Annotated in this window: 53 protein-coding genes, 2 tRNA genes and 1 riboswitch (2 of these 56 running past the window's edge); of the genes, 23 read left to right on the top strand and 32 right to left on the bottom strand. The window is 61.2% G+C overall.

What is annotated here, in order from left to right; genetic code table 11:
* The 3 genes in view from ATC04_RS00550 to ATC04_RS00555 are tightly spaced (at most 9 nt apart) and all read right to left on the bottom strand, a layout consistent with a single transcriptional unit that may run on beyond the window.
* Positions 1-459: the 5' portion of an aminodeoxychorismate/anthranilate synthase component II gene (locus tag ATC04_RS00550; protein WP_047120585.1), read on the bottom strand. Its footprint begins 186 nt before the window's first position; the window shows 459 of its 645 coding nt (coding positions 1-459); the start codon lies at positions 457-459; its stop codon lies off the left edge, out of view.
* On the bottom strand, positions 456-626 hold the full coding sequence (locus tag ATC04_RS19680) for a hypothetical protein (protein ID WP_047120584.1): 171 nt from the start codon (positions 624-626) through the stop codon (positions 456-458). The genes ATC04_RS00550 and ATC04_RS19680 overlap by 4 nt, the downstream gene beginning before the upstream one ends.
* 9 nt (positions 627-635) lie before the next feature.
* The gene (locus ATC04_RS00555; protein ID WP_052772602.1) at positions 636-1,403 is read right to left on the bottom strand and encodes a class E sortase; all 768 of its coding nucleotides are present in this window, start codon (positions 1,401-1,403) and stop codon (positions 636-638) included.
* 221 nt (positions 1,404-1,624) lie between these two features.
* On the opposite strand from ATC04_RS00555, the gene ATC04_RS00560 reads away from it, so the two are divergent.
* Complete coding sequence (locus tag ATC04_RS00560; RefSeq protein WP_047120583.1) at positions 1,625-1,879, top strand: cell division protein CrgA; 255 nt, start codon at positions 1,625-1,627, stop codon at positions 1,877-1,879.
* Positions 1,880-1,886: 7 nt separating this feature from the next.
* On the opposite strand, the gene ATC04_RS00565 is transcribed toward ATC04_RS00560, so the two are convergent.
* Both ATC04_RS00565 and ATC04_RS00570 read right to left on the bottom strand, forming a co-directional pair.
* Positions 1,887-2,204 carry a multidrug efflux SMR transporter gene (locus ATC04_RS00565; RefSeq protein ID WP_047120582.1) on the bottom strand — a complete coding sequence of 106 codons (318 nt, stop codon included), beginning with the start codon at positions 2,202-2,204 and terminating at the stop codon, positions 1,887-1,889.
* Between the two features lie 14 nt (positions 2,205-2,218).
* A riboswitch (guanidine-III (ykkC-III) riboswitch) is annotated at positions 2,219-2,287 on the bottom strand.
* A gap of 2 nt (positions 2,288-2,289) precedes the next feature.
* Positions 2,290-3,174 carry an ArgP/LysG family DNA-binding transcriptional regulator gene (locus tag ATC04_RS00570; RefSeq protein WP_047120581.1) on the bottom strand — a complete coding sequence of 295 codons (885 nt, stop codon included), beginning with the start codon at positions 3,172-3,174 and terminating at the stop codon, positions 2,290-2,292.
* 71 nt (positions 3,175-3,245) lie between these two features.
* Here ATC04_RS00570 and ATC04_RS00575 point away from each other — a divergent pair, with 71 nt between their 5' ends.
* Complete coding sequence (locus tag ATC04_RS00575) at positions 3,246-3,863, top strand: LysE/ArgO family amino acid transporter (RefSeq protein WP_047120580.1); 618 nt, start codon at positions 3,246-3,248, stop codon at positions 3,861-3,863.
* 481 nt (positions 3,864-4,344) lie between these two features.
* Here the strand turns inward: ATC04_RS00575 and ATC04_RS00580 are convergent, their stop codons facing one another.
* Together ATC04_RS00580 and ATC04_RS00585 are read right to left on the bottom strand one after the other, a co-directional pair.
* A complete protein-coding gene (locus tag ATC04_RS00580; protein WP_052772560.1) occupies positions 4,345-5,046 on the bottom strand; it encodes a rhomboid family intramembrane serine protease in 702 nt (233 codons plus the stop codon).
* A 263-nt stretch (positions 5,047-5,309) separates the two neighbouring features.
* Positions 5,310-5,855: a peptidylprolyl isomerase gene (locus ATC04_RS00585; RefSeq protein ID WP_047120578.1), complete on the bottom strand. Its 546-nt coding sequence runs from the start codon at positions 5,853-5,855 to the stop codon at positions 5,310-5,312.
* A gap of 170 nt (positions 5,856-6,025) precedes the next feature.
* On the opposite strand from ATC04_RS00585, the gene ATC04_RS00590 reads away from it, so the two are divergent.
* On the top strand, positions 6,026-6,232 hold the full coding sequence (locus ATC04_RS00590) for a hypothetical protein (protein ID WP_047120577.1): 207 nt from the start codon (positions 6,026-6,028) through the stop codon (positions 6,230-6,232).
* Between the two features lie 5 nt (positions 6,233-6,237).
* On the opposite strand, the gene ATC04_RS00595 is transcribed toward ATC04_RS00590, so the two are convergent.
* The gene (locus ATC04_RS00595; protein WP_047120576.1) at positions 6,238-7,107 is read right to left on the bottom strand and encodes a DMT family transporter; all 870 of its coding nucleotides are present in this window, start codon (positions 7,105-7,107) and stop codon (positions 6,238-6,240) included.
* Between the two features lie 117 nt (positions 7,108-7,224).
* Positions 7,225-8,193 carry a bile acid:sodium symporter family protein gene (locus tag ATC04_RS00600; RefSeq protein WP_047121025.1) on the bottom strand — a complete coding sequence of 323 codons (969 nt, stop codon included), beginning with the start codon at positions 8,191-8,193 and terminating at the stop codon, positions 7,225-7,227.
* 143 nt (positions 8,194-8,336) lie between these two features.
* On the opposite strand from ATC04_RS00600, the gene ATC04_RS00605 reads away from it, so the two are divergent.
* On the top strand, positions 8,337-9,527 hold the full coding sequence (locus ATC04_RS00605) for a glycosyltransferase family 1 protein (protein ID WP_047121024.1): 1,191 nt from the start codon (positions 8,337-8,339) through the stop codon (positions 9,525-9,527).
* 44 nt (positions 9,528-9,571) lie between these two features.
* On the opposite strand, the gene ATC04_RS00610 is transcribed toward ATC04_RS00605, so the two are convergent.
* From ATC04_RS00610 to dnaA, 10 genes are all read right to left on the bottom strand, one after another.
* Positions 9,572-9,644, bottom strand: a tRNA-Ala gene (locus tag ATC04_RS00610).
* Between the two features lie 7 nt (positions 9,645-9,651).
* A complete protein-coding gene (locus tag ATC04_RS19800; protein ID WP_209550362.1) occupies positions 9,652-9,771 on the bottom strand; it encodes a DLW-39 family protein in 120 nt (39 codons plus the stop codon).
* 31 nt (positions 9,772-9,802) lie between these two features.
* A tRNA-Ile gene (locus tag ATC04_RS00615) sits at positions 9,803-9,876 on the bottom strand.
* Positions 9,877-9,996: 120 nt separating this feature from the next.
* Positions 9,997-10,593 carry a DUF3566 domain-containing protein gene (locus ATC04_RS00620; RefSeq protein ID WP_047120575.1) on the bottom strand — a complete coding sequence of 199 codons (597 nt, stop codon included), beginning with the start codon at positions 10,591-10,593 and terminating at the stop codon, positions 9,997-9,999.
* A complete protein-coding gene (gyrA, locus tag ATC04_RS00625; protein ID WP_047120574.1) occupies positions 10,590-13,211 on the bottom strand; it encodes a DNA gyrase subunit A in 2,622 nt (873 codons plus the stop codon). The genes ATC04_RS00620 and gyrA overlap by 4 nt, the downstream gene beginning before the upstream one ends.
* Positions 13,212-13,260: 49 nt before the next feature.
* The gene (gene gyrB / locus ATC04_RS00630; protein WP_200899427.1) at positions 13,261-15,264 is read right to left on the bottom strand and encodes a DNA topoisomerase (ATP-hydrolyzing) subunit B; all 2,004 of its coding nucleotides are present in this window, start codon (positions 15,262-15,264) and stop codon (positions 13,261-13,263) included.
* A gap of 344 nt (positions 15,265-15,608) precedes the next feature.
* On the bottom strand, positions 15,609-16,166 hold the full coding sequence (locus ATC04_RS00635; RefSeq protein WP_082124088.1) for a DciA family protein: 558 nt from the start codon (positions 16,164-16,166) through the stop codon (positions 15,609-15,611).
* Positions 16,159-17,322 (bottom strand): DNA replication/repair protein RecF, encoded by a 1,164-nt coding sequence (gene recF, locus ATC04_RS00640; RefSeq protein ID WP_047120572.1) that lies wholly within the window; start codon positions 17,320-17,322, stop codon positions 16,159-16,161. The genes ATC04_RS00635 and recF overlap by 8 nt, the downstream gene beginning before the upstream one ends.
* A 55-nt stretch (positions 17,323-17,377) precedes the next feature.
* Positions 17,378-18,505, bottom strand: coding sequence for a DNA polymerase III subunit beta (gene dnaN / locus ATC04_RS00645; RefSeq protein ID WP_047120571.1), 1,128 nt, complete (start codon positions 18,503-18,505; stop codon positions 17,378-17,380).
* 466 nt (positions 18,506-18,971) lie between these two features.
* Positions 18,972-20,408, bottom strand: coding sequence for a chromosomal replication initiator protein DnaA (dnaA, locus tag ATC04_RS00650; protein ID WP_047120570.1), 1,437 nt, complete (start codon positions 20,406-20,408; stop codon positions 18,972-18,974).
* A 518-nt stretch (positions 20,409-20,926) separates the two neighbouring features.
* Between dnaA and rpmH the strand changes: the two genes are divergently transcribed.
* From rpmH to ATC04_RS19130, 9 genes are all read left to right on the top strand, one after another.
* Positions 20,927-21,064, top strand: a complete 138-nt coding sequence (gene rpmH, locus ATC04_RS18610; protein WP_082124037.1) for a 50S ribosomal protein L34 — start codon at positions 20,927-20,929, stop codon at positions 21,062-21,064.
* A 65-nt stretch (positions 21,065-21,129) separates the two neighbouring features.
* Positions 21,130-21,480, top strand: coding sequence for a ribonuclease P protein component (rnpA, locus tag ATC04_RS18615; RefSeq protein ID WP_082124036.1), 351 nt, complete (start codon positions 21,130-21,132; stop codon positions 21,478-21,480).
* Positions 21,480-21,857: a membrane protein insertion efficiency factor YidD gene (gene yidD / locus ATC04_RS00660; RefSeq protein ID WP_047120568.1), complete on the top strand. Its 378-nt coding sequence runs from the start codon at positions 21,480-21,482 to the stop codon at positions 21,855-21,857. Before rnpA ends, yidD begins: the two co-directional genes overlap by 1 nt.
* The gene (gene yidC, locus ATC04_RS00665; protein WP_047120567.1) at positions 21,857-22,822 is read left to right on the top strand and encodes a membrane protein insertase YidC; all 966 of its coding nucleotides are present in this window, start codon (positions 21,857-21,859) and stop codon (positions 22,820-22,822) included. Before yidD ends, yidC begins: the two co-directional genes overlap by 1 nt.
* Positions 22,823-22,824: 2 nt before the next feature.
* A complete protein-coding gene (locus ATC04_RS00670; RefSeq protein ID WP_047120566.1) occupies positions 22,825-23,352 on the top strand; it encodes a R3H domain-containing nucleic acid-binding protein in 528 nt (175 codons plus the stop codon).
* 45 nt (positions 23,353-23,397) lie between these two features.
* Positions 23,398-24,039, top strand: coding sequence for a 16S rRNA (guanine(527)-N(7))-methyltransferase RsmG (gene rsmG, locus ATC04_RS00675; RefSeq protein ID WP_047120565.1), 642 nt, complete (start codon positions 23,398-23,400; stop codon positions 24,037-24,039).
* Between the two features lie 175 nt (positions 24,040-24,214).
* Positions 24,215-25,144, top strand: coding sequence for a ParA family protein (locus tag ATC04_RS00680; protein WP_082124035.1), 930 nt, complete (start codon positions 24,215-24,217; stop codon positions 25,142-25,144).
* Between the two features lie 187 nt (positions 25,145-25,331).
* Complete coding sequence (locus ATC04_RS00685) at positions 25,332-26,480, top strand: ParB/RepB/Spo0J family partition protein (protein WP_047120564.1); 1,149 nt, start codon at positions 25,332-25,334, stop codon at positions 26,478-26,480.
* 5,741 nt (positions 26,481-32,221) lie between these two features.
* Complete coding sequence (locus ATC04_RS19130) at positions 32,222-32,635, top strand: hypothetical protein (RefSeq protein ID WP_152666921.1); 414 nt, start codon at positions 32,222-32,224, stop codon at positions 32,633-32,635.
* Positions 32,636-32,768: 133 nt separating this feature from the next.
* Here the strand turns inward: ATC04_RS19130 and trxA are convergent, their stop codons facing one another.
* The 5 genes from trxA to ATC04_RS00710 all read right to left on the bottom strand — a co-directional run bounded on the left by trxA (position 32,769) and on the right by ATC04_RS00710 (position 38,260).
* Positions 32,769-33,092 carry a thioredoxin gene (gene trxA / locus ATC04_RS00690; protein ID WP_047120561.1) on the bottom strand — a complete coding sequence of 108 codons (324 nt, stop codon included), beginning with the start codon at positions 33,090-33,092 and terminating at the stop codon, positions 32,769-32,771.
* A gap of 24 nt (positions 33,093-33,116) precedes the next feature.
* Positions 33,117-34,085: a thioredoxin-disulfide reductase gene (trxB, locus tag ATC04_RS00695; protein WP_047120560.1), complete on the bottom strand. Its 969-nt coding sequence runs from the start codon at positions 34,083-34,085 to the stop codon at positions 33,117-33,119.
* A gap of 100 nt (positions 34,086-34,185) precedes the next feature.
* Positions 34,186-35,850 (bottom strand): hypothetical protein, encoded by a 1,665-nt coding sequence (locus ATC04_RS00700; protein ID WP_146956006.1) that lies wholly within the window; start codon positions 35,848-35,850, stop codon positions 34,186-34,188.
* 129 nt (positions 35,851-35,979) lie between these two features.
* Positions 35,980-37,737, bottom strand: a complete 1,758-nt coding sequence (locus ATC04_RS00705; RefSeq protein WP_231735866.1) for a lipid II flippase MurJ — start codon at positions 37,735-37,737, stop codon at positions 35,980-35,982.
* On the bottom strand, positions 37,721-38,260 hold the full coding sequence (locus tag ATC04_RS00710; protein ID WP_047120557.1) for an NUDIX hydrolase: 540 nt from the start codon (positions 38,258-38,260) through the stop codon (positions 37,721-37,723). The genes ATC04_RS00705 and ATC04_RS00710 overlap by 17 nt, the downstream gene beginning before the upstream one ends.
* Positions 38,261-38,384: 124 nt before the next feature.
* On the opposite strand from ATC04_RS00710, the gene ATC04_RS00715 reads away from it, so the two are divergent.
* The 3 genes from ATC04_RS00715 to ATC04_RS19805 all read left to right on the top strand — a co-directional run bounded on the left by ATC04_RS00715 (position 38,385) and on the right by ATC04_RS19805 (position 40,779).
* Positions 38,385-39,833 (top strand): CCA tRNA nucleotidyltransferase, encoded by a 1,449-nt coding sequence (locus ATC04_RS00715; RefSeq protein ID WP_047120556.1) that lies wholly within the window; start codon positions 38,385-38,387, stop codon positions 39,831-39,833.
* A gap of 585 nt (positions 39,834-40,418) precedes the next feature.
* Complete coding sequence (locus ATC04_RS19995) at positions 40,419-40,541, top strand: hypothetical protein (protein WP_286158839.1); 123 nt, start codon at positions 40,419-40,421, stop codon at positions 40,539-40,541.
* 52 nt (positions 40,542-40,593) lie between these two features.
* Positions 40,594-40,779: a hypothetical protein gene (locus ATC04_RS19805; RefSeq protein ID WP_152666920.1), complete on the top strand. Its 186-nt coding sequence runs from the start codon at positions 40,594-40,596 to the stop codon at positions 40,777-40,779.
* Positions 40,780-40,790: 11 nt separating this feature from the next.
* Here the strand turns inward: ATC04_RS19805 and ATC04_RS00720 are convergent, their stop codons facing one another.
* The 7 genes from ATC04_RS00720 to ATC04_RS00750 form a co-directional block, all read right to left on the bottom strand.
* Entirely contained in the window at positions 40,791-41,876 is a 1,086-nt protein-coding gene (locus ATC04_RS00720; protein WP_047120555.1) for an inositol-3-phosphate synthase, read from the bottom strand.
* A gap of 295 nt (positions 41,877-42,171) precedes the next feature.
* A complete protein-coding gene (locus tag ATC04_RS00725) occupies positions 42,172-43,410 on the bottom strand; it encodes a DUF6716 putative glycosyltransferase (RefSeq protein ID WP_047120554.1) in 1,239 nt (412 codons plus the stop codon).
* A 1-nt stretch (position 43,411) separates the two neighbouring features.
* Complete coding sequence (locus ATC04_RS00730; RefSeq protein ID WP_047121021.1) at positions 43,412-44,428, bottom strand: hypothetical protein; 1,017 nt, start codon at positions 44,426-44,428, stop codon at positions 43,412-43,414.
* A gap of 35 nt (positions 44,429-44,463) precedes the next feature.
* On the bottom strand, positions 44,464-45,816 hold the full coding sequence (locus tag ATC04_RS00735; protein ID WP_047120553.1) for a polysialyltransferase family glycosyltransferase: 1,353 nt from the start codon (positions 45,814-45,816) through the stop codon (positions 44,464-44,466).
* Entirely contained in the window at positions 45,813-46,811 is a 999-nt protein-coding gene (locus ATC04_RS00740) for a glycosyltransferase family 2 protein (RefSeq protein WP_047120552.1), read from the bottom strand. Before ATC04_RS00740 ends, ATC04_RS00735 begins: the two co-directional genes overlap by 4 nt.
* 102 nt (positions 46,812-46,913) lie before the next feature.
* Entirely contained in the window at positions 46,914-47,807 is an 894-nt protein-coding gene (locus ATC04_RS00745; RefSeq protein WP_047120551.1) for an N-acetylneuraminate synthase family protein, read from the bottom strand.
* Between the two features lie 11 nt (positions 47,808-47,818).
* Complete coding sequence (locus ATC04_RS00750; RefSeq protein WP_047120550.1) at positions 47,819-49,015, bottom strand: acylneuraminate cytidylyltransferase; 1,197 nt, start codon at positions 49,013-49,015, stop codon at positions 47,819-47,821.
* A gap of 286 nt (positions 49,016-49,301) precedes the next feature.
* Between ATC04_RS00750 and ATC04_RS00755 the strand changes: the two genes are divergently transcribed.
* The 7 genes from ATC04_RS00755 to ATC04_RS00785 all read left to right on the top strand — a co-directional run bounded on the left by ATC04_RS00755 (position 49,302) and on the right by ATC04_RS00785 (position 57,207).
* The gene (locus ATC04_RS00755; protein WP_047120549.1) at positions 49,302-50,783 is read left to right on the top strand and encodes a glycosyltransferase 87 family protein; all 1,482 of its coding nucleotides are present in this window, start codon (positions 49,302-49,304) and stop codon (positions 50,781-50,783) included.
* The gene (locus ATC04_RS00760) at positions 50,780-52,207 is read left to right on the top strand and encodes an NAD(P)/FAD-dependent oxidoreductase (protein ID WP_047120548.1); all 1,428 of its coding nucleotides are present in this window, start codon (positions 50,780-50,782) and stop codon (positions 52,205-52,207) included. The genes ATC04_RS00755 and ATC04_RS00760 overlap by 4 nt, the downstream gene beginning before the upstream one ends.
* An 11-nt stretch (positions 52,208-52,218) precedes the next feature.
* Positions 52,219-53,244: a YdcF family protein gene (locus ATC04_RS00765; RefSeq protein WP_152666919.1), complete on the top strand. Its 1,026-nt coding sequence runs from the start codon at positions 52,219-52,221 to the stop codon at positions 53,242-53,244.
* A 155-nt stretch (positions 53,245-53,399) separates the two neighbouring features.
* Positions 53,400-54,326 carry an ATP-binding cassette domain-containing protein gene (locus tag ATC04_RS00770; RefSeq protein ID WP_047120547.1) on the top strand — a complete coding sequence of 309 codons (927 nt, stop codon included), beginning with the start codon at positions 53,400-53,402 and terminating at the stop codon, positions 54,324-54,326.
* A gap of 6 nt (positions 54,327-54,332) precedes the next feature.
* A complete protein-coding gene (locus ATC04_RS00775; protein ID WP_047120546.1) occupies positions 54,333-55,187 on the top strand; it encodes an ABC transporter permease in 855 nt (284 codons plus the stop codon).
* 25 nt (positions 55,188-55,212) lie between these two features.
* Complete coding sequence (locus ATC04_RS00780) at positions 55,213-56,508, top strand: sensor histidine kinase (RefSeq protein WP_047120545.1); 1,296 nt, start codon at positions 55,213-55,215, stop codon at positions 56,506-56,508.
* 3 nt (positions 56,509-56,511) lie between these two features.
* On the top strand, positions 56,512-57,207 hold the full coding sequence (locus ATC04_RS00785) for a response regulator transcription factor (protein ID WP_047120544.1): 696 nt from the start codon (positions 56,512-56,514) through the stop codon (positions 57,205-57,207).
* On the opposite strand, the gene ATC04_RS00790 is transcribed toward ATC04_RS00785, so the two are convergent.
* Positions 57,208-57,413 carry the 3' end of a lipopolysaccharide assembly protein LapA domain-containing protein gene (locus ATC04_RS00790; protein ID WP_052772557.1) on the bottom strand. It continues 280 nt past the right edge of the window, so only the last 206 of its 486 coding nucleotides appear in the window; its start codon lies beyond the right edge, outside the window; its stop codon occupies positions 57,208-57,210.

Here is a 57,413-nt window from a genome sequence, read left to right on the forward strand (position 1 = left end):
CTGGGCAATGATTTCAAGTTCGTCGGGGATGCTCTCGCGCACTGCAGCCAGCGAGTGGTAGCGGGTGGCGGTGAACGGATTCGCCACCTTGGCAAACACCGGATGCTCGTCGTGGGAGACCAGCGAGGTCTTGCCATGCATTAGTTCCTCGGCGTGGGTCACGACCCCGCCATAGGCCTCGGCTAGCGCCTGGTGGCCCAGGCAGACCCCGAGCATCGGCTTGGACTGCTCGCCGCACCACTTGATCAGCTCGATGCTCACGCCGGCGCCTGCCGGGTCGCCCGGGCCGGGGGAAACCAGCACCCCGTCATGCTGGGCGGCCAATTCGGCCGCCTGTGCGAAGGAGAGGTCGTCGTTGCGGTAGACGGTTGTCTGCGCGCCCAGCTCCTGCAAGTACCCCACCAAGGTGTAGACGAAACTGTCATAATTGTCGATCACGAGGATCTTGATGCTGCTCACTGGGTGCTTTGGCCAATCGTCGAGTCGGTGAACGGGCTGATGTACTCATTCAGCCACGGGAAGACATACATCATCAGTAATAGCACGACGGCGGCAATGAGGATCAATGATTCGATAATACGAAGCCACATAGGACCGGGCAGGTTGCGGAAAATCCAGGCGTACATTGTTCTCCCCTAGCTGGTTGCCTTGGCAACAAGATCGCGAATTGCCAATGGCGGCCCGGCATCAAGCGGCCGCCAATCGGTCAGCTCCGAGTATGCGATCATGCGCTGGCGCGTCGTGTACTTCGGGTGGCAGGTGGTCATGGTGAGAATGGAGTCCGTTGGTTCGGCACCCCACTCGTGCGGCACGGGAAGCAGGACCTCCCCATCGGAGGGATTCACGATCTCCGTCTTGGACCAAGTGTAGGTGTAATAGCCGTCCTTGGTCTGGAGGTAGATCTTGTCGCCCTCGTGGAGCTTGTCGATGTCCCAGAACACCTGGCCATGCGTCTGGCGGTGCGCCGCCACCGCGAAGTTTCCCTTTTCTCCGGGCTGCTGGGTGTTCGGGTAGTGCCCGATGCCCAGGTTGTTGATGACGTCGTCCCCCACCCCGTTGGTGACCGGATGGTAGGTTCCGTTCGATCCCCACGTCGGGAAATACATGATGCCGAAGGTCTCCCCCGACCCGAATTCGGACACCGGCGCCGGGCCGTAGTCCTTGCCGTCGTCCTTGACCTCCGGAATGACCACTTCGCCGAGGTTTTGAACCAGATTGTTCGTGACTTCCTGCTGGGCCTGGGCCGAATCGATGTTTGTCCACCACAGTTCCCACGCCACGTAGAGCATGAGCACGATGCCGAGGGTAATCAGCAGCTCACCGAAGAACCCGGCGATCCGGCTACCCACTGACTGCCGAGGGCGGGTCGCTCGGCGGCCTGTCGCGGTTGCGGCACGGTTCACGTCGATCATGCTCCTTGTTTAAGGGCGGGCATCGGTAAAGGCGCAAGCTCCTTGGCGAGGAGTCGTTCCGACTCTCTGGGCAGGACGCATTACCGTTAGTATGGAAGCTACGCAGGAAAACTGGAACGATGCGAACGTTCTCCTGCACCTAGCGTACCGGGAGGATCCAATCGTCTCCCACATGTACTACATTATGCGGAAGAAGCTAAGGGAGCATTCGAGTGCCGGAGTCAAAGCCACGACGCAAGAACAAGCCACAGTCCCAGGAGAACCAGGGATCCCATGCCGTGGATAAGCCGATGCCCGCTTGGTACAAGCCGGTGATGTTCGGCCTGATGCTTCTGGGCCTGGTGTGGATCATGGTCTACTACATTTCCCAGACCCTGTTCCCGATCCCGAACATCGGCGGCTGGAACATCGTCATCGGCTTCGGCATTGCCATGGTTGGATTCTTCATGACCACAGGCTGGAAATAGACCCACATTAGTGGCTGACGGCTTTCAGGCCGATCACGCATCCAACCAGGCCGAGAATGAAAACCATCTTCAAAATGGTCACCGGCTCCTGCCCCGTGGCCATCGAGTAGATGACGGTCAGCGATGCACCGATCCCCACCCAGACCGCGTAGGCGGTTCCGGTGGGGATTTCTTTCATTGCGTAGGCTAGTCCGCCCATGGAAAGCAGCAGTGCCACGAAGAATACGACGGTGGGGACCAGCCGCGACAATCCGTCGCTGAGCCCCAGCGCAGTCGCCCAGACGGCTTCAAAAATCCCGGAAACAATCAAGACAAGCCAGTACATCGCCAGATTCCTTCTCTGGCCGTCTTGTCGTGATCCCGGGTACGGCTCCATCGTCCGGATGCGGACCGAAGTGCCCGCTTGGCATTCAGGTTAGCAAATCCAGGCCGCTCTCGCTGGCCACCTGAAGCAGTGTGGATTCCAAGCGTCCGAGAATCTCCGAATCCACGGACCAGCGCTGAAAATACAACGGGACGTCGATGAACCACCGATCATCGAGCTCTTCGAGCCCGTGAACTTGAGCGAGTTGTTGTTCGGGGACCATCCCCCATCCCATGCCCGCCTGGATCGCGCGCAAGAACTGCCATGAATCCGGAACCATGTGCACTGCCCCGTGCCGCTGGCCCGGATCCAGCCCCAGCTGCTCCAGCAAATGGTGCTGCAACCGATCTTCGCGGTCGAAAATCATCATGGGGGCGGTTAGGAATCCATCGGAGGATCCACGGGCGAAGTGCTCCCGGGCCATCCCGGGGGTGCACGCTGCTCGATAGCGCAACGCGCCGAGCTTGCGGACAGTGCATCCTTGGGCGGCAACCGAGCTATTGGTGACCACCGCGCTGACCCGCCCGCTGCGCAAGGTGTCGAGGGATCGACTCTCATCCATGCGCAGGATCTCGACCGAAACATCGGTCCAGCGGGCCAGCTCGTCGAAAACCGGCGTAAACCAGGTCGATAGCGAGTCGGCATTCACTCCCACGGCGATCTGCTGGTGGCCTGTCAGGGAGATCTCGTAGGAGAATTCTGCGCTCAACGCCGCAATTTGCCGCGCATACCGCAACACCTTGATTCCCTGCTCCGTCGGAACCACAGGACGGCTGCGCACGACCAGCACGGCCCCCAGCCTGTTCTCCAGTGCCTTAATCCGCTGACTCACGGCAGAGGCAGTAATCCCCAGATCAATGGATGCATCATCGAAGCTTCCAGCATCCACGACGGCCAACAGCGTCTGCAGGTGTTCCACATCGAATTTCACATTAGATACCCTAATGCAGAATCAGAAACTTAAGTTCGACATCATCTTGTTGATTTTCGTAATGTCATTCCATGATCAACGCTTCCCTCCTTCTCGGACTCTCGACGGGACTATCGCTCATTGTTGCCATCGGAGCGCAGAACGCGTTTGTCCTGCGACAGGGAATTCGCCGCGAACACATCCTGCTGACGGTGGTGCTTTGCGCACTGTCCGACGTAGTACTCATTTTCGCGGGCATAACCGGCGTGGGCATGGTTGTGGAGCGAGCTCCATGGATCCTGACGATTGCCCGCATCGGCGGAGCAATCTTCCTGATTTGCTATGCTTTTTTTGCACTGCGACGCGCCATCGCTCCATCGGGCATGGATTCGTCGAGCACCTCAGCACCAACCACTGCATGGTCGGTTGCCGCGACGGCGCTGATGCTGACATGGCTCAACCCCCATGTCTACATCGACACGGTGCTTCTGCTCGGCTCCATCGGCGCATCCCAGGGCCAAGCGTCTGGCGCCTTCGCGGTGGGAGCGATGCTGGCAAGCGTGCTTTGGTTTACCGCGCTGGGGTATGCAGCGCGCTTCCTGTCCAGATTCTTCGCCAAGCCCACCGCCTGGCGGGTTCTGGATGGCCTCATCTGCATCTTCATGTCGTCATTCGCCATCATGCTCTTGGCACCACTTTTCACCAGTTAACCAACAACTATCCACACCTATCCACAGGCGTTGTGGATAGCCCGTAGTCACAACTTGTTCACAACGTTATCCACAGATGGGGACAACATGGGCATTTGTGTTTAATTTAGAGCAAAGCTCCATGTCAGAGGGTTTTTATGCAACAAATTAGTTGTGTACAAAAGTTATTAACACTGTGGATCCCTCTTGTGGAAATACCCATTTTACCGAACAAGCGGTAGCACTCACCTGTTTCGTTTAAAGATTCGAACCGCAGGTTATTAACAGGTTTCCCGTTCGTAGACGCGATATCTACAGCCGTGTTTAAAAGTTATCCACAGCTGGGGAGAAAGGTGTGAGTATCTACGATTCGGGAGGCTTATTCCCTGGGATTGCAGTCAATCCGGGCTGTTAATAACTTCGCCGACGCGGAGTTACACGGGTGTAAGTTATTAACAGTGTGGATAAGCGGTGTGGATATCTTTGCTGGCGTGTTTTCGAATCAGGCCAGAGGCCACTTAGCCGATTCGACGGCGAGATAGGTTGAAACAATCATGACCACGCTCAATGCACCCAAGAGCGAAAGCTGAATCTTCGAACGCTGTGGATTACTCCTAGGAATCAACATGATGCAAGAAGCGGCGACAATGCCGGCCACCGCGCCGCCGAGGTGGGCCTGCCATGAGATTCCCGAAACAACGAAGCCGAGGACGACGTTAAGCGCCAGAATAATCGCCATTTGGCGCAGCGCCTGCTTGTTGCCTCGCAGAACTACGAACGTAGCCAGGAAGAGGCCCGCCAAGGCGCCGGAAGCGCCCAGTGTTGCCGTCGTAGCCGGACTCAGAAGCATGACTCCCAACGAACCGCCCAATGCGCTGAGAAGGTACAGCCATGTGAATCGAAGCCTGCCAAGCCGAGGTTCGAGAAGCATGCCGAAAATGTAGACGCCGTACATGTTCATGAGAATGTGGAGGAACGATCCTGTGGAGTGCGCGAAGGCACTGGTGAGCAGGCGCCATGGTTCGTAGGCCGCGATGGCCGGGATCAGCACCAGATCCTTGGTAAAGCCGGGAATAATCCACTGCAGCAGGTAGACGAACACATTCAGCCCGATGAAAATCATCGTGACCAGGGGTGCGCCGGTGCGCAGACGGCCGCCGAATTGCGTCTTCTGCGTCGGAATATTCTGATTCGCCTGCCTCACGCATTCAACGCACTGAACACCGACGGGTGCAGGGACTTGGCACTGCGGGCAAACTGGACGCCCGCAGCGGTTGCATGAGACATACGAGACCGTCTCTGGATGCCGAAAGCAGGTTGGCTGGGAGTGGCCTTGAGGATTCACTTGCCCGTAAGACATTTGGTTTTCTACCTAGCGTTGGGTTGAACAGTCGTGGTTAAGCATCGAAGGCCCCGTCGACTCCACTAAGGGAATCGCCGGAGCCTTCGAATCGCGGGACGAAGAAGTTACAGGGTCTCGATGTCGATCGAGTTGATAACTACGTCTTCCAGTGGCTTGTCGCGGCCATCGGTGGCAACAGCATTCAGAGCGTCGACAACCTTGCGGGACTCGGCTTCGGTGACTTCACCGAAGATGGTGTGCTTGCCCTGCAGCCAGGTGGTTGGAACGGTGGTGATGAAGAACTGCGAACCGTTGGTGCCGCGGCCCATGCGGATGCCTGCGTTGGCCATGGCCAGCTTGTAAGGCTCGTTGAAGTTCAGTTCCGGGTGGATCTCATCATCGAACTGGTAGCCTGGGCCACCGAAGCCCTGGCCCAGTGGGTCGCCGCCCTGAATCATGAAGTCTGCAATGATGCGGTGGAAAATGGTTCCGCTGTACAGCGGGGTGTTGGTCTTCTTGTCACCGGATTCCGGGTGAACCCACTCCTGCTCACCGGTGGAAAGGCCGACGAAGTTGCTGACAGTCTTTGGAGCGTGGTTGCCGAAAAGATCGACAACGATGTCGCCCAAAGAGGTGTGAATCGTGGCTTTGTGCGTTGCGTTTGCGGTCATGCTCTTATTCTTCCATGAGCACGGCCCGAGCCGCGAAAAGCGGCCTACGCGGTCAGTGAAAATTTCGGGCAATTTTCGATGCACGGCGGCCAAACGCTGGCTCCGGCAGTGGCATGTGCCTAGGCTGGAGGTGTCTGTTCGACAACAGCTTGAATCAAGAGGGAGCAAACATGAGCAAGAAGAGCAATGCTGGAAAGCTACTAGCCGTAGGCCTAATTGCCGGACTCGTCGCATTGCTGGTGGCCGCTTGGAAAGCGTCCAAGCCGGTTGAGGACCCATGGGAAAACGAGCCTGCCAGCGCCGAGCCGCAGCAGCCGGTCGCGTCGCGCGAAGCGACTGTCGACGAAGTACGCGAAATTCTGAGCGAAGACCAGTAACTGGGTCACGCCGCGGTTTTAGGCGGTACTTGGCCTCTGACCACGAGAACCAGCCCCAACAGGATCACTGCAAGTCCCAGATAGGTCGCCGTCGGCACGACTTGCCCTAGTACCAGCGCCGCAAGCAGAGCGGCGCCTGGAATCTCGAGCAGGATCAGCGTGGAAACTGTCAGCGGGCCCAGCACATTGAGCAGGTGGTTCATGGCCGTGTGCCCGAGCAGCTGGGCGCAGACGGTAAGCAGGATGATTCCAAGCCATCCGGTGGCGTTGAAACCCCAGACCGGCTGGCCGGCCACCAGACAAAGCACCAGCAGAATCACCGCGGTGATGCCGTAGCAGCTGGAGGAGTACGTTGCCGTGCCCATGGTCTTGCGTGCCGTGGCACCCGCCAGTGTGTAAATGGCGGCAAGCACACCGCCAGCAAGGGCGAGCAGGTCTCCGATAATTGCATCGCAGCCCTGTCCCAGATCGAAACCGGTAATCAGCACGACTCCCAAGATCGCAATGCCCATCCCGAAGAAAACCGGCTTGCGGTACCGGACCCCGCGCGATGCCTGGAAGAGCGCGATCCATACACCTTGGATGCACACTAGGGCGGTGCCGGCGGCGACGCTGGTCAGGCGCATCGAGTACATGAAGCACACGAAATGCAGTGCCAAGGCGACACCGGCGACGCTGGTGAAGAACCATTCACGGCTCGTGATCTGCCGATAGGACTGCCGGTTCCTCTTGAGCACGGGAACTGACAGAACGGCGGCAGCTGCGCCATTGCGCCACAAAGCCATGGACAGCACGGGAACCTGGGGAAATGCAGCGATGATCGGGCCGGAGGCCGAAATCCCCAGGATTCCCAGTGCAGCAAGCAAAAATGTCACAGGCTAAGATTACCCGTTGTTGATACCGCTCTTAAATCGTTTGCCGCAATCCCGATGTAGCCTGCGAACCGGGTCCAGAAAATACATTCTTTTATATGCATATATATATGTCATAAGCTATTTTAGGCTATATTGCGCGCGTCGCTTCCTTCGCCAGAAGGCTGCGATTATGGCTCCTGACAAGTTATGCCACACGGAGAATACTGCAGCGGGAAGAGCTGCTTCGGGCGTGAAATACTGCTTCGCCAGCCCGCCGGCAAGACCGGAATTCTGCATCCCGACTTCGATGGCGATCGTCCGCCGGGAAGCCTCAGGTACCCGTAGCAATTTTCCGATGCCGTAGCCGAGCAGCAGTCCGAGACCGTTGTGCAGGACAACTGCCACGAAGATCAGCAGCCCTGCGGACAGGATCGCCTCGGAGCTGCCAGCCACGATGATGGTCACCACGATGGTGATGGCCGTGACCGAGAGCCAGGGCAGGGCCGCCAAGATCCTGAGCACTGCTTTGTTGAGAAGCATCCGAAGCACGATGCCAAGTACCACTGGAATCAAGACGACCTGGAGGACCGTTCCTGCCATGGACCGGGCGTCCACCGGCAGATACTGGCCGGCAAGCCAGAACGCGAGCAACGGAGTGAGAACGGGTGCAGCAAGAGTGGACAGCGACGTCATCGCCACGGAGAGCGCCACATTCCCCTTTGCCAGGTAGGCGACGACGTTGGAAGCGGTACCGCCTGGTGCGCAGCCAACCAGGATCAGACCGGCAGCCAGGGCAGGATCCAGGTTCAGCCCCCACGCCACCAGCCAGCCCATCGCCGGCATCACGACAAACTGGGCAGCGACGCCGCCGAGCACCGGAAGCGGATTCTTTAAAACCAGTCCGAAGTCCGGCAGGGTGAGCGTTAGCCCCATGCAGAACATGATGATCATCAGCAGTGGATTGATCCATGACGACAGCCCGGAAAAAGCATGGGGGACCAGGACTCCGGCGACGCCGCCGAGCAGGATCAGAGCAGGGAAGAGCAGCACCGCGATTCGCGAATTGCTCTCGGTCTTCGTCTGGGTCGCGTCGATGTCTCGGCGCATTGCATCGTCATTCAGCACCCTGACATCCTGCCAACTATTGGCGCTTGGTTTCAACTGGGGACAGCACCAGCCGAATATTCCTGTTCATGCGTCCTGCAATTCCAGTTCATTTCATGGCCATCTGCAGGGCCGAAGCTGTAGGTGTGAAAGTAGCAATCATCGCTGAATCCTTTCTTCCACACGTCAACGGGGTTACCAATTCGATCCTGCGGACCCTTGAGCATCTGGCTCTCAGGGGCCACGAAGCCGTCGTCATCGCCCCAGCAGGCTCGCTGGCCAACGAGTTCAGTGGGAAGGCAGTTCCCAAGCGCTACCGAGGGTTCCGCGTCATCACCGTACCTTCGATACCGCTGCCGACGTATCCCGACGTACGGCTGTCCACTGCCTCGTGGCATAGGCTGCGAAGGATCCTGCGCCGGGAGCAGGTGGAACTGGTTCATCTGGCCAGCCCGTTTCTCCTGGGCTGGAGTGCGCTGCGTGCGGCCGGCGAGCTCGGATTGCCGACCGTTGCGATATACCAAACGGAAGTTCCCACCTATGCGGCGCGCTACAAGTTCCCCTGGCTGGCCGACAGGCTCTGGGAGCATGTCAGGGCCGTCCATAGCGCTGCGGACCTGACGCTGGCCCCCAGCAGCTTTTCCATGGCCCAGCTGGATTCGCTCGGGATCCGCAACCTGGAATTGTTCCGCAGGGGAGTCGATACCGCGCTGTTCTCGCCCGGCCGGAGGAACGAGGCCTTCCGCAAAACCGTTGCACCATCCGGAGAGCGCCTCATCGGCTATGTAGGCCGCTTGTCGGCCGACAAGCAGGTCGAGGACCTTCGGGCACTCAGCGAGCTGCCTGGAGCGCGTCTGGTGGTCGTGGGTTCGGGCCCCCAGTCGCTCGAGCTGCGGGCACTGATGCCTAAAGCCCATTTCACCGGGTTCTTGTCCGGCATCCGGCTGGCCGAAATCATGGCATCCCTTGACGTCTTCGTGCACCCGGGGGAGTCGGAGACCTTCTGCCAGACCATCCAGGAAGCGATGGCCAGCCGCGTCCCGGTGGTTGCCGTGGGCAGGGGCGGCCCGCTGGATCTGGTGGATTCTTCGCGAACGGGGTGGCTGTATGAGCCAGGACAACTCGACGAGCTCGCCTACCGCGTCAGCGACCTGGTCTTCGACGATGGCAAGCGCGAGGCGTTCGCCGCTGCCGCGCTGGGAAGCGTGCAGGGAAGGAGCTGGCAGAAGATCGGCGACGAGCTGCTCGAGCACTACAAATCGGTGCTCAGGCGCCAGGGCAGCGCAACGGGCCCGGCTCTGGTTGGGAGCCGGCGCTTGGACAAGGGCCGGGGTTAACGAACAAACGACGGAAAGCTTTTGCTTTCCGTCGTTTTCTGGTGTGGAGCCTAGGAGATTCGAACTCCTGACATCCTGCTTGCAAAGCAGGCGCTCTACCAACTGAGCTAAGGCCCCAAAAGCATTAGGAAACTTTATCGGCTACCTGGTGCCAGGTATCCTTGGTTTCCGAAGAAGCCTTGACCTTCTTGATCAAAACTGCCGCTGCAGTTGCGATCGTTGCGAGAACCAGGAACTTTTTCATTACTTCCTCTTTCCCTCCAGCAAGGATTCGGTGGGCGTACCAAGACTTGAACTTGGGACCTCTTCGTTATCAGCGAAGCGCTCTAACCGCCTGAGCTATACGCCCTTGCTTTTGTTTTGTTCCCTTCGGAACGAAATAAAACTTTACCGGGGTTTTTACGAAGATACAAATCGAGCCCGGGTGTCATGCGTCACAGCATGAATCCCGGGCTCGACTTGGGTGATTCTAGTCGTCTGTGAGGGTCACTCCGGCGCCGCCAACCAGCGAGGAAGCGATGTTGTACAACACCGATCCCAGCATGGCGACCACCGAAATCACGACCACGTTGACCACGGCAAGAATGGTTGCATAGGACGCCACCTGGCCCAGGGACATCGAATCGCGCAGGTCGAAGCTGTCTTCAGCGCCAATGGCATCGCGCATCAGCTGGTTGAAGGCATCGAACGTTCCGCTCAGGTCCAGCACGGCCCAGATGCCCACCGCGGCGACCACGGTGATGACGCCGAAGGCCACCGAGAGCAGGAAGGCGATTTTCAGGACCGAGAACGGTTCAACCTTGGAAACCAGTAGGCGGGCCTTGCGGACCTTCGCCTTCGGCGCAGGACGCACCAGGCGCTCCTGACTTCCAGCGGGACGCTGCTGGCCGGTTGGGCGTGGAGCGGATGGGCGGGGCGCTCCGGCCGGACGCTGCTGTCCGGCGGCCGGGCGCTGGCCCGGTGCTGGGCGGCTGCCGGCGGTCGCAGGTCGCTTTACCTGGGTAGGCCGCGGCGCTGCGCTCTTCGGGGCACTGCCGCTGGGGCGTGGCGTCGAGGGCGTGCTCATGCGTTACCTCCGTTAGTGGTGTCATCTTCTGCGGACTCGGAAATGCTTTCCGACGTGCCTGATGACTCATTGGTGATGTTTTCCGGATCCAAGATTACGGTATCTTCCTCCGAGTTCTCTTCAAGCTCGGTTTCAGTATTCTTGGCGACCGCGATGATCGAATCCTTCTTGTCGGGCTTCGCGAAGATCACGCCCATGGTGTCGCGTCCCTTGGAAGGAACCTGCGAAACCGCGGAGCGGACCACTTTGCCCGAGCCCATGACCACCAGCACCTCGTCGGTCTCGTCGACGATCATGGCGCCGACCAGTTCGCCGCGTTCCTCGTTGAGCTTGGCCACCTTAATGCCCAAGCCGCCGCGGGATTGCACGCGGTATTCCTCGACCGTGGTGCGCTTGGCGTAGCCCTCGTCGGTCACCGTGAACATGTAGGAGCCTTCGCGGACCACGTCGGCGGCGAGCAGTTCGTCGCCGTCGCGGAACTTCATGCCGGTCACGCCGGAGGTGGCGCGGCCCATCGGGCGCAGCGCTGTGTCGGTGGCGGTGAAGCGCACCGACTGGCCCTTGCGCGAGACAAGCATCACATCATCGGATTCGCTGACCAGCTGCGCGGAGACCAGTTCGTCGTCCTCGCGCAGGTTGATGGCGATCACGCCGGCGGTGCGGTTGGTGTCGTAGTCCTCCAGGCGGGTCTTCTTCACCAGGCCGTTGCGGGTAGCCAGCATCAGGTACTGCGCATCCTGGTAGGTGCGCAGGTCAAGCACCTGGGCGATGTGTTCGTCCGGCTGGAATGCCATCACGTTGGCCACGTGCTGCCCCTTGGCATCGCGGCCGGCCTCGGCCAACTCGTAGCACTTGGTGCGGTAGACGCGGCCGTGGTTCGTGAAGAACAGCAGCCAGTTGTGCGTGGAGGTAACGAAGAAGTGTTCCACCACGTCGTCACCGCGCAGGGACGCGCCCTTGATGCCCTTGCCGCCGCGGGCCTGCGAACGGTAGTTGTCGATGCGCGTGCGCTTGACGTAGCCGCCTCGGGTGATGGTGACGACCATTTCCTCTTCGGGAATCAGGTCCTCGACGCTCATGTCGCCGTCGAAGCCCATGAGGATCTTGGTGCGGCGGTCGTCGCCATGCTTGTCCACGATCTCGGCCAGCTCTTCCGAGACGATGGTGCGCTGGCGCTGCGGATCGGCGATGATCGCCTTGAATTCGGAGATCATGCGCTCGAGCTCTGCATGGCGGTCCTGGATCTTCTGGCGTTCCAGGGCGGCCAGGCGGCGCAGCTGCATGTCGAGGATGGCGCGGGCCTGTTCCTCGTCGATGTCCAGCAGCTCCATCAGCCCGTCGCGTGCCGCCTCGGTGGTCGAGGAACGGCGGATTAGGGCGATGACCTCGTCCAATGCGTCCAGCGCCTTGAGCAGGCCGCGCAGGATATGCGCCTCTTCCTCGGCCTTGCGCAGGCGGTACTGCGTGCGTCGGACGATGACTTCAATCTGGTGGGTGACCCAGTGGCGGATGAATCCATCCAGCGGCAGGGTGCGCGGCACCCCGTCCACGATCGCCAGCATGTTGGCGGAGAAGTTGGACTGCAGCTCGGTGTGCTTGTAGAGGTTGTTCAGCACCACCTTGGCCACGGCATCGCGCTTGAGCACGATCACCAGGCGCTGGCCGGTGCGGCCCGAGGTCTCGTCGCGCATGTCCGCGATGCCGGAGATCTTGCCGTCGCGCACCAGCTCGGCGATCTTCACCGCCAGATTGTCAGGGTTGGCCATGTACGGCAGCTCGGTGACCACCAGGCAGGTGCGGCCCTGGATTTCCTCCACGTTGACCACAGCGCGCATGGTGATCGAGCCACGGCCGGTGCGGTAGGTATCGGAAATGCCCTTGGTGCCAAGGATCATGGCTCCGGTCGGGAAGTCCGGGCCCTTCACGCGCTGCATCAACGCCGCCAGCAGTTCCTCGCGCGACGCTTCCGGGTTCTGCAGGTACCACTGCACGCCCTCGGCGACCTCACGCAGGTTGTGCGGCGGGATGTTGGTGGCCATGCCCACGGCGATGCCGGAGGAGCCGTTGACCAAGAGGTTCGGGAAACGCGCCGGCAGGACGGTGGGTTCTTGGTTCTTGCCATCGTAGTTGTCCTGGAAATCAACGGTGTCCTCGTTGATGTCGCGGACCATTTCCATGGCCAGCTGGGCCATCTTGGTCTCGGTGTAACGCTGGGCGGCCGCACCGTCATTGCCCGGGGAACCGAAGTTGCCCTGGCCCAGGGCCAGCGGGTAGCGCATGACCCAGTCCTGGATCAGGCGGACCAGCGCATCGTAGATCGCGGTGTCGCCATGCGGGTGGTACTGGCCCATGACCTCGCCGACCACGCGGGCGCACTTGTTGTACGCGCGCTCGGGGCGGTAGCCGCCGTCGAACATCGCATAGATGACGCGGCGGTGCACCGGCTTCAGGCCGTCGCGCACATCCGGCAGCGCGCGGCCGACGATCACGGCCATGGCGTAGTCAAGATAGGACCGCTGCATTTCTGCCTGCAGGTCGATCTGGTCAATGCGCCCGCCCTCGTGCGCTATGACCTCGCCGTCCAGCGGTTCGTTCTCAGGGGTCTGCTCGTCGCTCAATTTCTTCCCTTACACATCAAAAAGTTCTACGGTCCGCGGGTGGTATCGCCTAGATATCCAGGAAGCGGACGTCCTTCGCGTTCTGCTGGATGAAGTTGCGGCGGGACTCGACGTCCTCGCCCATCAACACGGAGAAAATCTCGTCCGCGGCGGCGGCATCATCCATGGTGACCTGGCGCAGCGTGCGGCGGTCCGGGTCCATGGTGGTGTCCCACAGCTCGGAGTAGTCCATCTCGCCCAGGCCCTTGTAGCGCTGGATCCCGTTTTCCTTCGGCAGGCGCTTGTTGGCGGCGGCGCCGGCGACCAGGGCTGCGTCGCGTTCCTTGTCGGTGTACACGTAGTCGTGCGGGGCATTGGACCACTTGATGCGGTACAGCGGCGGGCTGGCCAGGAAGACGTAGCCCTGCTCGATCAGCGGGCGCATGAAGCGGAAGATCAGGGTCAGCAGCAGCGTGGTGATGTGCTGGCCGTCCACGTCCGCATCGGCCATCAGCACGATCTTGTGGTAGCGCAGCTTGGACATGTCGAATTCTTCGCCGATGCCGGTGCCGAAGGCGGTGATCATCGCCTGTACCTCGGCGTTGCCCAGCGCGCGGTCCAGGCGGGCGCGTTCAACGTTCAGGATCTTGCCGCGCAGCGGCAGGATCGCCTGGGTATGCGGGTTGCGTCCGCGCTTGGCCGAGCCGCCTGCGGAGTCGCCCTCCACGATGAACACTTCGCACTCGATTGGGTTCTTCGAGGAGCAGTCCGAGAGCTTGCCGGGCATGCCGAAGGATTCCATGGGGGACTTGCGGCGCGCGTTGTCGCGGGCCTTGCGCGCGGCCATGCGGGCCTGGGACGCCAGCTGCGCCTTGCGGATGATGTCCTTGGCGATGTTCGGGTTGCGGCCGAACCAGTCGCCGAGCTCGTCGTTGACCACACCCTGCACGAAGCCGCGGGCCATCGAGTTGCCCAGCTTGGTTTTGGTCTGGCCTTCGAACTGCGGCTCGGAAAGCTTCACGGAGAGCACCGCGGTCAGGCCTTCGCGCACGTCGTCGCCGGTGAGGTTGTCGTCCTTTTCGCGCAGGATCTTGTTCTCGCGCGCGTAGCGGTTGAGCAGGCTGGTTAGCGCGGCGCGGAAGCCCTCTTCGTGGGTTCCGCCCTCATGGGTGTTGATGGTGTTCGCGTAGGTGTGCACCGACTCCGCGTAGGCGGTGGTCCACTGCATGGCGATTTCCAGGCTGATGCCGCGGGTGGTGTCCTCCGCTTCGAAGGCGATGACCTCGTCGTGGACCAGCTCGACTTTCTTGGCGGCGTTCAGGTGCTTGACGTAGTCCAGCAGGCCGTCCTTGTAGAGGTAGTCGACGCGGCGCGGCTTGACGACCTGGTTCTCGATCTCCTCTTCGACCTCGGCCTCCGGCTCGGCGACCTCCGGCACGCGCTCGTCGGTGAGGGTGATGCGCAGGCCCTTGTTCAGGAACGCCATCTGCTGGAAGCGGGCGCGCAGGGTCTCGAAGTCGAAGTCGATGGTGTCGAAGATTTCCGGATCCGGATAGAACGTCTGGGTGGTGCCGGTCTGCTCGGTGGCCTCGCCCTGGGTCAGCGGAGTGGTGGTGTGCCCGCCGTTGGAGTAGCCGATGCGCCAGGCATGGCCCTGCCGGCGGACCACGGTGTCGACCTTGCGGGACAGCGCGTTGACCACGGAGATGCCCACGCCGTGCAGGCCGCCGGAAACCGCGTAGCCGCCGCCGCCGAACTTGCCGCCGGCGTGCAGGATGGTCATGACGACCTCGACGGTGGGCTTACCCTCGGTGGGGTGGATGTCCACGGGAATGCCGCGGCCGTTGTCTTCGCAGCGTACGCCGCCGTCGGCCTGCAGGGTGATGTTGATGGTGTCGCAGTAGCCGGCCAGCGCCTCATCGACGGAGTTGTCAACGACTTCATAAACCAGGTGGTGCAGGCCGCGGGGGCCGGTGGAACCGATGTACATGCCCGGGCGTTTGCGTACCGCTTCGAGTCCTTCGAGGACGGTAATATCCTGGGCGCCGTATGTGTGCTCGACTTTGGAAGTCATCGATTCAGCAGGTACTGGGATGTTGTCCGGTTCCTGCGGTGAAGCGTTTTCGGTAGACACGGGTGCTACGAACTCCTCGAATTTGGCGCGCGACCACCATGCGCGGTCCGAGCCCGGACGCGTTCAGCGATCTTGGTCTGGAGCGACCTAGACGCGGGTTAACCCACGGCACAGTCAATTCACTACCCCTAATTCTACCGCCTATAGCAAAATTATCGGGGATTCTGTGGCCTAAATCAGCCGCAGAAGGCACAGAATCGACCATCTGAGCGAGTTTGAGTGATCATCTGAGGGGGGATCCAGCCGGGAGGTGCGTTAGACCGCCATATGCCATGCCAGCATTTCTAGCCGTAGGTGTCCCGGGGGCCGCGGCCGGCCACCGATCTCGAGCCGTGGCGCCACGTCGGGGCATTCGGACCGAGCACCCGGATCACTGTCACGATGCCGGGGCCGAGCTCGGCATCGAATTTCTTCAGCAGCTGGTGGCTCAGCAGCCTCAGCTGGGTCGCCCAGGACGTGGAATCGCAGCGCACCACGACCACGGTGTCCTCGAACGACTCGGGGCGGCAGTGCTTGGCGATGTTTTCGCCGACCAGCTCGTTCCAGCGGCCGAGCACCGATCCGACGGCCACCTGGGTGCTCCAGCCCCGGGATTTGGACATCCTGGCCACCACTGCGCCGATGGACCTCGGGTCGCGAGGAGCGTCCTCGTCCGTGGTTTTCTTGGCGGACCCCAGCGTATTGCGGGAGAGCTGGCGTTTGCGCACCTTGGCCATGCGGGCCGCGTCCAGACGCGAATCGCCGCGCTCCTCGGCGAGCTTGCGCATTCGGTTGAGCAACGCCTTGGCGGCGTCGATTTCCGGATCCAAGCGATGCTCGTCGTCGAAGTTGTGGCTAGGCATCGACAACCTGCCCAGGGGAGACCTGGAAGAAATGCCCCTTCAAGGCCTCGGGAACGTCTTCCACCACGGCAGCGGTGACCAGCACCTGTTCGGCTCCGGCGACAATATGGGCCAAGCGGTTGCGGCGCGTTGCATCCAGCTCGGCGAACACGTCGTCAAGGATCAGGATCGGCCCGGAGCCCGGACGGGGGTCGTCGTCGCCGAAGACCCGGTAGGCAGCCAGACGCAGCGACAACGCAAAGGACCAGGTTTCACCGTGCGAGGCGTACCCCTTGGCCGGCGCCGCGCCGAGGGTGAGGACCAGATCGTCTCGGTGCGGTCCGAACAGGGAAATGCCGCGGTCCAGCTCGCGGGAGCGGTTCGCTTCGATCGCAGACAGCAGCAGATCCTGGATTTCCTCTTGGTCCAGGGATTCGAGGTCCCGGGCCGGCAGGCTGGCATCTTCCACTTCGCCTTCGAGCGACGAACGGTATACCGCGCTGGCTTCCTTCGCGCCGTCTGCAAGATCCGCATAGGCGGCCTGCATGTAGGGGCGCAACAGCGACAGGACGTTCAGCCTTCCGCGGATCAGCCGCGCTCCGCAGGCTGCCAGTTGCAGATCCCACGCCTGCAGCGTATTTTCCTGCGAGGCAGTCAGCTTGGACTTGCCGCGGATCGACTTGAGCAGCGCGTTGCGCTGTTTCACGATGCGTTCGTAGTCGTTTTTGGTTCCGGCCTCGACCGGGCGCAGGGCCACCAGCAGTTCATCGAGGAAACGGCGGCGGTTCGATGGGTCGCCCTTGATCAACGCAAGATCTTCCGGTGCGAACAGCACCGTGCGAACCATGCCAAGGATTTCCCGGGCACGCACCGGATTCGCCCGGTTGATGCGCGCGCGGTTGATCTTCCCGCTGGTGATCTCCACCTCGAGCTGCGTTTGCTGGTTTCCGCGATGCAACGTGCCTCGGATCAACGCGCGGTCGGCGCCGAAATTCAAGAGCGGAGCATCGTTGCTGACCCGATGGGAAGCAAGATTTGCCAGATAACCGATGGATTCGACGATGTTGGTCTTGCCCACGCCGTTCGGCCCCACCAGGACGTTGATTCCGGGAACAAGGTGCACGTCGGCTTGCGCATACGAGCGGAAGCTCGTGAGGGAAAGCTGCGAGATATACACCGGAATCCTGACAGGAAGAAGCGGTGGGCGGCAGTTGCCGCCCACCGAGAATTTGCTAGTTGGAGTTCGGCAGTCGAACTGGCATGACCAGGTAGCGGTACTGGTCCTGATCCTCTTCGTCCAGCTTTTCCTGGCCTGTCAACATGGCCGGCTTGGGTGCGCTGGTGAAGGAGAAACGAACGAAATCAGTGTTGAAGGAGTTCAGGCCCTCGGAAAGGAAGGTCGGGTTGAACGCCACCACAATGTCTTCACCCCGCAGGGCGGCGACAATGGCTTCTTCCGCCTGTGCATCCTCTCCGGTGCCGGCGTCCAAGGTCAGCTGGCCGTCGGTGAATGCCATGCGTACCGGGGTATTGCGTTCGGCAACGACGGAGACACGGCGTACGGCCTCGATCAATTCACTGGTTCGCACGGTGGCATGGATTGGGGTGTCGCTAGGGAACAGCGAACGGATCTTCGGGTATTCGCCGTTAATCAACAGCGACGTGGTGCGACGGTTCGTGCTTTCAAAGCCGATCATTTCGCCATTCTGGCTGATGGCCAGCTTGAGCTCACCTGAGCTTGAGAGGGTCTTGGCAACCTCGCTGAGGGTTTTGGCCTTGATCAGGAACGAAGTCGAGATTTCCGACTGGTTTGGAGTCCAGTTCAGCTCGCGCATGGCCAGACGGTAGCGGTCGGTGGCTAGGAAGGTGATGAGATCGTTTTCGATTTCAACCTTGATACCGGTCAGCACCGGGAGGGTGTCATCCTTCGATGCGGCCACGATGACCTGCGAAACGGCTTCGGCGAATGCCTGTCCGTCGATGGTGCCTGCGATTTCAGGCAAGGCCGGCAAGGTCGGGTATTCATCAACTGGCATGGTGGCCAGATGGAAGCGCGAACGGCCGCAGGTCAGGGAAATCTTCGAACCCTCGGTTTCGAGGGTGACCGTGGAATTCGGAAGTGAACGAGTGATCTCTGCCAGCAGCTTGCCGGAGACCAGGATAGATCCCTGCTCGGAGATGTCCGCTGGAATCTCGATGTGGGACGAAATTTCGTAATCGAATCCCTCAAGGCGAACGATGCCCTCGTGGGTAGTGATCAGAATGCCAGCCAATACAGGCGAAGGGGGCCGCTGCGCCAAGGACCGGGCGGTCCAAGATACGGCGTCTGCCAAAACATCCTTTTCAACGCTGAACTTCACGAAAAATCCGCCTTTCGAAACCCATAAGTCTTAAGTCAGGCCAAGAAGGTAGTTTCCCGCCAAGTTCTTAAGCATAGATCAGGTAGTTGCACGTTCTCTGCAAATAATTTTGCCACGTCCCTCCGACGCTGTCGCAGCGAAGGGGTCAAAGTGTGGAACAGCCAACAAAAATTTGGGTTCTGCACAGTTCCGAAGTCCTGGGCGGGGAGTGGACTCGTTATTTGGATGAATAGGTCTTAAAGGTAGAAGTGTTAATAACCCTTGTGGATACTGTGGATAACCGCCATAGCGTCAGATCTGGTGCAGATTGTGCATGTGAACAAGATGTGATTGAAGCTGACACTGAGTTCCATGCGCTTGTTGAAACTCAGTTCCATGATTTCTGTCGTCCACATGCGATGCCGTACTTATGCGCAGATCGTCACCAGATCTTCCACAGATTTATCCACACCTGTGATTTCAGCTTTTAATGCTCCCGCTGGCTCTGCTTAATACGGTTTGTCAATTCCGTCACCTGGTTGAAGATCGCGCGTCTCTCGGCCATCAATTCACGGATTTTGCGGTCAGCGTGGATCACGGTGGTGTGGTCGCGCCCGCCAAGTTCCGCACCGATCTTCGGCAAGGACATCTCGGTCAGTTCACGCAGCAGGTACATGGCGATCTGCCGCGCGGTGACCAGCGTGCGGGTACGCGACTTGCTGTTCAGTTCTTCAATGCTCAGCCCGAAGTACTCAGCGGTCTGCTTGATGATGGTCGAGGGCGTAATTTCCTGCGCGCCGTCGTCGCTGATCAGATCCTTGAGCACGGTTTCCGCTAGGGCCAGGTCGACCGGCTGATTGTTCAGCGACGCGAAGGCGGTGACACGGATGAGGGCGCCTTCGAGCTCGCGGATATTGGTTGAGATGCGCGAAGCAATGTATTCCATGACATCGCTGGGCGCGGATAGATTCTCCGCATCGGCCTTCTTGCGCAGAATCGCAATACGGGTTTCCAACTCAGGCGGTTGGATATCGGTCAGCAGGCCCCACTCGAAACGCGAACGCATGCGGTCTTCGAAGCCCTGAAGTTGCTTGGGCGGAAGGTCCGACGTGATCACAACCTGCTTGTTGTGGTTGTGCAGGGCGTTGAACGTATGGAAGAACTCTTCCTGGGTGGCGTCCTTGTTTGCCAAGAACTGGATATCGTCGATCAGCAGGATGTCGACGTTGCGGTAAGTCTGCTTGAAGCTGGCGCCTTCGTCATCGCGGATGGAGTTGATGAAGTCGTTGGTGAACTCCTCTGAATTCACGTAGCGCACACGAATGCCCTTGTAGAGGTGGCGAGCGTAATGCCCAATTGCATGCAGCAGGTGGGTTTTGCCCAGTCCGGAGTCGCCGTAGATGAACAAGGGGTTGTACGCCTTGGCCGGTGCCTCGGCTACTGCGACGGCGGCAGCATGGGCGAATCGGTTCGATGAGCCGATGACAAAAGTGTCGAAAATGTACTTCGGGTTCAGACGGCCGAATTCCTGCGAGTTCGATGGGGGAGTGGGCTGCGGTGCCGGCTGCGGGCGCGGACCTGGGGCTTCAGTCACCGCTGGTGGTGTTGCCGGAGCTGTTTGAACTTCGGGCTCTTCGGCTTCCAATTCATCGGACAACGACAGATCGACGCTGACGGCGCAGCGGATATCGTCCTGGAAGACTGCCCGCAGTGCATCATCCAGCGGCTCTCGGAGCTGGGTCTGCAGCATGTCTCGGGTCAAGTCGTTGGGCACAGCGACCAGCAGGGTGGTCCCGATCAATCCTTGAGGCTTGGCCAAGGAGACGAAGGCGCGGTGGCGGGCCTTGACTCGGTCGTCGTCCTCGATCTTCCGGATTACCTGGCGCCATGAGCTACCAATGCTATTGGTTTCGTCGCTGCTCACTAAGGGCGCCCCGCTTTCCGTCGAATTAATGCAATCTTGGTCACTTAACACCCCGTGAATGGGTGTCTAAGGTGGTGCCGAATCGGCATCATCCCCCTTGATTCTATCCGTCATCCACATGGTTATGCACAGCTCGGTGGAAAAACTCGGAGTTTTGGTTGTGGAAATCTACTTTTCCCTTGAAATCAAGCGTTTTCAAGCACAGGATGACGTGGAAGTACGCGTTTGGATGTGAACTTTCTTTCGTTGAGTCCACCAATAATCCACAAGTTTGGGGTAGATTATTCACAGGCACTGCCCTGTTAGATCAAACGGGGAGCTACAGGTGCGCCAATTTGACCTGTCGCGCAGTTTTTTCTATTGTTATTTAGTCCTATGCGTGCGTTTTGCGACCTGCTCAGTTTTAGAAGAGCCCGCCGAACCTCGCGTTTTTCAAAAAATAAATGTGCGCCATCAAGTTGTTATCCAGCTAGCTAGCAACGGGTAGGGCGTATCACTAAACGTCTTGGAGTATCACCGTGAGCAAGCGGACTTTTCAGCCAAACAACCGTCGTCGTGCCAAGAAGCACGGTTTCCGCCTTCGTATGCGTACCCGTGCGGGTCGTGCCATCCTGTCGGCACGCCGCAGCAAGGGTCGCAGCGAGCTGTCCGCATAAATTTGCGACACAGCTCTTGGCAGCGTAGTTTTCCTGGACTCGGCTAAGAGTCACGAAGAAATCTCATGTTGCCAAAGAATCAGCGACTGCGCCTAGCGCAGGACCTTACAGCCACTGTACGTTCCGGCGTCCGAAGCGGACGCCGGAACGTCGTGCTATATGCACGACCCCGGATTGATGAAGAATCGGGGGACAGGTTTGGATTCATTGTGTCCAAGGCTGTAGGTATTGCCGTTAAAAGGAACCTTGCCAAGCGGAGAATGCGCGAAATAGCCCATGAGCTTCGGCGTGCGGATGGAAATCTGGACATCGTCGTACGTGCGCTCCCTGGAGCTGCAGAAATCTCCTGGGACGAACTCCATTCGCAGGTTTCCTCGGCATTTGCCTCGGCAGTTCGAAAGACCGAGGCACGCTGATGCGCAAAGATTCAGCACCCCGCACAGGAGTGTTGTGGTTCGTCATCGACATTCCACGCAATATCCTGATCGGCTTGCTCAAGATCTACCGAAAAATCATTTCGCCGTTGTACGGCGATGTGTGCAGATATTTCCCCAGCTGTTCTGCCTATGGGCTCGAAGCAGTCACCCAGCACGGCGTCGTTAAAGGTGTCGGGCTAACCGCATGGCGGATCCTCCGGTGCAATCCGTGGTCCCACGGAGGCGTCGACCACGTTCCTGAGGGACCGAGGATTTGGCCAGAAGGTAAACTGCCGAGGATCATAGTTTTGAATCATCCTGTGATTCCCGACGATGAAGACGCCGCGGATAGCGGCCGCAAGGAGCGCGACCTCTGATGAACAACTTCCTAGACACGATATTGACTCCGTTTACGTATGCGGTGTCTTGGGTTCTGTGGGCTTTCCACGAACTGTTCACGCTCATCGGCATGAATCCCGACTCGGGTGTCACCTGGACTCTGTCCATCATCTTCCTCGTGCTGCTGATCCGTACCCTGCTGATTCCGGTATTCGTCAAGCAGATCAAGTCGCAGCGCGCTATGCAGGCCCTGCAGCCGGATTTGAAGAAGCTGCAGGCAAAATACAAGGGCAAGACCGACCAGATGTCGCGTCAGGCCATGGTGCAGGAGCAGCAGGCGCTGTTCAAGAAGCACAAGACCAACCCGCTGTCTTCCTGCCTCCCGCTACTGATCCAGATGCCGTTCTTCTTCGCGCTGTTCCGCGTGCTGAACAACGCCTCCCATGCAAGCGAGTCCGGACAGTCCGTCGGCGCCCTGTCGGTTGAGAATATCCGCAGCTTCGACGCAGCAACCATCTTCGGCGCGCCACTGTCCGAGACGTTCTTGGGCACCTTCAACTCCGGCAACACCAACTGGGCCGTCGTTATCGTCGCCGTGATCATGATCCTTGCCATGATCGCTTCCCAGTTCTTCACCCAGCGCCAGCTGATGACCAAGAACATGAGCGCAGAAGCCCTGCAGGGCCCGTTCATGCAGCAGCAGAAGATGATGCTGTACATCCTGCCACTGGTCTTCGGCATCGGCGGCATCAACTTCCCAATCGGTGTGCTGATCTACTGGACCGCCACCAACCTGTGGACCCTCGGCCAGCAGTACTGGGTCATCCACAACAACCCGACTCCGGGTTCCGAGGCAGAGCGTGAGCTCAACGCCCGACGCGCCGCCAAGGGCCTGCCACCAGTTGGCCAGAAGAAGAACGCAGAAGCTGAGCAGCCCGTCATCGAGCAGCCTAAGGGCCAGCGCGAGCAGCCGCAGCGTAAGAACCGCCGGAAGAAGAAATAGCCATGACTGCAGCCGAAAACATTGAAGTGAACGATCTGGAAAACCAGGTCGATTCCGAACAGGAAGTTCTGGACGAGGGCGACGTCGCCGCCGACTACCTTGAGGAGCTCCTGGATATCGCGGACCTCGATGGCGACATCGACATCGAAATCCGCGGTGGCCGCACGTACATCTCCATCGTGACTGAGGAAGAAGGCGCCGATCTGAGCAGCCTTGTCGGCAAGGATGGCGAAGTCCTGGACGCACTTCAGGAACTTACCCGCCTGGCTGTCCTAAACGCTACCGGAGAGCGTTCGCGGCTGGTTCTGGACATCGCCGGTTACCGTTCGGATCGAGCCGAGCAGTTGCATGCCATCGCCGACGAAGCGATTCACAAGGCCCGAGAGACCGGTGAGGACGTCCACCTGCAGCCGATGAGCGCCTATGAGCGCAAGCTGGTCCACGACGTCATTGCCGACGCTGGACTGCACTCCGAATCCGAGGGTGAGTCGGGTCGCCGGCACATCGTTGTGTCAATGCTGGACAACTAATCCGCGCCGGCCGAAAGCGTACGTGAACAACCAAAGGACCATGCAATGACTGAGGACCTCAGCCTCAACCCAGAAGAGACGCTCGCCGCCGAAAAGATCTTCGGGGACCGTCTTGATCTTGCCAAGCGCTATGTAGAGCATCTGGCTACCTCCGGCATCGAGCGCGGCCTGCTCGGCCCGCGTGAGGTGCCCCGCCTTTGGTCCCGTCACGTACTCAACTGCGCGGTCATCGAGTCGGTCATGGAGAAGGACGCCGAGGTAGCCGATGTGGGCTCCGGTGCCGGCCTGCCAGGGCTCTGCTTGGCCATCGCCCGCCCGGACCTGAACCTGACGCTGATCGAGCCCCTGGAGCGCCGCTGCATCTGGCTTTCCGAAGTCATCGATGACTTGGGCCTGACCAACGTCACCGTCATGCGTGGCCGCGCCGAGCAGATGGTAGACGTCGTCAATGCCCGGTACGTGACCGCACGCGCTGTCTCGGCGCTGACTAATCTTGCCGGACTGACGATTCCATTGCTGCACGGTGAGGGCGAGCTCATCGCCATCAAGGGCCGCTCTGCCGCCGAGGAAATCGACAAGGCTTCGAAGGCCATCCGCAAGCTGGGCGGTAAGGAAACCGAAGTTATGGTGATCGGGGAAGGACTCCTCGCCGAACCTACTACGGTGGTTCGTATCAAGGTTGGCTAGTCCAACGAGTTAGGCTTGAAACAGCTCTAGGTGCGCCAGACGCGGTTATGTTGAAGGCATTCGACATAAAAAGCTGATTGCAAACTTAAAGACTTGTTTTGAATGTTTCACGTGAAACATTGTCGATGACAGTCAGAAAGTGCGACTGCATCATTCCATGAGGAGGAGTTTAACCTTGTCTAAGACCAAGGATTCGTCGAGCAGCGCTTTTGACTTCAACGACTCTTCCTCGCCGTTAGCTAGCCAGCTGGCGAGCGAACATCGTCGACGCGAAGCTTTGGAGGCCCGTAAGGTGCCCAAGCCTGACAAGACCCGATACTTCACTATCTCAAACCAAAAAGGTGGCGTAGGAAAGACAACTACGACCGTCAACTTGGCTGCTGCATTGGCCAAGGGAGGTTTGAATGTCCTGGTGATCGACATCGATCCGCAGGGCAACGCCTCGACCGCGCTGGGCATTGAGCACCACGCCGAGGTAGACAGCATCTACGACGTTCTGATTAACGACGTACCGCTGGCAGATGTGGTAGCTACTTGCCCTGATCTGCCTTCGCTTCAGGTTGCGCCCGCTACCATCCACCTGGCAGGCGCAGAAATCGAGCTCGTTTCCCTCGTAGCCCGCGAACAGCGTCTGCAACGCGCATTAGACGACTACGCGCGTACCCGACAGCGCTTGGGACAGCCGCGTCTGGACTACGTGTTCATCGACTGCCCGCCGAGCCTCGGACTGCTGACAGTCAATGCTTTCGTTGCAGCACGCGAGGTCCTGATCCCGATCCAGTGCGAGTACTACGCCCTGGAAGGCCTGAGCCAGTTGCTGAAGAACATCGAGATGATTCAGAAACACCTGAACTCCCGACTGACAGTATCAACCATCTTGCTGACCATGTACGACGGACGAACCAACCTGGCCGCTCAAGTTGCTAACGAAGTTCGCGAGCATTTCCCCGAGCAGGTGCTCCAGGCCGTGATTCCTCGTTCAGTTCGAATTTCCGAGGCGCCAAGCTACCAGCAGACCGTGATCACATACGATCCGAACTCCACAGGAGCTCTTTCGTACTCGGAGGCAGCACAGGAAATAGCTGACCGTGGAGTCAAAGCCTAGCTCGAAGCATTTCAGCAACGAAGAGAAGGAAAACTTCTTCTTTTGGTTGTTTAAGGCGGATTATTTGTACCAAATTCCGGAAGTGATGGAAACACCCGGATTACTAGTGCAACGCGTCCCAACTCCTATCGCAGGTAACAGTAGACTAGTCGTGGGCTGAGATTCTGGACGAAAGGGCGTGCATCAAATGGCCGAGAAGAAACGTGGCTTGGGCAGGGGACTAGGTGCGCTGATTTCCAGCTCGCCAGCAGCGACGGCTCCAGAAGAAAAAACGGATGTTTCACGTGAAACAACGTCGCCGGAAACGACCCCTCCGCCGTCTAAAGCCAAACCAGCTCGCCCCGTAGACATGTTCTTCGAACCGGGGAGAAAATCCTCCTCTCCGGCGTCTACAAGCACTCCATCGCGTTCCGGCAAGAAGGCGCGAGCAACTATGCCGGGACTCACTTCCACGGTTGCGTCGACCAAGCCGAAGCCCGCGGAACCCATTGTCGAGGTTGAAACTGACGGGCTCGTCGATGTTCCTGGAGCACAGTTCGCCGAGCTTGACGTCAAGCTTATCCATCCGAACCGCAAGCAGCCGCGTACCAATTTCGACCAAGAACATATGGATGAGCTCATCCACTCGATCCGCGAAATCGGTCTCTTGCAACCTATCGTCGTGCGTCCGTCTCGTGAAAAGAACGACGCACCATATGAGCTGGTTATGGGTGAACGCCGTTGGCGGGCAACCCAGGAAGCAGGACTTTCGACAATTCCTGCGATCATTCGGGATACGCAAGATACGGATCTCCTGCGCGACGCACTTTTGGAGAACTTGCATCGTTCGCAACTCAACCCCTTGGAAGAAGCGGCTGCATACGCACAGCTACTTGAAGAGTTCAATTGCACTCAAGAAGTGCTTTCGGATCGAATCGGGCGCTCTCGATCGCAGATTTCCAATACGATCCGCCTCATGAAGCTACCGGCACTGGTGCAGCGTCGTGTTGCCGCCGGTGTGCTTTCTGCAGGTCATGCCCGCGCTCTTCTTGGGCTTTCCAATAACGAGGCGATTGAGCAGCTCGCCCAGCGCATTATTAACGAAGGCCTGTCTGTGCGCGCCACCGAAGAAGCAGTTGCCCTGAGCGATGACAAGCCAAAACCTAAGGGGCGGAAGGTACGCGAGGCGCAGCGGAATGAGAGGCTCGACTTTATCGCGACATCACTTGCAGACAGGCTCGATACAAACGTCAAGATCCAGCTGGGCAGTCGCAAAGGCAAGGTCAGTATCGAATTCGCCTCTGTCGAAGATTTGAATCGAATCATGGAAGTTCTCGATCCGAATATGAAATCCTAATAGTCCCATCCCTTCAGGGTGCATGTTTCACGTGAAACATGCACCCTGCTTGCCTTAACTGCGTTTCGCACGAGCCGTGTTTCACGTGAAACACCTCTCGACTTGTCGAAGGGACTGATTTGGGGAGACGAGACGATGGACGATTGATTTGAAATTCCTGCTTCAACACCCGGATCGATAAGAAAATGCACTACAAATCCAGGACTCAAGAGGACGCATTGCCAAGGTATCTGGGAACGCTTCCTTTGACCTTCGGAGCAGTGGACATGATGGACCGGAACCGACCCTGGTAGTTGCTACAGCGGACAATGCAATTGTCACACGCAAAACTCCGGATACTGCGGTCACAACAATCCTATTGGCCAATAGACCGCTTGGGCAATAATGCTGATCCTGAAGCTGAGGTATCGGGCGCAGTCCGGGGCTACTTGTTTCCATTGTTGATGGCTAGTGCGAACGTTATGTCATTACCCAGTTTGTTTCCGGAGACCAATCCGGCGAATCGGTCCGCACCCACGACTCGGATAGCTCGAAGAGCATGATCTTGCGAATGGTGTACTGCATTGGGGGATACCTGCGAACATGGCCACGAATAATTCTTAGATGCTGCCAAGGGCAAACAGCATCACCATAGAGTCGAACATGCTTCTCGTGCCGAGCCTGATTCACTGCACCTGTCCGAATCTGTCCTAACTATCGGAGCGGCGATGCGGGCACGTTCAGTGTCGATGGTGCAGGACTTTTTCCTTGGGGCGCTTAGTTGCATGGACTATGCTTGAGGCCTGCCATCCGGACCTAAACAGATGCTGTTCCTCGCACTGGATTTTCCGTCAAACATCAGTCCGCAGCGGGGGAATCGAAGAGCGCACTGTAGCTGGCAACAAAGTCTGTGGATCAACAACAGAGTCCTTGGATGAAGTCCCAACTGCCATTGGAGCGCCGGCCCGCATGAAAGATATTTAGCTCGGATCAGCCAAGGGAGAGTGGCTACGGTTGGCTCGTCGATTGACCAGAGCGATAAATCTGGGAATTACAGCGTCACTGGCAATGAATGTGGGTGCCCGGACCAATCTTTCACCTATGGCACCGTTGCCATGTAGTGAAGCTCGGATAAGTTGCTGCCAAGATCGTCCCTGCTGGCCGCTAGAACCGTACACAGCGCCTCTCAGGCCCGCTATATGGCTCTACCCCGCCCCTGAGGCGCTCCAGGGGCTCTCAGAGGCCTCCTGAGGCGCGCAGCATGGTGTCGCCGCCCTTATACGTCGCCCCCGGCGTTGTCGCTCAGCTGGAAGGCGCTAGGGGATCGTCTGATTCAATCAATTCTGGGTATCGCTGACGCTGTTCCAATTCACCACTAAGATGGCGCAGAACTGACTACGGAGATTCTTGGGACCGTGCCGAATATTCGACTCTTCGAGAACCACCTGCCGGATGCCGCGTTATACTCTTCCAGCGCCGCCATGCAAAAATTCCTCCCCGCCTTGCAACTGGATGTGTGGTGGAAGAAGCCGTTGCCAATGCCATAAAAGAACAAAGCGAAGCGAATACTCCAGCTTCAGGTCGAGGGGCTCCCGGGACGCCACATCGTGTCGGCTCGCGGTGTCCCGCAATAGTGCCGCCGAAGTCCTGAATGCGGCCAATGTTGCCTCAAGCGGCTGGGACGAGTGGACGGAGCTGACAGGGAGAATGGTGTACCGACAGTTCTTATTCCTTGGCCGCAACGAGCACAAGAGCGTGTTCACGTAACTGGATTAGCGCACACTCCACAAAGAAGTCGGCCAGGTTGACGCCAACTTGGAAATCCTGCCCCCGAAGAAACGGGCAAAGTCGGGGCACCCGGTGCGGCATTCCAGACGGGGCATCGAACTGGCGGGATGCGTTCTCGGTGCCGCCTGCCGGCGCGGTGACCTGGCAGGCGGCACTGAATTGGAATAGCGGTGGCTCCTAAACCTCCGATTATTCACCCTGCTTTGGGCTGCCCAGTTTCATGTTCAATTCGACGCAATCGGGCCACGGATGAAGATCAAATTGGCATCAACACAAGCGGAAATTCTAGCTGCACAACCACAACGGTCAATTTCTAGATGAGTAGAGTCTTCTGGATTCTTCCCGGAGGATAGGTCCCTACAGTGAACTACGAAGCTAGCGTCGACGCAGTAGAGAGACTGGTCCTCTCGGCCATGAGTACGTCTCCAAAACTCTCCCCGGCTAGAGGCAACCTATTCGCTGGAAACGTTCGCCCTGGATGCAGAGAAGGTCAGCCTGATCGGGTATTGATGCAACTACGACACGGGTGAACACGATCTTCAAAGTGAATCACCTACAGCAGCATCTGCCGTACTTGGTGTGTACAACACCGTGCGTAGCGGCGTTGCTCCTACATATTGAAGGAAGTTCAGGAGGAATATACCGGCAGAAGGGGGAGAGTAGTCTGGCACGATCACCTCGACGCATTCTGCACCTCATACAATTACCCGACGGGGTAATTGCAAGCGTCATTAAGCACCGCCAGCTGCTCAACGTATGCAATCTCTCGTCCGCGCCAGCGGGATCCTTTCCCACGCACGCTGGTAGTAGAGCCTGCGCCATGTTCAATTCCTGAGCAGCCAAGCGTTGCGGTGCACATCCGTAGAGACTGCTGAAGCAAAGGACCTCCAGAAGTTCATCTGTGTATTTTCGGGGTTGGATTCCTATCCGTGAACACCAAATAATCTGGTATTAACAGAACCAAGAGCTCTGATAGATTGCGATGTGTAATTCAAGGACGTCCTTTTGCTAATTTAATGCTTTTGGTCTATCAGGTGTGTTGCGATGCGCTGTATGTCGGATTTCCGCGTGCAACTTTGCCACTTCGCGAATCCGTCGATAGAGGATTACCTCTGCCCTGAAGATGGCGTTGATGCTTGCGATAGTGGCCCCGAAGAATGGAAATGATGTGCATCTTCCATTGAGCCGGAAGCATGAACGCATATTGGTTGCCACCCGATGAATGATGCCCCACCGAAGGAAATTGATTCTTCAGTTGCTGAAGGGAAACGACGAGAATCCTGGAAATGAGATGGCCGATCTTCTTCGGGCTGTCATTCAACGTGTCCGCGAATGTCCAGGCATCTGGAGGTACGAACTCTACCAAGTTCTGGCCACGAAGTTTCCGACCGCATTCAGCCAACTGAATCGCGGGGGAAGAACTGGCGCCTTGGTTTAATCCTGCCTCTGAATCGGTCAGAGCGAGTTCTACTATCGGCCACTCGAGGTTTGCTTTACGTACTGCTGCCCAACCTAAAACCAGAATGTGCAGTGCATGATTGCCGCTAAAGTGATTCCGGGTGGAGACCTATCAATTGCCCGGATCGTCGAGCGGGCATCGCCTGCTGAATTCGCCCGACTCGATAATTATCGTGCCCATGCTTCTTCGAGGAAAAGGCCATGAAGACTGCAACGTGGTGCCGATCGCATTGCTTGTACGGGTTCGTTCTTGAGTTTGGCAGTTTCTAATACGAAAGTGATGCCACCGAATCTTGATGTTGGGTCGGGGAACGACTTTAGATATGAGCTTCGGTGGCCAGGCGGGTGCTGATTTGAGATGGACTATGAACAGAAGGAACGAAGCCAGAACGGTCTAGATCGGATCTACTTGCCATGCATATTTGAACCCCAACGTATCCCGTTCGTGCTCAATAGTTTTGCCCTCAATGTTCCTTGTCGCACGCACAGGCTCGTGAAGAGCGATCTGCGACGCCTGAGTGCTTCAGCAGCTGTTCCACTGGCAATGGAGTCTGAAATGCCGGCAGAAAGGCACACAGGCAAGCTGAGGCAGCTGCTGCGGAAGTCGACCTACGTGGAGCTCTCCGTTGTTATTCCTGCGGGTAATTTCCGGATTCCATTCGATTCGGCATCATTTTTTGGTTCGGTCAAAGATAGGGGAATTCTGCTTCAAGGAGTAGACGGTACCTATGGTCCATGCGGCTGGCTTCGGCTGTGTACGGTAGGTCAAGTCCGTGGGACGAATGCTTCCACACTGAACGGTCTTGCTCACCGGAGGTCATAAGATTGGATCTTTCCGAGCGGCCACCAATGACTGTAAGCTGGTTGCCCTCTGCTATGCAAGGGATCTGCAAGCCACCATGCGGCTGGCTCCGCGACGTCTTCGCAGCTGCGGTGGTATTGGCGACTGCACCCGACGGCAAGGCGTGAGGAGGGACCCAGCAGCTTGCCGGCGGCTGCGTAGCCTTCAGGGGCCGATGGACTGCCCCTGAAACGATGTCTTTGAATGTCGGTAGCGGGACGGAGTTGGGGCTCGTGATTTTGCCTGCGCAGTACGTGAAGCTTGTGGGGCGTCCCCGGCGCGGTTTGCACATGCAGTCCGTCTCGACACCCTTCTTTAAGGGATCGGGGGAGCGGTTGACCTTCGCCGGGCCACTCCTAATCCCCGTGGCATTCACTCGCGCTGCTCGGCACTGGCCACTGTTCCGAACGCAGGCTCTCTGTCGTTGTTGGGAGCAGAGCATGTTTCACGTGAAACAACGCGGCGAAGTGCCAGTGCAGGCTAGCCCTCGGCGCGAAGTTTCACGTGGAACATCACCAGTGCTGTAGCACCGGTCTGTTTCGACTCATGTTTCACGTGAAACAGATCCACGGAAGCAGCTTCGTCGAGTGTAGGCCTCATGCACCAATAGGGTATCGTGCGCGATCATGTTTCACGTGAAACAGTACATGGGGAATGGCCTGTCGGTGGGAACGAAAAGGGGTCCGGTCAACACGCACAGATGCATTCGACCCGCTCCTGCGAACACTTGAAATATGTGAATGATGCGAAGTGCGAGCGTCAATCAGGGGAGTGGGCAGTATCCGAAGAAACGCGTATCTGCAGCCCAGTCTACGAGTCGCAGAACGCAGGACAACCTTGAACTACCTCCTGGCGGCGTAAAGCCACACGCCTGGGCTGCAGAGAGGAATGGGTGGTATTCGCGAGCATGAATGCCATGCCAATGGCTAGAAACGCCTTTCAGCAGTGAGCCGTGAATTAGTACAGCGAACGAATCCACCTACTCCAACTGCACCACTGTCGCTGCGAGTATGCCAGCGTGCTGAAGAGGAACTCAACGACGATTTCGATATTTCGCAGTGACGACTATGTTCGAGCAGCAGGTAGGAACTTGCGTCCGGTTGAATAGATTGATTGATGAAAGGTGCCGGCAAGGTGGCTATGCGGGTGCCGTTGAGCCTGGAATTGCAACGGTGTTGGCGACAGGTGCCGGAACCCCCATGGGGCGCTGGCCAGGGATGCAAGTGCGTTCGCGTTTATTGAGGAGAACAGCGAAGGACTAGCAAGTTTTCACTTCGGGGCGGCCGTGAACTCTTGGGCGGCAATTGTCTTTACCAAAAATGCTGTGTGCTGATGAAGCCTGCATTCTGCACGCGTCGCCGGGCCAGAACAAATCTTTGCCACCGCTCGACGGGCGCATCGGGCAATCTTCGGTCCGACGAGCTGCGGGGTGCCAAGTATGTGAACTCGGCGTTGAGTCATCAGGTACCGACGCAATTACGCTGAGGATTCCAGGCTTGGGCGCGCCATGAATGACTAAGCTTCGGTAGCGCATGCTCAAAGTTAACAAGTTCCGGGTCCAGAACGATTTCGTCTTGCCGACTGAAGAGTTCCCGCTTTCTTTCAATTGTGTTCCAGCGATATGGGGTGGTGCAGGTTGGCTGTCGAGGCCGGCGCAACGGCTTAGTGTGGTTGGATGAAGTCGTTAGCTGGTGTACGGGCCGGACTTGGAGCCTCGGATCATTGCCGCCGGGAATGGCGGCAGGAAGGCATTGATACGGATCGTTCACGTCGCTGGACGGGGCATCGTCTCAACGTGATGGGAATTGATAGCTCGCGGCCTCCAGTACTATCCGATCCAGCGCAATCGGCATCCTGCCGGTTCGCGACCAGAACATTGCGATTCTCGTGGATTCGGTTACCTGAGTATCGCAGCCGACGACCAGAACGTCCTGCGCAACTGGCGGATGAAGTTCTGGCCGCCTTTGGTGAAAGCCTGCCCCAACCGCTTACGGTTATGAACAGTTGGCAGGACACCAACGCGAGCTCCACGAACATTTTGGTGTCGCTGAATCAAAAACAATCGCATGAATATGTTTATCTGGAATGATGCGCAGAACGCGTCCAGGATCGAACACCATGCCGACTCTAACAAGAGGTAGGGGCAGTTGCGAACCCTTTGAACAAAAAAGTGGTGCGGCGGGAACAAATCCCGCCGCACCACTCAAGATGCCGAGTACTGGCTACAGGTAGGCTGCAAATTCCTTCTCGATGACAGCCTTAGGCTTGGCACCCAAGGAGGACGCTACGTGCTCGCCGTTCTGGAACACGAACATGGCCGGAATGGAGGTAATCCCGTACTTGGCGGAAAGTGCCTGGTTCTCGTCGATGTTCAGCTTAACGACGGTGACCTTTTCAGCGTGCTCTTCAGCGATCTGGTCCAGGATCGGGCCGAGCTGGCGGCATGGACCGCACCATTCTGCCCAGAAGTCCACGATGACCGGCTTGTCGGATTCCAGAACCTCTGCCTGGAATGTTGCTTCGGTAACTGCTTTAGCGTTGCTCATGAGATGCAACCCCTTTCTGAGGAATTAGTTTGCGGCTTCTGCCGGGGTCTTGACGTTGGCCAGGAAGTGCTCGACATCCTGCGCTGCTGCGCAGCCGGAGCCGGCAGCAGTGATGGCCTGACGGTAGGTGGAGTCGATGACGTCGCCTGCGGCGAACACGCCTGGCAGCGAAGTCTTGGAGCTGCGTCCGTCGACGGCGATGGTGCCCTCTGCAGTTAGCTCAAGCTGGTTCTTGACCAGATCCACGCGAGGGTCGTTACCGATGGCTACGAAGACGCCGGTGACGTCCAAGGTGGACTCTTCTCCGGTGTTACGGTTCTTGACAACCAGCCCGTTGACCTTGTCCTCGCCGTTGATGCCGACAACCTCGGAGTCCCAGACGAACTCGATCTTCTCGTGCGCCAGGGCACGGTCAGCCATGATCTTGGAAGCGCGCAGTTCGCTGCGGCGGTGCACGACGATGACCTTGGAAGCGAACTTGGTCAGGAACAGCGCCTCTTCCATGGCTGAGTCGCCACCGCCGATCACGGCGATGGTCTGTTCGCGGAAGAAGAAGCCATCGCAGGTAGCGCACCAGGAAACGCCGTGTCCGGACAGGCGCTTCTCGTCCGCCAGTCCCAGCTCGCGGTAAGCGGATCCGGTGGAAACGATGATGGCACGGGCACGGTACACAGTGCCGTCGGCCAGCGAGAGGGTCTTGATCTCGCCCTCGAGATTCATCTCGGTCACATCGTCGAAGAGGATCTCGGCGCCGAAGCGCTCAGCCTGCTGCTGCATGTTGTCCATCAGGTCCGGGCCCATGATGCCCTGCGGGAAGCCCGGGAAGTTCTCCACGTCCGTGGTGTTCATCAGCTCGCCACCGGCGGTTACGGAACCTGCAATCACCAGGGGATTCAGGTTTGCTCGCGCGGTGTAGATCGCAGCGGTGTAACCGGCAGGGCCGGAACCCACGATGATTACGTCGCGGATTTCATCGTTCTGTACTGAAGTCACGGGGGTAGAACCCTTTCATTCTTATAATGCGAGGTGGATAGCGAGGGCTTACCTCACTATCCACCTCAACGCATTGCTTTGGTAAAAAATTCCGCGCGTGTTACTTGGCGGAGAACTCGCCGATCTGCAGGCCGTACGGACGATCAGGATTGGCTCCCGAGGCCCGCCGAGGCAGATCGGTGACATTCAGGAAGATGTACTGGCCTTCCATGAAGTCCTTGTCCCCATCCTTGACCGGTACCGTGACCGACGGCCCGGAGAAGGAACCCTTGGCCACGGACGTGGCGCTGCCCAGATCATCCGAGCTGCCCACGAGAATTTCGTAGGCGCCACCGGTGGCGTTCAGGCCGTCCAGCGAGATCTCGGAAACAGCCGACTTCTCTTCAAGTTCGAGGATGAAAACCATGTTCGAGGCGAATCCGCCGAAGTTTCCTGTGGTGTACGAGAAGGACTTGTAGCTGCTCGAGGCGTTGCCGTCAGTCATCTTCGACAAGGTATCGTCGGTTGCCGAGTTCAATTCCTGGTTGCCCGGAACCAGTCGTGAGACGTCGGCGATGGCCGGTGCCGGCAGCGATGGCGCCTCGGATTCCTCAGGGGTCTTGGACTCACCCGGGGTGGTTGGAGCTTCGCTGGTGGTCGTGGCGCCGTTGTTTTCGGCCACGTTGTCCTTGTCGCCACCCAGGAAGTTGAAGGCGAAGACCACACCGATGACCAGGACGATCACCAGTACGGCGCCGACCAGCAGGCGGGTGCCGCGTGAGGTGCTCTCCTCGTCGTCCACCTGCTCGACGTCCTGATTCTGCACCGGGGCGTTCTTGGCCGCTGCCGGGAAGGTTGAGGCCTTGGATGCAGCAGCACCGGCTGCGACGCCGGCAGCCGCCGCTGCGGCCTTCTTCTTGGCGTCGTTCGAGGCGGCGGCAGGCTTGGGCTGCTGGGCCTTAGGCTGCTGCTTCTGCTGCTGGGGCCTGGATTCTTCAGGTTTGGTCTTGGAAGCCTGGCCCTTGGACTGTGCCGCGGCGGCCAAGGCAGCTGTCGCGGTGACGTTGGGCTCGTCCTTGTCATCCAGCCGGGTCACCTTCGGCTTGGAAGCCCCGGGCTGCGCCGGAGCCATCGGAGTGGCGGCAGTCGGAGGCACCTGGGCGTTGGGAGCGGTCTGGTCGTCGGCTTCTGCCGGCGCCTCAGCCTGCTGGTAGTCGTCCTGCTGGTAGTCCGAGTCGTCGTAGACGTCCTCGGCAGGCTGCTGGTTCTTCTTGCCGAAGCGGTTCTTGAAACCGGCGAAACCGTTGGACAGCGCGGTGCCGACCTTGCCCTGCTGCTCGGGAGCGTCCTCGTAGCGCAGGTTCTCGTAGTACTCGGCGTCGTCTTCGTAAGTCTGGGGGACGGATTGGCGTGATTCGCCGAAGATCTCGGTACCCAAGGTGTCGGTGAAGAACGGTTCCACGTACGGGGCGTCGTCCGTTTCCAGCACCAGGTCCAGCATGTCCGAGGAGCGGGCCACGTTGGCGACCAGATAGGTCTGATTCGAATCGGTGATGCCCAAATCCAGGACCTGGACGTTGGCCGTACGTTCGCCCATGGCGATTTCACGGGCGCTGGTGGCCAGCTGGGAGGAATTGTGAACCGATGCCACCATGATGCTCACCGCGCGGTTGAGCACCTGATCGATGCCGCTCAGGACCAGATCGCCTTCTGCGGACGACAAGACGGTCTCGGTGACCTGGTAACGGCCGCTGAGAACGGAGCCGACATCGATTGGCTGCGACACGTGCATCTCCAAGGGGTTGGTTTGCGGTTCGATGGCAGTGAGGCACCGCCATCTGCCATGTTACCTGCCGAGGTCCGTGGATTGGTGCCTATTCGGGCAGAATCACCGTGGTTCTTCGCGGTGTCTGCGCTACCGCTTGAGTCCCGGGATTCGGCGCAGCAGGGGGCCCAGGAACCCGTCCAGTTCAGGAACCTTGGTCTTGTAGAGCAAACCGATGAAGACCACGGCCATGACGCCGCCCACGACGACCACCGTGATGATGGCGGTGATCAGCGAGTCGTAGGCGAATCCGAAGTTGAAACCGCCCATGAGCCACAGCACCAGACAGCCCACCAGGGCTGAAACGGTGGCCATCCAGCCGATGCGCACGTAGGTGTCGATGACCCCGGTGATGCCGTAGTCGCCGTACCGGCATTTGACCAGGTAGTGCGTGCCGATCGCGCCGAGCACGTTGGTCAGGCCGTAGATGAACGCGATGGCGGAGGCGATGTGCAGCGGGTCGACCACGGCGGCCGCGGTGAACGCGAGCACCAGGCCCAGGGCGGCGGTGGCCGTCTGGATCAGCATCGGGGTGCGGGTGTCCTCGTCGGCGAAGAACACGCGCAGCATGAAGAACTGCAGGGACTTGAACGGCAGGCCCAGCGCGGTCAGCACCAGCAGCTGGCCCAGCGCACCGGCGGCCTGCGCGGCGTACTCGGAGTTGCCGGCGAACAGGCGTCCCAGCGGGCCGGCGAGCACGATGAAGACCAGCGTGCAGAAGACGATGGGAATCGCGGTCGAACGCATGCCCTGGCTGAGCAGGCCGCCGACGTCCTTGCGGCGGTTCTCGTGGAAGGCGCGGGTGAAGTCATTGAACAGCACGGTGGCGACGGTCAGCGCGAACAGCGAGTGCGGCAGCACGGTGATCAGCTGCGAGGTGTTCAGCGCGTACTCGCCGGCCACGGAGGCAGCCTGTTCGGGAGGCAGCTCGGTACGCGCCGCGGTCGCGGCGGAGACGATCTTTGAGTACAGCAGCGAGGAGACGTTGCCGATGACCATGGCGGCCAAGGTCCAGATGGCCAGCTTGCCCACGTGTCGCAGTCCCATGCCGCGCCAAGAGAAATCGAGCTTGAGCTTCAGCCCGGTCTTCTTCAGGGGCCACAGCAGCACAACCGACTGCATCACGATGCCCAACGTCGCTCCGCCGGCCAGCCAGATGGTTTTGCCGGTGGTCCAGGTATCCATCGGGTCGCCGGAGGAGTAGGCACCGAAGGTGATGATGAATGCGCCGATGACCAGCAGCTGGATGATGTTGTTGACCGCAGGGGCCCACATGAACGCCGCGAACCTGCCGTTGGCGTTGAGCACCTGACCGAGCACCGCGTACAGGCCGTAGAAGAAGACCTGCGGCAGCGACCAGTAGGCGAAGGCCGTGCCCAGCACGATCATCGGCTCGGTCCAGTTGTGGGTCAATGCCACGATCAGGGGCCTGGCGCACAGCGTGAGGATCACGGCCATCGCGCCCATGACGACCATCGTGAGGGTGATGAGCTTGGAGGTGTAGGCGGCGCCCCGGTCCGCGGCCTTGGAGGCTTTGATCAGCTGTGGGATCAGCACCACGTTGAAGATGCCGCCGGCCAGCAGCATGAAGATGATCGTCGGGATGACGTTCGCCTTCTCGAAGATGTCCGCCACCGAGGTCACCGAGCCAATGGCCATGGCCAGCAGCGCCGTGCGCACGAAGCCCAGGATTCGGGACACCAGGGTGCCCGAGGCCATCAGGGCATAGACCTTCGACCTGGAACCGCCGGAGGCGGCCGGGGTCTTGGCTGCCGGTTCGGGAACCATTTCCAAAGCTCCGGTTACCGGGTGGTCGGAGCCCTGAAAGGAATTAGGAACCTGAGACATACTTCGTTAGAACCTCGCGTGCCAGTTCTGCAATCCGGCGCTCATTGGGGAAGGACAGGCGTTTGCCCAGGGCATCGAGCGGCACCCAGGCAACATCCACGGCTTCGTGATCGGGATCGTTCTCGATGGTCAGATGCCCGCCGGTGGCTTCCAGTAGGAAATGGTGCACGGTCTTGTGCACCCGATAATTCGTCACGGTGAACCAGTAGTCAACCGAACCTAGGGGTGCGAGGATCTGCCCGGCGATGCCGGTTTCCTCCTCGATTTCGCGGATGGCCGCTTCCTCGTTGGTTTCTTCGCCTTCCGGGTGGCCCTTGGGCAGGCACCATTCAAGGCGTCCGCCACGGTTGTAGCGCGCGATGATCGCCACCGGAAAATCCGGTTTCTCGAAGTCGATGACGATGCCTCCGGAGGAGACTTCCTCGACGGTTGGCAGACTCGTGTGACCGCCAGTTGCCTGCGCGCGGGCCATTGACGCAGTCAACGGCGTGCGCTTTGGGGCAGACGGGATCGGTCGGTTCATGAATCCACTCTATCTAGAAAGTGCCCTCCTTCGCCTTATCGACGTGGGCAAGTAAGTGATCTCGCTGGCAATGTCACTGATTTTTGAAGCAAACTCGCGGGATTTCTGGCACGCTTAAGGAACTATGCATGCACTCCCCACTCATGACGCGCTGCGTCAAATCCTGCCTTCGGTCATTTTTGAGCTCGCCGACCGATTCGTCCGGGCAGGTCATGAGCTATCCCTGGTGGGCGGTCCGGTCCGCGACCTGTACCTTGGCAGGGTTTCGCCCGATCTCGACTTCACCACCAGCGCACGGCCCGAGGAAACCCTGAAGATTGTTTCCGGCTGGGCGGACAATACCTGGGATGTGGGTCGGGAATTCGGCACCATCGCCTTCAAGAAGGGCGAGCACACCCTTGAGGTCACGACCTACCGCGCTGATGCCTATGACAAGGATTCCCGCAAGCCGGTGGTGGCCTTTGGCGACAACCTGCATGATGACCTTTTCCGCCGCGACTTCACCATGAATGCCATGGCGCTGCGCCTGCCGGAGCTGGAGCTGGTTGACCCATTTGACGGCGTCTCGTCGCTGACCGACCAGCAGATCCGCACTCCCGGTTCGCCGGACATCTCCTTCTCTGACGATCCGCTGCGCATGATGCGCGCGGCACGTTTCGCCTCGCAGCTGAAGATCGAAGTGAGCCCGGAAGTACGTCAGGCCATGAGCGAAATGACCGATCGCATCGAGATCATCTCCGCCGAGCGCGTGCGCGATGAGCTGGTCAAGCTGATCAACGGAGCGGATCCCCGCGCGGGCATCGATCTGCTGGTGGATACCGGCCTTGCCGATCGTGTTCTGCCCGAGGTCTCTGCCCTGCGTCTGGAAATCGACGAACACCACCGCCACAAGGATGTGTACCAGCATTCGCTGACGGTGCTCGAGCAGGCCGTGGAACTTGAAACGGATGCGGAAGGCGCTGTGCCCGGTCCGGACTTCATTCTGCGCTTCGCCGCGCTCATGCACGACGTGGGAAAGCCGGCGACCCGGAAGTTCGAGCCTAGCGGCGCAGTATCTTTCCGCCATCACGACATGGTTGGCTCCAAGCTGGTCAAGGCGCGCATGCGCGCCCTGCGTTTCGACAAGGACACCACCAAGGCGGTGGCTCGCCTGGTCGAGCTGCACATGCGATTCTACGGCTACGGAGACGCCGGATGGACCGACTCGGCGGTGCGCCGCTACGTGACGGATGCCGGCAGTCTGCTGGAGCGGCTACACCGGCTGACCCGCTCGGACGTCACGACGCGCAACCGGAGGAAGGCAGAACGGCTCGCCTTCGCCTACGACGACCTCGAGGCGCGTATCGCTGCCATTGCCGAGCAGGAAGAGCTTGATTCGATCCGCCCGGACTTGGGCGGCGAGCAGATCATGGCTATCCTCGGAATTCGCCCGGGCCCGGTAGTAGGCCGAGCCTACAAGTTCATGCTGAACCTGCGTCTTGACGAAGGCGTGCTGGGTGAGGAAATCGCCAGCGAGCGACTGCGCCAATGGTGGGCGCAGCAGCCGGAGTCCCAACCGAGCGTTACTGAATAGTAGCGTCTGACTAGTTTGATAACGGAGAGCCTGATTCCCTGCGGGAAATCAGGCTCTCCGTGTTCCCAGCTGAAATTTGCTTAAATAAAATATTGAAATAGCTGGCGTAGGTGCATTTGCCCATGTATGCTGAATACTGTGATTGGGAAGTCTCAATGAGAATTCCGAATCGAAAAGTTATCCAAATACAGTCTCGCGTTGAACGCGATTGACTCAGAGCAGATTTTAGGAGGTGGGACACGATGAATATGAATCAGACCTTTGTGACCGATCGCCCGGTGCGATCCGGCAATGGCATTTCTGCGCCCAATGGCCATCGCTTCGTCTCCCCAACCTCCGGAACAGCGGATTCCTAAAATCATCTAGGCATCACGACACAGTTCCTGAGGTTGAAAGTCAGTAATCGACTCACACCTTAGGAACTTTTTTCATGTCTGCTCCACTTTTCGCCACGGCAGCCCAACGCGCAGTTCGGACCTCGGAACTAATCTTCGCTGGACCGGAAAGCCTGAAGGCTCGTGCAATCTCTACAACCCGTCAAGATCTTCCTTCACCTCTGACCATGCGCGAAGGGAGGGAAAGCAAATGACAAGACGCCAGGACAAGCGCAAGAACAAATACCTTGATAGCGCCGAATTCAGCCGTAACATGCGCCAGCGTGAGTTGAAGAACCACGTGCCGCTAGAAATGTACTTCCGCATTCGATAAGTACTGATAGCGCCATTACCGTTATCAGCACCATCGAACCAAGGAGTACGTTATGAACTCGCCGATCAATTCTCAGAGGCCCGCCGGCCTGCAAGCCGGCGGGCTTCCCGCATTAATGGATAGATGCGGATGGCCGTCGGAATCGGAACGAACAAGGCCCCATCTCGGATTTGAATCAAATACTGCGGCAACAACAACAGCCGGTGCTGAAATCAAGGATTTCAGCACCGGCTGTTGAATTGGCGAAGCTTAGCGCTCGACGTCTCCGCGGATGAAGGCTTCGACCTTCTGGCGCGCGCTCTCGTCGTCGTACTGCTCTGGTGGCGACTTCATGAAGTAGCTGGATGCCGACAGGATCGGTCCGCCGATACCGCGGTCCAGCGCGATCTTGGCGGCGCGCACGGCGTCGATGATGACACCAGCGGAGTTCGGGGAATCCCAGACCTCCAGCTTGTATTCGAGATTGACCGGGGCATCGCCGAAGTTGCGGCCCTCGAGGCGCACGAATGCCCACTTGCGGTCGTCAAGCCAAGCAACATAGTCCGACGGGCCGATGTGCACGTCGTCCTCGCCCAGTTCGGCCGAGGTGTTGGAGGTGACGGCCTGGGTCTTGGAGATCTTCTTGGATTCCAGGCGATCGCGCTCGAGCATGTTCTTGAAGTCCATGTTGCCGCCGACGTTGAGCTGGTAGGTGCGGTCGAGCACCACGCCGCGGTCTTCGAACAGCTTGGCCATCACACGGTGCGTGATGGTGGCGCCGATCTGGGACTTGATGTCGTCGCCCACGATCGGAACGCCTGCATCAGTGAACTTTTGGGCCCACTCCGGGGTACCCGCTATGAACACCGGCAGGGCGTTGACGAAGGCAACACCAGCGTCAATGGCGCACTGTGCGTAGAACTTCGCGGCCTGCTCGGATCCAACCGGCAGGTAGCAAACCAGCACGTCGACCTTGTCGTCCTTCAGGGTCTGGACAACATCGACCGGCTCGGATGCCGATTCTTCAATGGTCTGGCGGTAGTACTTGCCCAGGCCGTCCAGGGTGTGGCCGCGCTTGACGGTCACGCCAGTGGTGGGGACATCGGCAATCTTGATGGTGTTGTTCTCGCTGGCGAGAATTGCCTCGGACAGATCGAGGCCGACCTTCTTGGCGTCGACATCAAAGGCGCTGACGAATTGCACGTCGCCGACGTGGTATTGGCCGAACTGCACATGCATCAAACCGGGAACGGTGGAATCTGCATCGGCATTCCGGTAGTACTCGACACCTTGGATGAGTGAAGTGGCGCAGTTGCCTACGCCAACGATGGCAACGCGAATCGGGTTCGCCGACACATGAACTCCTTATTGAAATGTATAAACCTCCGGGCAACTGGGCGCGCAGAAGACGCGGCACAGAGATATGCCCCTATTGATCTTAAGTCCTCAGGACCCGGAAACATTCCCGGAATTGCCGGTAAATGCAGTAGTTGGCGCTCGAATGTCCGAATGCGGGCGTGATTCGAGCAATGCAATGATTGCCCATGACGTTAAATAACTGGCATTTTGTACAGGTGTGTAAAGCTGTTAACTGATGACAGTGACCATTTTGTTAGTGATAAATAACTGTCAGTATCAAAACGAATTTTGCTCATGACGAAGATTTGAGGTCTTGCCGGCCATCGTTGTTCAGGAATCTTCTAATTTTCTGCAGTATGCGCACTACGGGCGTGGGAAGCGCTGTGCGCAGCCGCTGACGCATCGGCTGGTTCCTGACCAACGCAAGAATTTCAGCGTCGGTCACCAGCCGGCCTTGACGAGCCTGATAAGCCAGGATCGCCATAGACTCGTGAAAACTGCCGTCCATCCGGTGGAAATAATTCTCCCTTAACCAGGCCTTGGCGGGAACCGGGAAATTGAGGGATTCGAGCTCATCCATGGTGCCGAGAATGTTCGATCCGCGGAAAACCTCATTAATCATCTGTTCGTTCACACCGAAATCCGAAAGGATCATTGTTGGCAGTCCTCGATCCAATGACTCGAGCGCGGCAGTCGACGATACTGTCACTAGCGCGCTGCAGGGCGTCAGCGCGTTGGACATTGTGCCGGTTTCGAATCTCAGGTGGGAATGAGGCCCCAGCCTGCCGGCGGCCTGAAGCTCGTCGCAGAGCTGATCATAGGGGAATGCTTCAAGATGGGTCTGCGGTTCTCCTGCGCGGGCCCGCAACTTGACCACCACTTCGAGACCTGGGTTCAGCCGTGCGGCCCGCTCGAGGGCCAGCAGGATTTTTTCGCGGTCTTCTCGGGTGTAGGGAACTTTTGCCTGCGGAGCGAAAACGACCCTCCGGATCTCTCCATGGGTCACCGGCGGGAACCCGGCCGAATGCAGGAATGGCAGCTTGCTGACCATGATGGTCGGATGGTGACCCGGCTGTTCCTCCGTCATGAACGAGAAATCCCGGGCCTCGGCGTGCGAATGGCAGATGAACGCATCCCCGGCGCGGCGGTAGTTCCATCCCTTCGCAGTAGCCGGGTAGGCGACACCGGGGAGCGCGGAGACCAAGGCGGTACGGCGCGCCTGCGCCGGCTCCGAGCGCAGGATCCGCGAATAGGCTTCGGCGACCACCGGCCCGGTGGCCGCGGCGAACACGATGTCCTCGGGGATCGAATCCGCATTCAGCTGATGCAGCGTCATGAATTGCAGGTCTCGCTGGTCCAAGCTCGTTCCGGCGAACGCCGCGGCAATCTGTTCCTCGGTAGGCATCACCGGTGTGCGAACCAGGGCAACCCGACGGTCCCACGCAGGGCCGAGCCGGTCCAGGAAGGTCACTGCCAGCTTCAGGTAGGAATCAGAATCGGCGATGGCGAGAATGGATGGATTCACGAACATGTCAAACCTTCAAAGAGCTGGAAAGGTGTTCGCGCAGCGGCACCGGGGTTGACTCAGTCCACCATGATTCCGGGACTGCTTGGGGATAGAGCTGCCGCGCGTCATTGCCCAGCAGCAGGCGCAGGGACGGGATGACTGTCGAAGGCAGTGCGCGGATTTCCTGGCCGGGACGCAGCACACGCAACCGCATCTCGATCGGAACCGTGTGCTGCTTGGGCACAACGTTCCTGATCTGGCTGATCTTCTCCAGGAATTCTGCGGTTTCGCGGCGGTGCGGAAAATACGCGACCGGACCGTCTGCGGCGATGGACTTGATCCATTGGAGATAGGGCTCCTCATGGATCAGGCCGTCGGCCGCCATGGCGGAGCCTATCAGCAGCGTCGGCTCGGTGAAGCGTTCGGCCACCGGCTGGGTCGAAAGCCATTCGAACTTATGCTGCGCAAATTTGATGCCCAGCTCGGCCATGCGGCGCTGGGTGTCGGGGGAGACCAGCAGCGCGGAGACGATCAGCAACCGGCCCTCGCGGGCCAGCTGGCGCAGCCGATGCCACATGGCCAGGCCCATGGCGGTGCGCGCGGCGGAATTCCTGGCACGAGCGCGGACCAGTGGGGCCGGTTCCTCGGCCACCAGCTGGTTGATCAATGCCAACGTGGCCAGGCCGTCGTCGATGATGACAACTTCCTTGGCTTTCACCCCGGCCAGCAGCGCGCGCTGGACCTTGCCCGAGTAGGCGTCCCCGGCGACGAAACGGTCGGTGGAGGACTTCGGCGCCGGCGGCTTCCGCGCAGCCTGCACGAATTCCACACCGGTCGGCGCCTGGGCCAACAGGGCCTGGGTCGTGGCTTCCAACGGCATACCCTGCCGCGGCACGATGCGCACCTCATGGCCCAGCAGCCCGGCCGCGTGGGTCTCCACCGCCGAGAGCAGCTGCAGCGGGGACTCCACCCAAACCGAGGCGGCGCCGAAGCGCGGGCGCGGCACCTCGGAAGTGTCGTGGCGGGACAGATTAATGGACATGGAACGGGAGAATCCTTCGCTGCGGACGGCGGCGGTCATTGGGCCAGGCGGCTCAGCGACTTGGACAAGGAATCCAGCCCCTTGGAGCCGCGGCGCAGCACGTGGCGCGAGGCCCCGCGGACCTTCGAGGGCAGGCTGCGGCGGGCCGGCAGATGGGCCCAGAGCGGCGGGAGCCCCAGCTTGGTGATCCGGCGGCGCTTGAAATGCGCCGAGAACTCGGCATAGTGCTCTTCCAGGAAGGCCGACGCCTGATCACGCAGGTGCGGGACCCGGGCCGACTGCATGCAGAAGGAAACCGCGGCCAGCAACCTCGAGAGCATGTCCTGCCCGGCCAAGTCCCCGCTGTCCCGGGGGACCGGCAGGTCCTGGACGAACAAGGCATGGATGATCGACAGCGGGATCCGGTTCGAGTTCTCGTACGGCGCCAGCGCCTGCAGCATCATGCCGGTGCCCACGGCGCGCACCTCGGTATCCAGGATGTAGCGGGCGGTGGCCAGGCCGGTGGAGAAGCAGGAGACCACCAGCTGTGGCCGGGCCAGCGCGATCACGGTTTCGGCCAGGTGGTCGGTGCGCAGCAGCCGGAATTCAAGCCCCAGGTCCGCGGCGGCCTGGGCCAGCCGGACGGCGGCAGTGGGGCTGGCCGAGGGGTGGGCCTTGAACAGCACGGTGTCCAGCCCCGCGGCGCCGACCTCGCGCAGCATCTGCAGGTGCAGCTCGAATTCCTCCTCGGAATCCAGCAGCCCCAGCGAGCCGAGGTACTGCCCGAGCACCAGCGCCGCGCCCTGCGGCAGCTCGAGTTTTGCCTGCGCGGCCAGCTGCTCGAACACGACGGCCAGCGCGGAGGCTGGCAGCACCTCGCGCAGCGGGTTCAGCTCGGCCAGCAGCGCCGGCTCGAGCCCCGGCACCAGGTCCACGTGCAGGGTGCGGGTGATGCGCTGGCGCAGCGGCATGGCCAGGCGGTTGCGGGTGGGCCCGTAGGACATCAGCCCGTCCGAGTGCACCCAGATCTCCGCGTCGAAGAAGATCCTGGCCAGCGCCTGCGACGGGTTGACCTGGATGGATTCCAGCACCAGCAGCAACGGCTCGTCGTCCAGGTCCCAGGCGTCGCGCAGCAGCCGCTCGAAGACCATCAGCTCGTCCTCGCGCGGGTTGAACTGCGCGGGGCGGCGCGGGGCCATCAGCTGCGCGTAGTCGACCACGCGGTCGAAGCGCGCGGCGAGCTGCTCGAAGCCGGGGGAGTCCTGCAAGGGTGTGGTCAGCTCCGGCACCTGGGAGCCGTTGGCCAGCACCAGGATGCGCTCGTCAGCGGCCGGGAGCAGGCCTGCATCGGCCATGGCGGCCAGGGAAGCGAGCTGGAAATAGCTGCTGGCCTCGACTAATGCGATCACTTGGCGGCTCCGATCGTTCCGGGCTGCAGGAAGGAGAGGATATGGCGGCGGCGGGCCACATCCATCTCGAGCGCTACCTGCAGGGCGGACTGCGGGTCGATCGAGGTGAAGACCTGGCGCAGCTGCTGCTTCATGGCCAGCCGCACGGCCGGCGGGTAGTGCTTGGCGCGCTTCTCGTGGTGGCAGACGATCGCGAAGAACTGGCGCAGCGCCTTGGGCAGATGGCGCTCAGCGTCCGGGTGGCTGCGCACGGCGGCCAGAATCCGCTCGTAGGCGGGGATGAACCCGAGCTGGCGTTCGTCGAATACCTGGGTCAGCGAACCGGGCAGCCCGCGGCGGTAGAACACGCTGGGGGAGGAGACCACGGCATAGCGTGTGGTGCCCAGGTGCACCTTCCACAGCCACAGCCGGTCCTCGGCGCTGCTCAGGTCCTCGTCGAAGTAGTACAGTCCTCGCTGGCGCATCAGCTCGGTGCGGTACATGCCCGCCCAGACGAACGCGTAGTCGACCATGGAGGGCGAATCGATCGGCTCGATGTCGTCCGCCGGATTCAGCGGCATGCCGCGCAACGCCTGCGGGGCGCGGTGGATGACCCGGTTGGTGCCGGTGACGCGCACGTGGTCGCTGCGCACGAAGTCTATGTGCAGCCCGGTCAGCGCGTCGGCCAGCACGGCCAGATGCTCGGGGCTGTACCAGTCGTCGGGATCCAGGAAGGTGAAATACTCGCCGGTCACCAGCTGCAGCCCGGCGTTGCGGGCCGCGGAAACCCCTGCATTCTGCGACAGCCGGACCAGCCGCAATCTGGGCAGCGAGTCGTTGAAGCTTTCCACCAGCGCGGCGGTTGCATCGGTGGAGGCATCGTCCACCACCAGCACCTCGAGGTCCCAGCGGCCCAGCTTCTGCCGGGCCAGCGAGGCCAGCGCATCGCAGATGTACGCCTCCTGGTTGTAGGCCGGGATGACCACGGAGATGCGGCCGGGGGTCAAGCTCGTCATTGCTGCTCGGCTTCCTTGTATTCGGTGCTGGTGGAGGTGGATAACACCTAAGCGGCCGGACCGGGATGGTCCGGCCGCCGGGGACTGCGGTGCGGGAACTGCCTAGCCGTCCACGCGGCGCAGGCGGGACAGCGGGGCCAGCTCGCCCGGGAAGACCTTCTTCACGCCGTCGCCCATGGCTTCTTCCAGGATGCGGATGTCGCGGATCAGCGAGGCGAAGCCCTTCGGCTCGAGGCTGGAGGCCTGGTCCGAGCCCCACATGGTGCGGTCAAGGGTGATGTGGCGTTCCACGGTCACCGCGCCCAGGGCGACGGCTGCCAGCGAGATCTGCAGGCCGCGCTCGTGGCCCGAATAGCCCACCGGCACCTGGTAGCGGTCGCGCAGGGTCTCGATCATGCGCAGGTTGGCCTCTTCCGGAGGCAGCGGGTAGGTGCTGGTGGCGTGCATCAGCACCAGGTTGCTGGTGCCCAGGGTCTCCACCGCCTTGTCGATCTGCTCGATGGTGGACATGCCGGTGGACAGGATGATCGGCTTGCCGGTTTCGCGCAGGGCGGTGAGCAGCTCGATATCGGTGACCGAGGCGGAGGCGACCTTGTGGGTCACCGCGCCCTGCTCCTCCATGAATTCGACGGACGGGACGTCCCATGGGGAGGCGAAGGCGTGCAGGCCCTGGGACGCGGCGTAGGAGATCAGCTCCTTGTACTGCGCGGCGTCGAACTCCACGCGGTAGCGGTAGTCCAGGTAGGTCATCTCGCCCCACGGGGTGGAGCGGATCTTGTCGCGCATGTCCAGCGGGGTGGAGATCTCCGGGGTGCGCTTCTGGAACTTCACCGCGTTGGCGCCGGCCTCGGCGGAGATGTCGATCAGCTGCTTGGCGATCTCCAAGTCGCCGTTGTGGTTGATGCCGATCTCGCCGATCACGTAGACCTGCTGTCCTGCGCCGAGCAGGTTCTCGCCGATGGCTACCGGCTTGATGTCAGTGGTAATCGAGGTCATGGTACTGCCTTTCAGTGGGTGAAATGTGTAAATTCTTGGGTTGCCGCACCGGTTTCGGCGCGGGCTGCGAGCACCAGCTCGGCCAGTTCCCGCACCGCTCCGTGCCCGCCGTTGCGGGCCAGGGTCAGCCGGGCTGCCTGGGCCACCTGCGGCTGGGCGTCTGCCACGGCCACCGGCCAGCCGACCAGGGACATGGCGCCCAGGTCGTTCACGTCGTTGCCGACGTAGGCCACGCGGGCCGGGTTGATGGATTCGTCGGCCAGCCAGCGGGCCAGGTATTCGGCCTTGTTCTCGATGCCGTGCGCCACCTCGACCTTCAGCTTGGCGGCGCGGGCCGCGACCACGGGGTTCGCTTCCTTGGACAGGATCAGGAACTTCACCCCGGCGGCGCGCAGCCGGGCGACGCCCATGCCGTCCGAGCGGGATACCCGCACGGCTTCGGTGCCGAACTGGTCGACGTAGGCGGTGTCTTCGGTGTGCACCCCGTCGAAATCGGTGACCACCGCGTCCACCAGCACCGGGTCAAGATGCTGCTCCTCCTGCAGGGAGGCCAGCAGCAGGTCCGCTTCGGTGTCGATGTCGATCCCGTGCTCGGCAGGGACTTGATGCACCGCTACACGTCCGAAGAAGCGGTGGTTCGCGGCCAGGAAGCCTTTCGAGTCCATGGCGTAGAACGCGCCGGTTTCGCGGAAGCGCGGTTCGCGGTCCTGCCGGCGGGGTCTCACGGACATGTCGTGGCCTACCGCTTGGGCGAGCCCAGCGGCATCCAGCGACCAGTGGAAGCCGTGGTCGGCGACGGCGGCGAAGCTGACGTCCAGTTCGCCGCGCAGCACCCGGTTGACCGCCGCGTCCAGATCCGTCGGATCGATGAACGGGCTGGTGCATTGGATGAAGACGGTGGCCTGCGGCAGGTCCGGTTCGCGTTCAAGCACGTGGACCAGGACCGATTCGCTGGTGGCGGTGTCGCCGGCGATTTCTGCCGGGCGGTCCACCACGCGGGCCCCGTAGGCCAAGGCTTCGGCCTTGATCCCGGGATGGTCGGTGCTCACCACAACATCGCTGACTGAGGCTGCGGCCTGGGCGGATTCGATGGCGCGTCCCAGCAGGGACTTACCGTGGATCCGGCGGAGGTTCTTAAGCTCGATGCCCTTGGATCCTCCCCGTGCGGGGATGATGGCCAGGACCTGCGGCTGATTGGTGTTGCTCACGAATTCGACGTTAAACACCCGAGTTAACCACCCGGGTGCGCTGAGGTAAACGCAGGGTGAAGTGCGGGTTTAATTACCTGTTGGTTCGCTGGAGGCCTTGCCGTCCCCTCTTCGGTGCCATGTCTCCGGACCTTCCGGGGGCCTGGCCGCACCGGGGAATCCGTCGGGGTATTTCGCGGCCCCGCATCGGCGCGTGGACCGCGGCGCCCGTAATTTTGTGAACCCAAGTGATGAAACATGAGCTGGCGGCGCCGTTCAAATAGGCCCAGCTACTAGGCTGGAGGGTATGCGCGAGTCTAAGCAGCCACAGTCCACCCGGGGCCCGTTGCGGATCACCGTGCCCTCGAGGGCCGACGGGTTTCTGCGCCAGTTCACCGCCGTGATCGGCGGGCCGCTGGGCAGGCACAGCGACCCCGGACGGGTGAACCCCGGATTCTTCACGGTGGAACGCGTGCTGATCCTGATGACCATCGCGGCATCGCTGCTGATGCTGCTGGCCAAGAACCCCTGCCGCGTCAACGGCTGGGGCGGCAGCAATCCCTATATCTACGCCTGCTACAGCGACTGGGTGCCGCTGTTCGGGGCCCGCGGCTTCGCTGAGAACCCGTGGGTGCCGTTCTCGGCGCAAGCGCAGTTCGAGTATCCGGTGCTGATGAGCGTGGTCGCCTCCGCGGTGGCCTGGCTGGTGCCCGAGGGGGCCGCCAACCGCTCGCTGATCTACTTCGACATGAACCTGGTCCTCGTGGCGATCCTGTGGATCGTCACCGTTGTCTGCACCCTGCGCATGGGAGGGCGCCGCCCGTGGGACGCCGCCATGGTGGCCATCGCCCCGGGCATCATCCTGGCCGGGAGCGTCAACTGGGACCTGTGGGCAGTGGCCCTGCTGGCCTTGGGCATGCTCAGCTTCGCGCGCAGGCACACGGTGCTGGCGGGCATCCTCATCGGCCTGGGCACCGCCATGAAGATCTACCCGTTCTTCGTGCTCGGCGCGGTGCTGGTGATCGCGGTGCGCACCGGCAAGCTCAAGCCCTTCTGGGTCACTGGCGGCACCGCGGCGCTGACCTGGATCCTGGTCAACCTGCCCTATGCGCTGGCCTACCCGGACTCGTTCAAGCACTTCTTCGCCTTCTCCTCCGAGCGCGGCGCCGGCTTCTCCAGCTTCTGGCACGTCTGGAACCTGCTGGCCGAGAAGTCCGAGGCGCTCCAGCCCTTCAACGCCCAGCAGATGTCCTTCTGGGGCCTGGTCCTCTTTTTCCTGTGCTGCACGGGCATCGCGGTGCTCGGCCTGGTTGCCAAGCGCACCCCGCGGCTGGGCTCGCTGGCCTTCCTGATCGTGGCCTCCTTCGTCATGGTCAACAAGGTGTATTCGCCGCAGTTCGTCGTCTGGCTGATCCCGCTGTTCGCCCTGGCGCTGCCGAGGTGGCGCGAGTTGGTGGTCTGGATGCTGGTGGAGGTCGCCCACTTCTACGGGCTCTGGTTCTACCTGGACTCCTTGGGCGCCGAGGACATCCACAAGGTGTTCCCCGAGACCGGGTACATTGTGCTGGTCCTCGCCCACATGCTGATGCTGGGGTACCTGATGTATCTGGTGGCGCGTTCGGTGCTCGACCCGCGCCGCGACCCGATCCGCGCGGTGGGGCAGGAGGACCCGCTGGCCGGCCCGTTCGCCGGCGCGCCGGACGCCTTCACCCTGCGCGGCCTGAAGCCGAGCGCCCCGCAGCACGCCGAGCACGCGGCGAACGCGCCGGCCCCGGAGACCAAAGCATGAGCGCCGTAGCGGTCATCGGCTCCGGCCCGAACGGGCTGGCCGCCGCCGCGGTTGCCGCCCGCGCGGGGCTGGACGTCACCGTATACGAGGCCAACGACACCCTCGGCGGGGCGGCGCGCACCCAGCCGCTGGACGGTTCCCAAGCCCGATTCGACCTGGGCAGCGCGGTGCACCCCATGGCCCTGCAGTCGCCAGCGATGCGCGAGCTGGGGGTGCTGGACGAGGTGGACTTCATCATCCCCGAGCTGTCCTTCGCCCACGTGCTCGATGACCGCACCGCCTACGCCTGGCGGGACCTCGAGCGCACCGCGCAGGAGCTGGGCGCCAGCGGGGAGCTGTACTCCCGGCTGCTCTCTTTCCTGGTGCAGCGGATGGACGAGCTGGGCGACACCCTGCTGAACCCGCTGCTGAAAGTCCCCCCGCACCCGGCGACGCTGGCCGCCTTCGGCGCCAGCACCCTGGGCGGCATGGGGCTCAAGGACCTGTTCTCCGCGAAGCACGAACGCGCCGCCGCGCTGTACGCCGGCTGCTCCGCCCACGTGGCAGGGGGATCGCGCGGCCCGGCTAACGCCGGCGCCGGACTGTTCCTGGCGGCCGCGGCGCACGCCAAGGGCTGGCCCATCCCGCGCGGCGGATCCCAGGCGATTACCGATGCGCTCGCCGGCCAGGTGCGGGCCCACGGCGGGCGCCTGCACACCGGGCGGCGCATCACCAGCCTCGGGCAGCTGTCCGAGGACATCGTCCTGTTCGACACTTCCGCGGAGATGGCGGGGCGGATCGCCGGGAACCGGCTGCCGCAGAAGCTCTCCGCGGCGCTGGCCAAGACCCGCAGGTCCCCGGGCAGCTGCCTGGTCCACTACGTGCTTTCCGAACCGGTGCCCTGGAAGGACCCGGTGCTCGCGCAGGCCGGAACCGTGCACCTGGGCGGGACGGCCGCGCAGGTGGGCCGGGCGGAGCGCGAAGCCAGGCGCCGCGCGCCGGGCAAGCCGTTCATGATCGTCTCCCAGCCCTCGGTCTTCGACGGATCGCGCGCGCCGCAGGGCCGGCAGGTCCTGTGGGCCTACTGCCATGTGCCGTTGGGCTCCCCGGCGGACATGAGCGGGCGGATCCGCTCGATGATCGAGGCCGCCGCCCCGGGCTTCGGCGACCTGGTCCTCGAATCCCATGTGGTCACCGCGCAGGGGCTGGAAAAGCAGAACGCCGCGCTGGTGGGCGGCGATCTGTCCGGCGGCACCATGGACCTGCTGGGCAGCGTCCGCCGGCCGCTGGTGTCCACCGACCCCTGGTACCTGCGCAGCAAGGGCCTGTACCTGGTCTCCTCGGCGGTCCCGCCCGGCCCGTCGGTCCACGGCATGGGCGGCTTCCTCGGTGCCAAGTCCATGCTGGAGCGCGAATTCGGCATTTCCCGGCGGAACGCCGTCTAGGCTTGATCCTGATGGAAGACTTCGGCTACGACCTCATTTCACTGGCCCTGCTCGCCGCACTGTGGGCCGCCTTCATCCTGCTGTACCGCAGGGAACCGCGCCGGCTGGTGCTCGCCGCGGCGCTGCTGCCGCTGGTGCTGGCCAGCTTGTCCACGCTCTCCGAACTGCTCACCAGCTTCGTGCCTGGCTTCGGCTTCCTGGTCGCGATCCTGGTGGTGCTCACGCCGCTGATGCTGGTGGTGTTCGGCGCCGCCCTGATCTACAACGGCATCCTGATGTGGCGCCGCGAAGGCGCGCGGATCCCCAACCTGCTGTCGCTGATCGCCGGGATCCTGGTGTTCGCGCTGCCGGTGGCCGCGCTCGGACTGGTGGTGATCTCCCAGTGGTGGAGCCTGTCCCTGGCATTCATCATGTTCTTCGCCTCCGTGTTCAGCGCCAGCGTCTTCGCCATGCTGCTGCTGTACTCGTGGGTGCACGCACGGTTCCCTGCCAAGGGCCGCGGGGCGGCGGTGGTGGTGCTCGGCGCCCGCACCATCGACGGCAAGGTCACCCCGCTGCTGCGCGGGCGGCTGGACAAGGGCATCGAGCTCTACGGCACGCAGGAAAACCCGAAGCCGCTGATGGTGCCCACCGGCGGGCAGGGCCGTGACGAGGTCGAGCCCGAAGGCGTGAGCATGGCCCGCTACCTGGCCGAGCAGGGCATCCCGCAGGAGCAGATCCTCATCGAGGACCGGGCCAAGGACACCATTGAGAACCTGAAGTTCTCCGACCAGCTGGTGCGCGCCCAGCGCACCGACGGCCGCCTGTGGCTGGTGACCAGCGACTACCATGCGCTGCGCGCCGGGCTGGCCTCGCGGCAGCTGGGGCTGGATGCCCGCGCCTTCGGCGGCAAGACCGCCGCCTACTACCGGCCCAGCGCGTTCCTGCGCGAATGCGTGGCGATCGTGCGCGACAACCTGAAATTCATGATCGTGCTGGCCCTGCCCTTCGCGGTGATGGTGGTCGGCGCGCTGTTCGTGGCCACCGCCGTCGCCTAGCAGCCGCACCCGCAGAACCCGCGGCCGCGCCGTTGCATGCACCTTCGGGTGCATATGACTGCACGGCCGCCGCTCGTTGATCCACCTTTCGAGGGAGGTGCAAGATCAGCATTCCGGGCGGTTCGCCCAACCGGATGATTTTCTATGCTGGAGATATGATCCAGGTACAGGAATTGACCAAGAAATACGGTGCAAAAACCGTGGTCGACAATGCGTCGTTCACGGTTCAACCGGGGATCGTCACCGGCTTCCTCGGCCCCAACGGCGCAGGCAAATCAACCACCATGCGCATGATCGTTGGACTGGCAAACCCCACGGGCGGGCAGGTGCTCGTGAACGGGAAGAATTTCAAGTCCTCCACCCACCCGTTGACCGAGGTCGGCACCCTGCTGGAGGCCAAATCGGTCCACAAGTCGCTGACCCCGCGCTCGCACCTGCGCGCCATGGCCGCCACCGCAGGCCTGCCCGCGTCCCGGGTGGACGAGGTGCTGGAGCTGACCGGCCTGGCGCCGGTGCAGCGCAAGAAGGTCGGCGGCTTCTCGCTGGGCATGGGGCAGCGGCTGGGCATCGCCACCGCCCTGCTGGGCGACCCGCAGGTGCTGATCCTCGACGAACCGGTCAACGGGCTGGACCCCGAAGGCGTGGCCTGGGTCCGCAACCTGGCCCGCCAGCAGGCAGCCGCCGGGAAAACCGTGTTCATTTCCTCGCACCTGATGAGCGAGATGGCGCAGACCGCCGACCACCTGATTGTGATCGGCCGCGGCCGCATCATGGCCGACGCCCCGATCAGCGAATTCATCGACAACGGATTGGCCCAGACGGTGGTCCGCGCCCGCGACATCGAGGTGCTGATGAACTCCCTGGCGGCCGAGGGAGTGCAGCTGCGGCGGCTTGACGCCGCCACGCTGGAGGTCACCGGACCTCAGTCCGAGGAGATCGGCCGCCGCGCGCTGGAGGCCGGGATCGTGCTCAGCGAACTGCGTCCGCTGCAGCGTACCCTGGAGGACGCGTACATGGAACTGACCCGCGACGCCATCGAGTACCGCTCGCAGGTGTCCACCGACAACGAGGCTGGGAAGTAGGAAACCATGAGCACCGAACTAGCATCCCGCGCGGCGGCGCGGGGATACGGCAGGGTCACCCTGGGCGGCGTGCTGCGCAGCGAAATGATCCGCTTTTTCTCGTTGAACTCCACCCGCATCCTGGTCCTGGTCTCGATCGCCGTGTACATCGGCATCGCCGCGATCGGCGTGTGGGGCGTGGGATCGTTCATGAGCAGCAGCCCGGAGCTCGGGCAGATCCCGGGCACCGAAAGCATGGGCACCGCTGACTTCGCCGTGGAAACGATGGCCTCCGGCCTGATGTTCTCCCAACTGATCCTCGGCGTGCTGGGTGTGCTGCTGTTCAGCGGCGAATTCACCACCGGCTCGGCCGTGAGCACCTTCCTGGCCAGCCCGCAGCGCCTGCGGGTGCTGACCGCCAAGATCATCCTGATCACCGCGCTGACCGCGGTGGTGCAGCTGGTGTCCACGCTGGCCGCCTACCTGGTCTGCCGGCCGCTGGCCGAGAACTACTCGATGACCCTGGACCTGGGCGGCGAGGCCTTCCAGCGGGTGCTCTGGTACGGGGCGCTCGCCGTGGTGATGGCCTCCCTGATCGGCCTAGCTCTGGGCCTGCTGCTGCGCAACTCCGCCGGCGGCATCACCAGCCTGGTCGCGCTGTTCTTCGTGCTGCCGATGATCGCGCAGATCCTGATGGCAGTCACCGACTGGTTCAAGGACTACGCCCGGTTCATGCCGGACCAGCTGGGGCTGTCGCTGGCCCTGCCGCTGAGCTACCCGAGCACGCTGGAAACCTGGCAGCAGCTGGTCGGGGTGGCCGGATGGATCGTGCTCCCGCTGCTGCTGGCGGGAATCCTGCTCAAGAGCCGCGACATCAAGTAGGAATTGGAAAACTAGACTGGAAACCATGAGCAACCTTTCGCAGCAGGAGTCGCTAGCCTCCTTCGACGAACTGGCCGCCAAGCGGATGGGCCGGGTACGCAGGTACCTGAGGACCCATCCGCGTTTGGTGTCCATCGGCGTCGTGGTCTTCTACCTGCTCGGAACCCTGCCCGGGGTGCTGCTGATGGCGGATATGGAGGCCAGCAACGAGCTGGCGCTGCTGCTGGTCACGCTGGCCACCGCCGGCACGCTGCTGTTCCGCCGCCGGGCGCCGATGACGGTGCTGTGCATCGTGTTCGCCCTGGAATGCATCTCGATCCTGGACGTCGGCTCGGTCTACGGGACCGAGGGCCTGGGCATGATGCTCGCCCTGTACATGGTGGCCACCAGCTACTCGGCCCGGCGCTCGATTCCGCTGGCCATCCTGGCCGGCAGCTTCCAGATGGTCCTCATGGTGCTGGTCGGCTTCCCCGACATGAGCGGCATGGAGCTCGACACCTCGGACGGGATCAGCGAATCCACGCTGGCCGTGATCATCATCGGGGTCTTGGCGGCGTTCCTCATCGGCTTCTACGTCACCGCCGCCGCCATCGGCGTGTACATCCGCAACGCCCGCATCCACGAGGCGGAGCTGAACCACTGGGCTTCGCAGGTCTCCCGGCTGGCGCAGGTGCAGGAACGCAACCGCATCGCCCGCGAGATGCACGACGTGGTGGCGCACTCGCTGTCGGTGATGATCGCGCTGGCCGAAGGCGCCCGCGTGGTGGGCCGCCGGGACCAGGACCGCGCCGAGGAGGTGCTCGCGGAGCTGTCTGGCACCGGACGCGCCGCGCTGGCGGACATGCGGCGCATGCTCGGCGTGCTGCGTGAAGGGGAGGGCGGGGAGCTGGCGCCGCAGCCCACCGGCGGCAGCATGGAGAACCTGCTCGAAGGCTTCCGCGCCGCCGGGCTGCCGCTGACCTACACCTACGTGGGGGAGCCGCTGCCGGAGGACAAGGCGTTCGCGCTGACCATCTTCCGCATCGTCCAGGAGTCGCTGACCAACTCGCTGCGCTATGCGCGCAACGTCACCGACGTCCAGGTCCGCCTGGAACACGGCAGGCACCAGGTGCGGCTGGAGATCTTGGACAACGGGGACGCCACCCGGGTGCCCAGCGTGGGCAGCGGCCGCGGGCTGCGCGGCATGCGCGAGCGCGCCGAGCTGTTCGACGGCACGGTGGACGCCGGCCCCGTGGCCAGCGGCGGATGGATTGTTAAGGCGATGTTGCAGCTGCCCGAGTGCAGCGCGAAGAATGGTAACCAGAAGGCATCAAAGGGGTAGGACATGGACGAAAACATCAAGGTACTGCTGGTCGACGACCAACCCCTGCTGCGGATGGGCTTCCGCCTGATCCTCGAAGGCGAGGCGGACATCCAGATCGCCGGCGAGGCGGCCGACGGGCTGGAAGCGCTGACCCAGACCGCGGCCCTGCACCCGGACGTGGTGCTCATGGACGTGCGCATGCCCAACATGGACGGCATCGAAGCCACCGAACGCATCGCCAAGGCGCACCCGGAAACCAAGATCATCATCCTGACGACCTTCGACCTGGACGAATACGCGTTCTCCGGGCTGCAGGCCGGCGCCAGCGCCTTCCTGCTCAAGGACGTCGCCCCGGAGGAGCTGGTCTCCGCGGTCCGCCTGGTGGCCTCCGGCGACGCCGTGGTGGCGCCGCGCGTGACCGCCAGGCTGCTTGAGACCTATGTGCGCAACGCGGGGCAGGCCCCGGCGAGCACCGCCGCCCCGCAGCGCGACCCGCTGCTGGACGACCTGACCCCGCGTGAGCAGGAGGTGCTGCGCGCGCTCGCCGAAGGCCTGTCCAACGCGGAGATCGCCCATCGCTTCTTCCTCTCGGAAGCGACGGTGAAGACCCACGTGCGGCGCATCCTGACCAAGCTGCACCTGCGCGACCGGGTGCAGGCAGTGGTCTACGCTTACGAGACCGGGCTGGTCATTCCCTCGCAGGGACTGGACTTCTAGCTACCGGCCCTTGCGCTCGGCCCGGCGCTTCTTGCGTTCGGAGGCGCGCAGCTGGATGACGCGTGCCGCGCCGATGGCTGCGACCACCAGCGCGCCGCCCAGCGCCGCGATGAACAGGGCCAGGCCCAGGCTGATCTCGCCGCGCAGCCCGAAGTACAGCACGGTGACAGGGTTCTGGTTCTGCGCGATGAAAACAATCAGCAGGA

It is taken from the genome of Arthrobacter sp. YC-RL1, assembly GCF_001454985.1.
GTDB lineage: Bacteria > Actinomycetota > Actinomycetes > Actinomycetales > Micrococcaceae > Glutamicibacter > Glutamicibacter soli.

What these genes read in the sequence shown, in the direction of transcription:
- ATC04_RS00740 (WP_047120552.1), bottom strand. Translation starts at nt 46,811, where the DNA reads ATGACGAGCTTGACCCCCGGCCGCATCTCCGTGGTCATCCCGGCCTAC.
- ATC04_RS00765 (WP_152666919.1), top strand. Translation starts at nt 52,219, where the DNA reads ATGGAAGACTTCGGCTACGACCTCATTTCACTGGCCCTGCTCGCCGCA.
- ATC04_RS00785 (WP_047120544.1), top strand. Translation starts at nt 56,512, where the DNA reads ATGGACGAAAACATCAAGGTACTGCTGGTCGACGACCAACCCCTGCTG.
- rsmG (WP_047120565.1), top strand. Translation starts at nt 23,398, where the DNA reads ATGACTGAGGACCTCAGCCTCAACCCAGAAGAGACGCTCGCCGCCGAA.
- gyrB (WP_200899427.1), bottom strand. Translation starts at nt 15,264, where the DNA reads ATGACTTCCAAAGTCGAGCACACATACGGCGCCCAGGATATTACCGTC.
- ATC04_RS00590 (WP_047120577.1), top strand. Translation starts at nt 6,026, where the DNA reads ATGAGCAAGAAGAGCAATGCTGGAAAGCTACTAGCCGTAGGCCTAATT.
- yidC (WP_047120567.1), top strand. Translation starts at nt 21,857, where the DNA reads ATGAACAACTTCCTAGACACGATATTGACTCCGTTTACGTATGCGGTG.
- ATC04_RS00670 (WP_047120566.1), top strand. Translation starts at nt 22,825, where the DNA reads ATGACTGCAGCCGAAAACATTGAAGTGAACGATCTGGAAAACCAGGTC.
- ATC04_RS00725 (WP_047120554.1), bottom strand. Translation starts at nt 43,410, where the DNA reads ATGTTCGTGAATCCATCCATTCTCGCCATCGCCGATTCTGATTCCTAC.
- ATC04_RS00585 (WP_047120578.1), bottom strand. Translation starts at nt 5,855, where the DNA reads ATGACCGCAAACGCAACGCACAAAGCCACGATTCACACCTCTTTGGGC.
- ATC04_RS19995 (WP_286158839.1), top strand. Translation starts at nt 40,419, where the DNA reads ATGACAAGACGCCAGGACAAGCGCAAGAACAAATACCTTGATAGCGCC.
- ATC04_RS00770 (WP_047120547.1), top strand. Translation starts at nt 53,400, where the DNA reads ATGATCCAGGTACAGGAATTGACCAAGAAATACGGTGCAAAAACCGTG.
- ATC04_RS00635 (WP_082124088.1), bottom strand. Translation starts at nt 16,166, where the DNA reads ATGCCTAGCCACAACTTCGACGACGAGCATCGCTTGGATCCGGAAATC.
- ATC04_RS00780 (WP_047120545.1), top strand. Translation starts at nt 55,213, where the DNA reads ATGAGCAACCTTTCGCAGCAGGAGTCGCTAGCCTCCTTCGACGAACTG.
- ATC04_RS00755 (WP_047120549.1), top strand. Translation starts at nt 49,302, where the DNA reads ATGCGCGAGTCTAAGCAGCCACAGTCCACCCGGGGCCCGTTGCGGATC.
- ATC04_RS00685 (WP_047120564.1), top strand. Translation starts at nt 25,332, where the DNA reads ATGGCCGAGAAGAAACGTGGCTTGGGCAGGGGACTAGGTGCGCTGATT.
- ATC04_RS00775 (WP_047120546.1), top strand. Translation starts at nt 54,333, where the DNA reads ATGAGCACCGAACTAGCATCCCGCGCGGCGGCGCGGGGATACGGCAGG.
- ATC04_RS00565 (WP_047120582.1), bottom strand. Translation starts at nt 2,204, where the DNA reads ATGTACTGGCTTGTCTTGATTGTTTCCGGGATTTTTGAAGCCGTCTGG.
- ATC04_RS00600 (WP_047121025.1), bottom strand. Translation starts at nt 8,193, where the DNA reads ATGCGCCGAGACATCGACGCGACCCAGACGAAGACCGAGAGCAATTCG.
- yidD (WP_047120568.1), top strand. Translation starts at nt 21,480, where the DNA reads ATGCGCAAAGATTCAGCACCCCGCACAGGAGTGTTGTGGTTCGTCATC.
- ATC04_RS00705 (WP_231735866.1), bottom strand. Translation starts at nt 37,737, where the DNA reads ATGTCTCAGGTTCCTAATTCCTTTCAGGGCTCCGACCACCCGGTAACC.
- ATC04_RS19800 (WP_209550362.1), bottom strand. Translation starts at nt 9,771, where the DNA reads ATGAAAAAGTTCCTGGTTCTCGCAACGATCGCAACTGCAGCGGCAGTT.
- trxA (WP_047120561.1), bottom strand. Translation starts at nt 33,092, where the DNA reads ATGAGCAACGCTAAAGCAGTTACCGAAGCAACATTCCAGGCAGAGGTT.
- ATC04_RS19805 (WP_152666920.1), top strand. Translation starts at nt 40,594, where the DNA reads ATGAACTCGCCGATCAATTCTCAGAGGCCCGCCGGCCTGCAAGCCGGC.
- ATC04_RS00710 (WP_047120557.1), bottom strand. Translation starts at nt 38,260, where the DNA reads ATGAACCGACCGATCCCGTCTGCCCCAAAGCGCACGCCGTTGACTGCG.
- ATC04_RS00620 (WP_047120575.1), bottom strand. Translation starts at nt 10,593, where the DNA reads ATGAGCACGCCCTCGACGCCACGCCCCAGCGGCAGTGCCCCGAAGAGC.
- ATC04_RS00575 (WP_047120580.1), top strand. Translation starts at nt 3,246, where the DNA reads ATGATCAACGCTTCCCTCCTTCTCGGACTCTCGACGGGACTATCGCTC.
- ATC04_RS00715 (WP_047120556.1), top strand. Translation starts at nt 38,385, where the DNA reads ATGCATGCACTCCCCACTCATGACGCGCTGCGTCAAATCCTGCCTTCG.
- ATC04_RS19680 (WP_047120584.1), bottom strand. Translation starts at nt 626, where the DNA reads ATGTACGCCTGGATTTTCCGCAACCTGCCCGGTCCTATGTGGCTTCGT.
- ATC04_RS00730 (WP_047121021.1), bottom strand. Translation starts at nt 44,428, where the DNA reads ATGTCCATTAATCTGTCCCGCCACGACACTTCCGAGGTGCCGCGCCCG.
- ATC04_RS00760 (WP_047120548.1), top strand. Translation starts at nt 50,780, where the DNA reads ATGAGCGCCGTAGCGGTCATCGGCTCCGGCCCGAACGGGCTGGCCGCC.
- ATC04_RS19130 (WP_152666921.1), top strand. Translation starts at nt 32,222, where the DNA reads ATGAAGTCGTTAGCTGGTGTACGGGCCGGACTTGGAGCCTCGGATCAT.
- ATC04_RS00745 (WP_047120551.1), bottom strand. Translation starts at nt 47,807, where the DNA reads ATGACCTCGATTACCACTGACATCAAGCCGGTAGCCATCGGCGAGAAC.
- rnpA (WP_082124036.1), top strand. Translation starts at nt 21,130, where the DNA reads ATGTTGCCAAAGAATCAGCGACTGCGCCTAGCGCAGGACCTTACAGCC.